Genomic DNA, 57,671 nt, shown 5'->3' with positions numbered 1-57,671 from the left:
AAGGGGAGTCCCTTTGCTACGAATCCCTGACCAGTGTGATTCCTGCTGCCGTTTGGTACGAGCGCGAGATTCAGGATATGTTCGGCATTGTGCCGCAGGGCCATCCGGACCCGCGCCCGCTTGTCCTGCATGACACCTTCCCCGAAGGTTTTTATCCCCTGCGCAAGAATGTGGCAAAGGATGTTGAGGTTCGCGGCAGCCGCCGCATGGATATGAGTGTGGCCAAGGGCGAAGGCGTTTATGAAGTGCCGGTCGGTCCGATTCATGCGGGTATTATCGAGCCGGGTCACTTCCGTTTCAGTCAGGCCGGTGAATCCATGCTGCAGCTGGACGCGCGTCTGTTCTATACCCACCGCGGTCTGGAAAAAATTATGGAAGGCAAGACACCCGAAGAAGCTCTGCCCATCGTCGAGCGCATCTGCGGTGCCTGCTCCATTGCCAACACTTGGAGCTTCTGTCAGGCCGTGGAAAAAATCGCTGGCGTAAAAATTCCGCGGCGGGCGGAAATCATCCGCACCCTGCTGATGGAAATCGAGCGCATTACCAACCATGTGGGCGACTTGGGTAATATCCCTGCCGGCGTGGGCTTTAATCCGGCCATCAGCCTTGGCGGGTGCACGAAGGAAATGCTTATGCGCCTGCAGGAACGCATTGCGGGCAACCGCTTCCTGCGCGGTGTAATCGTTCCCGGCGGTGTGTGTCAGGATATTGACAGCGCCTTGATCAACGATATCGCCGATATTATGGATAAGGTCAAAGCCAATGTCAGTGATTTAAGCGAAATGTTTGCGCAGCAGGCCAACTTCCAGAACCGCGTGCGCACGACAGGTATTGTACGCAAAAACACCGCTGTGGATTTAGCGATGGTGGGTGTGGGTGCAAGAGCCTCGGGCTTTGCCCATGACAGCCGCAAGGATTTTGCCTACGGCCTCTACCCGGAACTTGACTTTGAGCTTGTGACGGAAAAGACCGGCGACGTGGCCGCAAGACTGGCTCTGCGCATTGCCGAACTTACCGAATCCTTTGGCCTTGTGGAGCAGCTTTGCAATCTGCTGAAAGCTGACAAGTCAAATGACCCGTCAAATCTGACTTGTCAAATTGACTTGTCAAATGTCAGCGGTGAGGATTGGGGCCTTAGCGAATCGGCCCGGGGCAGCAACTTCCAGTTTGTGGCCCTGCAGGATGGCAAAATTGACCGCATTTTCGTCCGCAGCGCCTCTTATCCCAACTGGCCTGCGCTGACCATTGCGGTGCAGGGGGATATCATTCCGGACTTCCCGCTGATTAACAAGAGTTTTGAACTGTGCTATGCCTGCATTGACCGTTAAGAGGTGAGGAGAGATTATGTTTAAGGTAATAGAACGCTTATTGGGCGATAAAATCGCCACCGAAAAAATTTCCCTCACCGGCAGCGAACGCTTCCGCGGGAAAATCACCGGCAGCTGCCCGGAAAATCTGCGGGAGGAATGTGCCAAGGCCTGCCCCGTGGGTGCCTTTCAGGTCACGGCAGATGCACAGGGCTATGCCGTTGACTATAAAAAATGCCTGTTCTGCGGCAAGTGTGTGGAAAAGGCCATGGGCAGCCTGCAGCATAGCAGTGATGAGGCCCTGCCTGTGATTACGGAAGATGCTGCCGAGGTTACGGCCGAAGTCATCAAGCAAAAACTCGGCCGCAGCCTGCATGTGCGCCATCTTGACGCCGGTTCCTGCAATGCCTGCGACTTTGAGATGGGCGCTATGTCCAATCCCATCTATGATTTGCACCGCTATGGCGTGCATGTGGATGCATCTCCTCGCCATGCTGACCTCCTCATGGTCACGGGCGTGGTGACGAGAAACTTAGAGCAGGCCCTTAGAATGTCTTACGAAGCCATGCCGGAACCGAGACTTGTCATGGCCTGCGGTGCCTGCGCGGCGGGTGGCGAGACTTATGGTGCCAGCTACGCTATCGTCGGGGCTGCCGACAAGGTAGTGCCGGTGGATATTTACATCCCTGGCTGCCCGCCCAGACCAAGTGCCATGATTGCCGGCCTTTTGGCTGCGGCAGATATGCTGGCGGAAAGAATGTAAGAATTTGTCAAAAAATTTCTTGCCAAATACTATCTTGCTATGCTATTATGTATGTTAGATTGTGAAAACGGGCTGAAGGTATAACCGTTTTTACATAATACAATGATGGTGGTTGATGTATGGAAGTCATTTTAGCAGATTATCTCGGCTTTTGTTATGGCGTAAAACGTGCTGTAACCATTGCCCAGGAAAATGCTTCCGCTGATGGCACAGCTTCAACACTGGGACCCATTATCCATAATCCCCAAGTGGTGGAACGCCTCAAGACAGAAGGCGTTGGCACGGTTGATGCGTTAGCAGAGATGGATAGGGGAACCGTGATTATCCGCTCCCATGGTGTGGGGCCGGATATTTATGAGGAAGCCGAAAAACGCGGGCTGAATCTGGTGGATGCAACCTGTCCTCATGTGAAGAAAGCACAGTTGTCGGCCAAGAAATTGGCGGATGAAGGCTATAAGGTTGTCATCATCGGTGAGAAGAAGCACCCTGAGGTGCGCAGTATCTTTGAATGGTCCGATGGCAAAGCGACAATCGTGGAGACAGAGGAAGAGGCAGATGCCCTGGAATCCAGTGCCAAACTCGGTGTGGTCTGTCAAACGACTTTTTCCGGTGACCGATTCAAGAGTATCGTGAATCATTTGTTGGAGAAGTCCCGGGATATCCACATACAGCGAACCATTTGCACAGCGACTGACCAGCGGCAGAAAGCAGCTTTGGACTTAGCAGCCAAGGTTGACATGATGCTCGTGATTGGCGGCAGAAACAGTGCTAATACCACGCGGTTGGCGCAGATTTGCGCAGAAAAATGCTTAACTTACCATATCGAAACTGCAGAGGAACTGCAGGACGAGTGGTTTGATAAAATTGAAAAAATTGGTATTACAGCGGGTGCTTCAACACCTGACTGGATTATCAAGGAGGTATATAAAAAGTGTCAGAACAGATGAATATGGAAGAACTCTTAGCAGAGGCCGAAAATGCAATGCCGGATATCCAGGAGCGCACCGTTGTAACCGGTGAAGTTATCCAGGTTTCCCGCGATGAGGCTTATGTTGATATCGGATACAAGCAGGAAATTGCTATTCCGAAGCGCGAGCTGGCTTACCCGGCTCCGGAGTCCGCTGAGGACGTAGTAAAAGTTGGCGACAAAATCGATGTTTACATCGTTTCCCTGGGCGGCGACAACGGCGGCATCCTTTCCAAGGTTAAAGCTGACCGCATGGTTGCTTGGAAGGAAATGGAAGCTATCATGGAACGTGGCGAAACGGTTCAGGCTACCATCAATCAGGTAGTTAAGGGCGGTCTCGTAGCTTCCGTAAATGGTCTCCGTGGCTTTATCCCGGCTTCCCAGATGGAACTGCATTTCGTAAAAGATCTGTCCGTATATGCTGGTCAGACTGTTGAATGCGAAATCATCGAAATCGATGTACATAAGCAGCGTCTGGTTCTTTCCCGCCGCAAGCTCCTCGAAGCTGTTCGCGCTGAGAAGGAAGACGAAGTATTCTCCACGCTGCAGGCTGATACCATCGTTCGCGGTACGGTTAAGCGTATCGTTGACTACGGTGCATTCATTGACATCGGCGGCGTAGATGGTCTGGCTCATATCTCCGACCTGGCTTGGAACCGCGTGAAGCATCCGTCTGATGTTCTCGAAGTTGGTCAGGAACTCGATGTATACGTTAAGAGCATCGACCAGGAAGCAAAGCGCATTTCCCTGTCCGTAAAAGACACCATGCGTGATCCTTGGCTCGACAATGCTGAAAAGTATGCCGAAGGCGACATCATCGAAGGCAAAATCATCAAACTGACGGACTTCGGTGCATTCATGGAAATCGAACCGGGCTTCGATGGCCTGATTCCGATGGGTGAACTGGCTGAAAAGCGTATTGAACGTGCTGATGAAGCTGTTCATGTTGGCGATGAAGTTAAGGTTAAGGTTCTGCGCATCGACACGAAGCGTAAACGCATTTCGCTGTCCATCACGAAAGCTAACTAATAGCTTCGCTAAATAAACAGAATAAACTCAGGGGAGTGATGTTTTCCATCACTCCTTTGTTTAGTTAGAACTAGAATGAAAGAGATATAGATATGAGTAAGGAATACGCTGGGATTATTTCCAGAGTAAATGAGGGGAGTCTGGCCGAGGAACTGGAGCTGGTTCCTGGTGATAAAATCATCGCCATCAACGAACAGTCCCTGCGGGATATCATTGATGTAAGTTTTGCCATGGCCGATGAAGAAATTGACCTGACCATAGAACATGCCGATGGCGAGCGGGAAATCATTTCCTTTGATAAGGATTTTGATGAAGAACTGGGCGTGGAATTCGAGTCGGCAGTATTTGACGGCATCCGCAAATGTGCCAACAACTGCTATTTTTGCTTTGTCAATATGATTGCCCCGGATATGCGTGACAGCTTGTCGATAAAAGATGATGATTACCGCCTGTCCTTCCTCTATGGCAACTTTGTGACCATGACCAATATGGGACCGGCGGACTTCAAGCGTATCGAGCAGTTCCACCTGTCGCCGCTCTATGTGTCCGTGCAGTGTATGAATCCGGAACTCAGGGCGCAGATGCTGCGCTGTAAAGGCGCGGCCAGAATCACTGAGCAGCTCGAAAATCTCGAGGCGGCAGGAGCCGAGTACCATACGCAGATTGTGCTCTGTGCGGGGCTAAATGACGGTGAGGAATTAGAGCGCTCCATCCGCGAAATCGCCGCCCGCCGTCCCCATGCCCTGTCCATGGCTATCGTGCCTGTGGGCATCACCAAATACCGCACGGACCCCTATCCCTTGCAGCAATTTGACCGCGAAGGTGCGGCCAGAGTCATCGACATGGTGGAGAAGTGGCAGAAGAAGTTCCAGCAGGAAGAGGGGCGCACGTTCTTGTACTTAGGGGATGAATTCTACTTCCTGGCAGGACGCGAAGTGCCGCCGACCGAATTCTATGACGGCTTCCCGCAGCTCGATAACGGCATTGGCCTGACACGCAGCTTTATCAATGACTGGAATTTGACCTGTCAAAATTCTGACATGTCAAATGGCTATGACGAGCCCTTTGTGATTGATGTGGTGACGGGAACCTCCGTGGCGCCGGTTATGGAAAAGCTGGCGAAATCCTTACAGCTCAAAAATCTGCAGGTACGGATTGTGCCAGTGGAAAACAAGCATTTTGGTTCAACGGTCAATGTATCGGGACTGCTGACGGCCAAGGATATTCTGGACACTCTGGCCAATATGCCGGAGGCAGAGAAGCGGCAGGCGCTGATTATTCCCGAACCTGCGCTGAGGGCAGGCGAGGATATCTTCCTTGACGATATGACCTTGCAGGAATTTACCGCGCATTTCCCGAATATCCGCGTAGAGCCGGTACAGGGCGGGGCAGATTACTACCATGCGCTTACCGACTGGTCAAGTTACCATAAGAACCGCAGCGGCGAAACTGCCTATACCTGGCAGAGCAATGCAGGCTATACGAAGCCTGTGGAATAACTATAAGAAAGAAGGCTGACAATGAGCAAACCTATCGTTGCCATCGTAGGACGCCCGAATGTGGGCAAGTCCACACTGTTCAATCAGATTGGCAAGAAACGCGTTTCCATCGTTGACGATATGCCCGGCGTTACCCGGGACAGAATTTACTTGGATGCAGAATGGCTGAACCATGAGTTCACCATGATTGATACCGGCGGTATCGAATTCGATGAAAGCAACCATATCTTAAAATCCATGCGCAGCCAGGCCGAAATCGCCATGGAAGAGGCGGATGTAATCCTCTTTTTGGTGGATGGCCGGGCTGGGCTTACGACTTCTGATGAAGAAGTGGCCAAGATTCTGCGCAATACCAAGAAACCGGTTATCTTAGGTGTCAATAAAATTGACAGCCCGCAGCTCGAAATGAACATTTATGAGTTCTACAATCTGGGCTTGGGTGACCCGATTCCTCTTTCGGCAACTAATGTCATGAACCTGGGTGACCTTTTGGATGCCATTGTTGCGGCATTCCCCAAAGAAGTGCCCGAGGAAAAGGACGAGGACGAAATCAGCATTGCCGTTATCGGGCGTCCGAATGTTGGTAAGTCCTCGCTCGTCAATCAGCTCTTAGGCGAAGAACGTGTTATCGTCAGTGATGTGGCTGGCACGACCCGCGATGCCATTGATACGCATTTCGTCAAAGATGATATGAAGTTCATGCTGATTGATACGGCCGGCATGCGTCGCCGCGGTAAGATTGATGAACCGGTGGAGCGTTACAGCGTGATGCGTTCCCTGCGTGCTATCGACAGAGCAGATGTTGTGCTTATGGTTATCAACGCCTTTGAGGGTATCACCGAGCAGGATAAGAAGATTGCCGGTTATGCTCATGAGTCCGGCAAGGGGGTAGTCATTGTCGTCAACAAATGGGATATCTATCCCGAAAAGGATGACAAGTCAACCCTCCGCTTTACCGAAGATTTGCGTGAGGAAATCGGCTTCCTGCAGTATGCGCCGGTGCTCTATGCCTCGGCTTTGACCGGCCAGCGTGTTGGCCGTGTGACGGAACTCGTGAAATATGTGGCTGAACAGCAGTCCATGCGCATCAAGACGAGCGTGCTCAACGAACTCATCCGCGATGCGGTATCCATCAACCCGCCGCCGATGCACCGTGGCCGCCGCCTCAAGATTCTCTTTATGACGCAGGCTGATATCAAGCCGCCGAAGTTCATCATCTTCGTCAACGACCCGGAACTCATGCACTTCTCCTATTTGCGGTTTATCGAAAACCGTCTGCGTGAAATGTACGGTTTCGAGGGGACGCCTCTGCGCCTGATTGTCCGTGCGCGTGATGAGGAGGAGGATTATTGATGTCTTCCATGCTTATTGCCGGTTTGCTCTCGTATCTTTTAGGTTCCATTCCCAACGGCCTCTGGCTGGGCAAAGCTATCTGGCATACGGATTTGCGGGAACATGGCAGTCATAATATCGGTGCTACGAATGCCTGGCGTACATTGGGCAAGGCCGCAGGAATTTCCATCTTCCTGCTGGACTTTGCCAAGGGTGCGCTGAGTGTTTATCTCGGTTCCGTTTTGGTGGGCACGCCAGCCTTTATGATTGTCTGCGGCATCCTGGCTATTGTAGGCCATTCCTGCTCCCTGTTTTTGAAGTTCAAGGGGGGCAAGGGGGTGGCCACAGGTCTGGGGGTTATGGTCATGCTGATGCCCCTGCCGGCTCTGATTGTATTTTTGCTTTGGTTGGCCATCGTAAAGGTCACAGGATATGTGTCTTTAGGCTCGATTGTAGCGGCAGCCTGCGTACCATTGCTTGCCTGGCTGATGAATTATTCTCTGGAATTTATTCTCTTTGGTGTGTTGGCAGCGGTATTCATCATTGTCCGTCACCACAGTAACATTGGCCGTCTGCTGAAGGGCACAGAAAGCAAAATTCAGGCGGCGAAACGCTGAATTTGTTGATAGTTGTAAAATTTTTAAGTGACAAATGTATACATAGTGTGGTATACTATCTTTTGTCAGTAGAAAATCATCCATTGGAGGCGTAATATATGAACGAACAGAAAAGCGGATTTTTCCTCGTCCGTGAAGAAATTCTTCCGGAAGCAATCAAGAAAACCATCAAAGTAAAAGAAATGCTCAAGCGCGGCGATGCCCGCACCATCAATGAAGCTGTGGAGAAGATGGAACTCTCCCGCAGTGCCTACTACAAATACAAAGATTATGTGTTCCCCTTCTATGAAGCCAGCCAGAACAAGATTGTGACGCTGACTTTCCTTCTTGAGCACAAGAAGGGGGTCCTTTCCAGCGTGTTGAATACCATTTCCCAGGATTCCGGCAGCGTTATGACCATCAATCAGGGCATTCCTCTGCAGGGCGTGGCCAATGCCACCGTTTCCATCGAAACCATGAACCTCAGCGTAGACCTCGAAGCACTCTTGGATAAACTGCGCATGGTGGATGGTGTGAAGCGTCTGGAAGTTCTTGGTCAGGCTTAATTGAATAGGAAAAGGGGTGTACCGTATGCAGAAGGTTATTAAGATAGGCTTGTTGGGAGCCGGGACTGTCGGCTCCGGCGTTGTTAAAGTGCTGGAGATGAATCGGCAGCAGATTACCGAGCGCGTGGGAGCAGAACTTATGATTAAAAAAGTTCTCGTGCGCGATTGCAGTAAGGTGCGCCCCTTTTTGGCGAACTATCAGGTTACGGATAAGATTGAAGACATCTTAAATGATGACGAAATCGAAATCGTTGTCGAGCTGATGGGCGGGCTGAATCCGGCCAAGGATTATATGCTGCGTGCCATGGAAGCCGGCAAGAATGTCGTGACCGCCAATAAGGATGTTGTGGCCCAGTTCGGCAAGGAAATGTTTGCCAAAGCCGAAGAAAAGGATGTGGACTTCCTCTTTGAAGCCAGTGTCGGCGGTGGCATTCCCATTATCACGCCGCTCAAGCAGTGCCTGACGGCCAATCAGGTGACGGAAATCATGGGCATTGTGAACGGTACGACCAACTACATGCTCACGAAGATGACGGAATGTGGCAGCGACTACGAAAGTGTCCTCAAGGAAGCACAGGAAAAAGGCTATGCCGAAGCCAACCCGTCTGCGGACGTGGATGGTCTTGATGCGGCCCGCAAGGCGGCAATCCTCGCATCGCTGGCCTTTAATACCCGTGTGGAACTCAAAGATGTGTCCGTGGAAGGTATTACAAAAATCACCCCGGACGATATCGAGTATGCCAAGAACCTTGGCTATGTGATTAAGCTGCTCGCCGTGGGCAAGGAAACCCAGGAAAATGGTGTGGATGTACGGGTACATCCGGTATTCTTGCCCAAGGAACATCCGCTGGCTGCAGTTAACGGCGTGTTCAATGCCATCTTCGTCAAGGGCAATGCCATCGGTGATGCCATGTTCTACGGTCAGGGCGCCGGTTCCCTGCCGACTGCATCGGCAGTTGTCGCCGATGTGATTGAAGTTTCCCGCGATATCCTGCATGATAACTTTGGCCGGGTACGCTGCACCTGCTATGAAGAAAAGCCCATCTGCCCGTTGGAGAAGACGAAGTCCTCGTATTATGTGCGCCTGCTCGTGGATGATAAGCCGGGCGTATTGGGCTATGTGGCTACGGCCTTCGGCAATGCCGGTGTAAGTTTGGAATCCGTTATCCAGACCCACCGCAATATCGTGGACCATGCCGAAATCGTGGCGATTTCTCATCGGGTGGAGCATGCCCAGATTGAAGCAGCATTGGCAGCCTTAAAGGCTTTGCCTGTGGTAGATGAAATTCGCAGTGTCATTCGTGTTGAGCAGGAACGGGGGTAAGTCAGTGGATAGTCGCAGCATCTGGGTAAGAGTCCCGGGAACAAGTGCCAACTGCGGGCCGGGATTTGATTCCATTGGGCTGGCTTGTACGGTCTACAATGACTTGCAGTTACAATTAACGGAAGCTCCTGGCTGCAGGATTACCATTAACGGTGCCGGAGCAGGGAATATTCCCTGTGATGACCGCAATATCGTTTGGCAGTCGGTGCAGTACCTGCTCAAAAAAGCAGGCCTTGCAGATACCTATAAGGGCGCCATTATCCATATGGAAAATAACGTGCCTCTGTCCCGCGGTTTGGGCAGCAGTGCGACCGCTATTGTGGCGGGGCTAAAGGGCGCCAATGCTCTGATTAATAACCGCTTTACCCGCCGGGAACTGCTGCAGTTTGCCACGGACATTGAGGGTCATCCCGATAATGTGGCGCCGGCTATCTATGGCGGCTTTACCATCAGCACCGTGACGCGCGGGGATGTGGAATGTTTTACATTGATTCCCAAGATGCGGTTAAAGCTCGTGGTGGCAGTACCGGATTTCCCTCTGTCCACCAAAAAGGCGCGGGAAGTCCTGCCCAAGGAAGTCCCCATGAAGGATGCCATCAACAATATCGGCCGAGCAGGTATGCTCGTAGCGGCACTCTGCAAGGGCAATGAAAAATTCCTGCGCAATGTCTTTGAAGATGCACTGCATCAGCCATACCGCGCAAAACTGATTCCCGGTATGTATGATGTGTTCAGTGCGGCGAAGAAGGCCGGCGCATTAGGTGCCAGCCTCAGTGGTGCCGGCCCGTGTCTTATCGCATACTGCCTGCAGCGCCGTCATGTGGAAGATGCGGTGGGACAAGCCATGCAGGAAGCCTTTGCCCGTCATGGGGTAAAGGCGAATATCCTGAGTCTGGAGCTCGATACCCGCGGAGCACACATTTTGAACGATAAATAATTGAAGTGAATTATGACTGAGAAAGATTTTGTAAATAAAATCCGCACAGCAGGCGCCCGCGTTTTTATCGTGGGCGGCTGGGTGCGGGATTTTTTGCGTCAGGTGCCTGCCCATGACAAGGATTATATGGTGGCGGGCATTGATGAGGAGACATTTCAACAGGTATTTCCGCATGCCCCGCGTGTGGGGAAGGCGTTCCCTGTGTATCTCGTGGATATTGACGGCTGCCATGCCGAGGTGGCCTTTGCCCGCAAGGAAGAAAAGCAGGGGGCAGGCTATCGCGGTTTTACTGTCGAGTATGGCCGCAATGTGACCCTCGAAGAGGATTTATACCGCCGGGATACCACCATCAACAGCATGGCGATGGAACTGCCCTCAGGCGAGATTTTTGACTTTTATGGGGGACGCGAGGATGTGAAGCAGGGCATAATCCGCCCGGTATCGCATCACTTTGCCGAAGACCCAGTGCGGGCACTTAGAGCTGCCCGTCAGGCGGCGGAATTTCATTTCACGCTAGCGGCGGAGACAAAGGAAGCTATGGCGGCCTGCCAGGAGGAACTGGCAGGGGAACCATCGGAGCGGCTCTTACAGGAACTAAAGCGGGCGCTTTTGACGGAAAAGCCCTCGCTGTTTTTCTGTGCCCTGCAGGAAACTGGGCTTTTGGCTGTGACCTTCCCGGAACTGGCGGCGCTTATCGGCAAGACCCAGCCGGAAGCCTTTCATCCCGAAGGGGATGCCTTTGCTCATACGATGCTTGTGGTGGATACAGTGGCAGCGGAGACGGATTCCCTGCTGGCAAGGTTCTGCGGCCTGGTGCATGATTTAGGTAAGGGTGAGACGCCTGCGGAAATGCTGCCGCATCACTACGACCATGAAGTGCGGGGACAGGATGTACTGAAGCGCTGGAATGCGCGTATGACTCTGCCTAAGAAATGGCTGCAGGCGGGACTCTTCGTTATCAGCCAGCACATGCGGGCGGCCCGGCTCAATAAGGCGGGAAAAATTGCGGAACTCCTGCTGAAGGTGGCGGCATCGCCTATGGAAATCGCGGACTTTCAGGCTGTCATCCGGGCAGACCATCACAGTCTGCCACCCTATCTCGAGGAAGCACCTGCTATTATTGCCTGCATGCAGCAGGTAAATGGCAGTCAGGCGCCGAAATCTTTAAGAGGCGTTGCGATTGGCGATTGGGTTCGGAACCAGCAGGTGAAGGCCTATCAAAATTATAAGTATCACAAACAAGGAGAAACGAAGTTATGACCTGGTGGCGTCAAAGGCGCACGTATTTAATGATTATTGGTCTGACCGTCTGCATTGTGGGCGGTGCCATGGGAGGCATCCTCCTTTATCAGATGCAAAATAAGACAAAGTCTGCAGCGATGGATGATGGTTACTATACGGTGACAAGCAAGCAAAATCCTGTGTCTTATTCCCCGGTGTTGGAGTGGGAGAAGGATGAGAACGCGGTGTTCTACGAGGTGGAATTTTTTTCTTCGGTGCCGTTCTTCCTCGATGAAAATTGTGAGTCCACGTCGGCCATTCATCGTTCCCGGCGGGTGTATCAGAACCGCTACAATCCGCCTCTAAAGGAATTTGCCGCCGATTTACTCGGCAAGCATCCCCTCTATTGGCGGGTGCGCTCCATGGATTTTGACGGCAATGCGCTGACACCGTTTTCCCCGCCCCGAGAACTTTGGACAAGTCCGGATATCGCGCCGATGAATGCGCCGATGCCGGTGACGGAATACAATGGGGAAAGAGGCAGGACGCTCCTCTATCCGGTCTATCATTGGGTACAGCAGGCAGGTGCCAAGCGTTATGAAGTCGCGCTGTATCACGATAATCCGGCGGTCAATAAAAGTGCCCAGCCCTTTGCGACTTTATTTGCAGATATGTCGGAGCTTTACGATACTTCGCCGCGCCCCTTGCCCAATGGTTTCTTCTGGCGTGTTCTGTCCTTTGACCAGGATGGAAATGTCATGGGCACCTGGTCGGAACCACAGTATTACAGGGTATCGCCCTTGGACAACTGGGAAGTGGGTGTGCTCGGGGACAGCATCAGTCATGGCGGCGGTCATTTTTCCTTTGGCCCGGCAGATTTTGAATTCAGCTATCTGAGCTATCTGGATTTCCCAGCCATCAATCTTTCCCAGAGCGGCGATACGGCGCAGATGACCCGCGACCGCTTTGATGCGGATGTACTGCCTTTTAAGCCGCATTATCTGCTGATTATGACTGGCAGCAACAGCCTGCGGGCTGGGGAGGACCCACAGGTGGTCATCGACTGCCTCAAGGAAATCCAGCGCAAGTGTCTGGAAAACGGCATTGCGCCCATTCTTTTGACCCTGCCGATGATTAATCCCGACAGCATTGAGCATATTTTCCAAGAGAGCACGGCTCCCGATTATGCCAGCCGCTTCCTTACGGTGAATAATTTTATCCGTACGCAGGTTTATATCGATACGGCGGCTGCTTTTGTCTGCCCCGATAATAAACTGCCGGTAAAATATGCGCTGGATGGTCTGCATCCCGATGCCAACGGCAAGAGACTCATGGCTGAGCGTATCAATCTTGCCTGGCCGCAGGTAAAAGGTCTGGCGGATCGGATGCTGATGAATTATCAAAATGAATAGTTAGAGGAGATGTCATGATGAAATGGCTGCGTACCCACTGGAAAAAACTACTGCTCATAACGGTTGCAGTGATTGCTGTTGCCGCTGTTCTTGTGCTGGAAGTTTTTAGCCGGGGGGCCGCAGCCATTTTTAATCAGGCCATGATGGACCAGGACATGCTCAAAGGGGAAATCAGGGCGGACAAAATCGTGGCGCATATTAACGGGCATGTGGAATTCAGCCAGCTTCAATGGCATGACCCCGAGGGCCGTCTGATCCTCTATGTGCCGGAAGGCTCCTTTGAGGTGCGCCCCTGGGATGTTATCACCGGCAATATCAAATCCACGACCATGCAGGATTTGACCATTCGGAATGCTGCCGTGGCGGTGCGTCTGTCCGATGACATGCGGGTAGACTTTGTGCGCAGTTCTCCGGATATGCAACAGGTCAAGGAAGAGGATACGGACTGGCGGGCAAAAGTCAGCCTGGCAGGGAAAAGCGAGGAAGAGCGCAAACAAATCGGTGAATATCGCCGCAAGAAACATGCCGAGCGCATGGCTAAGCAATGGCACAACTTCGAGCGGGAAGGAAAGAAAATCCGCATGAAGCTGAAATTTGAGGATTGTCGTCTGGAGGTATTCCATAAGCAGCGTCACTATCTTTTGTCCAAGGTGAATATGCTGGCGGATATCAACACCGATGACGATATGATTCTGGAACTTTCCACCGGGCATTTTGGCGGCACTATGATTGGCAATGGGGTCAAACTCAAGGGCACGGTGGATTTTGACGGGGCAGAGTTGCCGCTGGCTGATTTTTACATCAGTTTCATGGATGTTGACCCCTCCTCGCTTGGAATGGGGATTAACATTCACGACAAGATGACACTGGACAGCCACCTGACCGGCCCGTTGCACGAGATCAGCGGGGAAGGCCATGTGCGCATGGAACATCTGCATATTCCCGCGCTCGATTTTGAAAATGTACGGGGCCGGGTCGATTATGATGGGGAGAAGCTCTACTTTAACGATGTGGAGGCCTCGGTCTTTGGCGGCAAGCTGGTGGCTGATGGGGAATACGATTTGGATACCCGTTACTACAGCATTCATGGCATTGGCAAGGACTTGCAGGCGCAAAAGGCTTTGCCGGGCAGCCATCTTTCCTGTAATGTGGACCTGGAGATGTTCCTATCATCTAAGGGGAGTGGCCGGGAAACTTCGTCCTATGGTCATTTTTCCTCGGGGGAAGGCCGGTTTAAGATAATCCCTTTCAAGAGTATGTCTGGTAAATTCCGGCAGGGTTATCGGGATTTGGAGTTTAATGACGTGGCCATCGAATTTGCCGGTCTCACCATGCGGACTGATTATCTCCAAGTGAAGGAGGGTAAGCTGACCTTTAATCCCATCAACATTACGGATAAAAACGGTGAATTGCTGGCAGTTTACGAGGGAAGGAAATGAAGGTGACGAAATTGCAGAAGAAGCATGGCTTGAAAATATGCCTGTTGGCGATGGTCTGTTGGTGGGCTTTTGCCAGTGTGACCTGGGCTGCTATGGTGACAGTGACTGGTCAAGGCAGTTCGGAGAGGGGCGCGATTAAAGCCGCCCTTCGGCAGGCCATTGAACAGCAGATTGGCGTCATGGTGGACAGCCGCAGTTATGTGCAGAACTACAAGCTCATTAACGATAGGGTCTATACCCAGGCCGATGGCTATATCAGAAGCTACAAGGTGTTGGAACATAATGTCGTCAACGGCATTCATTCCGCCAAGGTGCAGGTGGATGTGCAGGAGCAGAAACTGACGGCGGTCCTTGGCACATTGGCCCAGAAAAAAGCCGTTATCGGCATGAACATGCAGGACCCGCGTATCGGCGTGCTGGCCATGGACCGGCAGGGCCGTGCCTATCCTGCGGTGGAAAACAATGTAATCAACGGCTTGACTAGTCAAGGTTTCAGCCGGGTGGTGGACATGGGGCAGATAAGCACCGCTAAGCGGCGTCAGCTTTTGGCGGCCCAGTATTCTCAGGACAGGAAGCTCTGGCAAAGCCTCAACATCCAGTCACCGGTGGATTATCTGGTGACTGCGCAGGTGGATTTAGCCGTCAACAGCATGGCCGATTACGTTCCCATGCCCGGTATGGCCAACTTAAAGAAAGCCGCGGCTTCCATCGCCGTACGCATGGTAAATGCCAACACCGGTGAAGTCATCTACGCCGGCAATTTCCGTGGCAAGTCGGAGCGGCGCAGCAATAATGCGGAAAATGAGGCCATCAATGCGGCATCGGCCGGCATTGCCAAGGCAATAGGGGAGGCAGCACTCAACAAGGCGGCCAATCCCAGCCAGCATATCACTTTGGTCATCACACAGAACAAATGGGGAAATATCGCCGATATTACCAACTATCTGGAGAACATTCCCGGTGTCAACCATGCCTATGTGCGTGCCACTTCCTTCGGCAATACGACCGTGGACCTGGAGTTTAACGGAACTGCCCATGATTTGGCGGCGGCTTTAGAGGCCGATGGCCAAAAGATTGTGGAAATGGGCTCAGAATACGTGAAAATCTGATATTTTTTCAAGGTGCCAAGGAAAAACACTTGACAGGCTATAGCAGCTTCGCTATAATAGCCTATGTCAAGGGGAAAACCTTGGCACCTATTTTTGAAGCAGGTGATAGCCGTGATGGAGCAGTTCTTATATTTGTCTACTTTGTTTGACCTGTATGGGGCGCTGTTGACGGAAAAGCAGCAAGAATGCTTGCGCTTGCACCTCTTTGAAGATTTTTCTCTGTCGGAAATCGGCGAGGAGCTGGGCATATCCCGGCAGGCGGTTTACGACAATATCCACCGCAGTGAAAAAGCGATGGAGTCCTACGAAAAAAAGCTGGGACTGGCGGCCCGTTATCACGAGGAGCGTCAGGAACTGGCAAAAATCTACGAGTCCATCAAGGATTTGCGGCAGGCGGGCAATGAAAGCGCCGTTGAGGCAATCCTTGACCGGCTGGAGCCTTTTATCGGGCGCAGTCAGGAGGTTAATTAATTGATATTTGAAAGCCTGTCTGACCGTTTGCAGGAGACCTTCAAGAAACTTCGCGGCCATGGCAAATTGACGGAGGATGATGTCAATGAAGCCATGCGGGAAGTGCGCATGGCGCTTCTGGAAGCAGATGTCAACTTCAAGGTTGTAAAGAATTTCATAAAAACCGTTAAGGAACGGGCCATTGGTCAGGATATTTTGGAAACCCTGACGCCGGCGCAGGTGGTTATTAAGATTGTTGATGAGGAACTCACGAACCTCATGGGCGGCACGCAGAGCCGCATCAACATCAGCCCGAATCCGCCGACCATCATCATGATGGCAGGTTTGCAGGGTGCAGGTAAAACCACTTCTGCTGGTAAGCTGGGCTTGTCCCTCAAGAAACAGGGTAAGCGTCCGCTGCTCGTTGCCTGCGATATTTATCGTCCGGCGGCTATCAAGCAGTTGCAGGTAGTTGGCAAACAGCTCGACATTCCCGTGTTCTCGATGGAACAGGGCACCGATGCCGTGACGATTGCCAAATCATCCATTGCTTATTCACAGAGCCATGCCAATGATGTGATTATCATCGATACGGCAGGCCGCCTGCAGATAGATGAAGCCCTCATGCAGGAGCTTCGCGATATCAAGGCTGAGGTTAAGCCGCACGAAATCTTGCTCGTTGTCGATGCGATGACCGGTCAGGAATCGGTCAATGTGGCGCAGACCTTTAACGATAGTCTTGGACTTGACGGTGTCATCATGACCAAGCTCGACGGCGATGCCCGCGGTGGTGCGGCGCTTTCCGTCAAAGCAGTCACGAATGTTCCCATAAAATTCATCGGTATGGGCGAGAAACTGGAACCACTCCAGCCGTTCCACCCCGACCGTATGGCCTCCCGTATCCTGGGCATGGGCGATGTGCTTTCCCTCGTGGAAAAAGCCCAGCAGACCTTCGATATGGAAGAAGCCAAAAAGATGGAAAAGAAGCTGCGCAAGGATGAATTTACCTTGGACGACTTCTTATCCCAGATGCAGCAGGTCAAGAAACTTGGCTCGCTCGAAAACATCTTAGGAATGATTCCCGGCATGGGTGGGCTCAAAAAGCAGCTCGAAGGCCAGGATATTGACCTGGACGGCAAGGAAATGCGCCAGATTGAAGCCATTATCCGCTCCATGACGCCGCAGGAACGCGCCGACATTACCATCATCAACGGCAGCCGCCGCAAGCGCATCGCGATGGGCTCCGGCACGCGTGTGCAGGACGTCAACAAGCTATTGAAGCAGTTCGGCGAAATGCGCAAGATGATGAAGAAGATGAAAAAAATGCAGAAGGGCAAAGGGTTCCCAGGTCTTGGGGCACTCGGAAATCTCGGTGGTTTCCCCAAAATGCCGTTTATGCGTTAAGTTTTAATCCTTATTTGCGAAAGGTGGTGAAATTTCATGGCAGTAAAGATTCGTTTGAACCGTATGGGTGCAAAGAAGAACCCGTTCTACCGTGTGGTAGTAGCTGATTCCCGCGCTCCGCGTGATGGTCGTTTCATCGAAATTCTCGGTAACTACGACCCCTCCAAGCAGCCGGCAGTCGTTAATCTCGACGAAGCAAAGGTTCTTGATTGGATGAACAAAGGTGCTCAGCCGACCGATACCGTTAAAAATCTGTTCAGCAAGCAGGGCATTATGGCCAAGTTCGCTGAATCCAAGAAAAAGTAATTGGAGAGAAGCGACATGGAAAAACTTGTTGCAGTAATCGCCAAATCCCTGGTGGAGCATCCAGAAGCTGTAGAAGTTTCTTCACGGCAGGAGGATGGGCAGACCGTGCTCAGCCTCCATGTGGCTGAAGATGACATGGGTAAGGTCATCGGACGCCAGGGGCGCATTGCCAAAGCTTTGCGCACCGTGGTCAAAGCCGCAGCCACTCGGGAAAATACGAAAGTCACGGTTGAGATTATTTAAATGAAAAGCGGCAGGATTACCTTTTGGGTGTCTTGCCGTTTTTTACTATGAGAAAAAGAAAAGAGGAACTGTCATGGATTCTATTTCACTGAAAGTGCCTGTTACGATTAAGGCAAAATTAACGGAAAAACTCAAGACCAAAATCTTGACGGATTTGGACGAAGCCATCAAGCGCACGGAGCTCGAACTCCAGCAGATGGATATTCAGCAGAAGCGCGTGCTGCAGGAAAATCAGCCGGCTAACCCGGAACAGCCCACGATGGAAGAAATTCAGCGCCTGCAGGCCATTCAGGCTCATTTCGGCGAAGAACGTAACAAGCGTCTCCAGTTCCGTGAAGAATCTCAGGCTCGCAAAGAAGAAATGGAAAAGATGGTTATCGGTGCTGAAATCGTACAGGGCACGCTGGAACATCAGGTGGAAGTTCATGTGGGCGACGATATGCGCGAAATCATGAATGTGGAAGTGCTGGTAGAAGATGACAAAGTTATCGCCATTCGCAGCTAAGAAAAACAAGCGCGACAAGAATCGCGTGACCATCGGCAAGGTGGGCGCACCCCATGGCATTCATGGGGAAATGCGCATCATTCCGCTGACGGACTTCGTGGAACGCTTTGAGACCATGAAAGAAGTCATGGTTGGCAGCGAAATGCTCCATATTGAAAGCTGCAAGTATCATAAGCAGTACGTGCTGATGAAGTTCCAGGAATATCCGGTACGAGAAGCCGCTATGAGCCTGACGGGCAAACTTTTGACTGTTGACCGCAGCGAGGCTGCTCCCTTGCAGGAAGGTGAATATTATACCTTTGACATCATCGGGCTGACGGTTTACGATATGGACGGCAAGGAATTGGGCAAGGTCGAAAATGTCCTGCGCACCGGCAGCAATGACGTCTATCAGGCTCGCCGCACAGATGGTGGAGAACTGCTGATTCCGGCGCTCAAGGCCGTAGTCAAGGAAATTGATGTGCCAGGCGGCCGTATGGTGGTCGATATGCCTGAGGAGATTTCCGATGCGCATTGATATGGTGACCATTTTCCCGGAGATGTTTTCCGGCCCTTTTGGTGACAGCATTACCAAGCGGGCGGTGGATAATGGGATTTTGGATATCCACTTTACCAACTTCCGGGATTTTGCCGAGGATAAGCACCATCATGTGGACGACAGCCCCTTTGGCGGTGGTGCAGGTATGGTGTTAAAGCCTGAGCCGATGTACAAAGCGGTGCGGGATGTACTGGCCCGTACCGAGGAATATGCGGCCAACCGCCGGGTACTGATTATGGACCCTTCGGGACCGACCTTTAATCAGGCCAAGGCCAAGGAACTGGCAGGTTATGACCAGCTGGTGTTTATCTGCGGCCATTACGAAGGCTTTGATGCCCGTATCTATAAGCTGGCGGATGAAGCGATTTCCATCGGCGATTTCGTACTGACCGGCGGGGAACTGCCGGCTATGGTCATAACCGATGCGGTGTCACGCATGCTGCCGGGCGTGCTGGGGCATGAAGATTCTGCGCCTACGGATTCCTTTTATGAGGGCCTGTTGGAATTCCCGCAGTATACCCGTCCGCGCGAATTTGAGGGCATGGAAGTGCCAGAGGTACTCCTAAATGGCGACCATGCCAAAATCCGTCAATGGCGGCGTGAGCAGTCCCTGCTCGTGACGAAAAAATACCGTCCAGATTTGCTCGATAAAGCTCCGTTAACGGATAAAGACCGGCAATTTTTGGCGGAATATCAGGATTAAAATAAGAAGCGAAATTTTCTGTGATTTAGCGATTTGCTTAGCAGGAAAATTTCGCTTCTTTGTCGTATAAAAACAACATGTACCATGGGGAATTGAAGGTATATTGAAGAGGAGATGAGGAAATTGGGTGGATTGATGGATCGATTTAATGTTAAGCAGAAGATAATGGTATCCGTTTCGGTGCTCTTTATCGTAGTTATGCTGGTGTTGGGCATTGTGCTGGATCGAATCATCACCAGTACGCAGCTGGCCAACTTTGAAGAGGAGGCTGATTTGCAGTCTGCGCAGGTGGATAACGCCATGCATCTGTTCCTGAACGGCCTGCGTGATGGTTTGGTCAATATGGCAAACGATCCCGTTCTGCGGGCAGGGGGAGAAATTACCCGCTATACGGACCCCGCAGTTATTGCAACGGCTGCATCTGATGGCAATATTGCGATGGACCCACAGGCAAAAGGTGGTTTTGAACTGGCTGCCTATCAGCTTTTCCAACGCTTTGGTGAAGCCAATAAGACTAGTGTTTCCGTTATCAGCTATGGAACCACGGATGGCGGCTACCTGCAGTATCCTGCAGTTAAACGCAAGAAAGGTTATGACTCCCGCAGCCGTGACTGGTTCAAGGAGAGTATGGCTGATGTAAGTAAGGTTCGCATCACAAAACCGTTCAAGACCTCCAAAGGCACGCCGACTGTAGGTATTTTTGCTACGGTTAAAGGCCTGGATAACAAGCCTCTGGGTGTTTTGGGCCTGAATATTGACCTGCCGGTGGTTACGGATATGATTTCCGAAATCAAGATGGGCGAAACCGGCTATATCATGATGCTCGATGCTGATGGCGTAATTATCGCCGATCCCAAACATCCGGAAGCGGACTTCAAGAAATTGCCGGAGTCGGAGCTCGGTGATATTGCCAATCTCGATACCAGCAAGAGCCTCAAAGGCTTGCAGGAAATTACCATGGATGGCACGACTAAGATGGTCAATACCTACGTTTCTGAAAATACCGGGTATCGTTATCTGACCATTGTTGACCGTTCTCAGCTTATGGAAAGCGTCAATCACATTCGCATGATTTTGGGCGGCGTGCTGGTTGTAGCATTGGTTCTGATTTTCTTTGCCACCTATACCATTTCCAACATGATTGTTTCCCCGCTGCGCAGCTTGCAGGCTTCGGCTGAACGGCTGGCAGATGGCGATTTGCGTGATACGGATGTGGCAGTGGAATCCGATGATGAAATCGGCAACCTGTCTAAGTCCTTCCATACCATGACCCACGAACTTACCGGTCTCTTAAAGCAGATTAAGGGCAGTGCAGACGAAGTTTCCAATTCCTCCGGCCAGATGTCCAGCGGTGTTGAGCAGGTGGCTGAGACCATCACCCATGTAGCTGAGCAGGTAGGGGATATCGCCGAAGCCGCCAGCCATCAGAGCGATACCATCAACAATGTGGTGGGCAATATCCGGCAGATGGCTGACCATGTTAACGGCATTGCTGAAAAATCTGCCAACATCAGCAAGACCTCCGGCATGGCTGGTGTCGCAGCCAAAGAAGGTGTAGCGGCCATCGAAGCTGCTGTAGAACAGATGAAGGTTGCCCATAAGACCGTAGTGGAATCAGCAGCAAATGTAGACGAACTGGGCAAGAGTTCCGAACAGATTGGTGAAATCATCAACACCATCCAGAGCATTGCCGAGCAGACGAACCTGCTGGCTCTCAATGCGGCTATCGAAGCTGCCCGCGCCGGTGAACAGGGCCGCGGCTTCTCCGTTGTAGCCGATGAAGTTCGTAAGCTTGCCGAACAGTCCTCCGAAGCTGCTACGGAAATCGCCCAGATGATTTCCGGCGTGCAGCAGGTGACTAAGCGTGCCGTAGAATCCATGAATGTGGGTACTGAGCAGGTGAGCACCAGTGGACGTACGGTAGTAGAAGCCGGTGAGAAATTCCGTCAGATTGCTTCTCATATCGAAGAAGTGGACAATCTGGTCAAGGATGCGGCTACCAGTGCTTCCAGAGTGGCAGAAGACAGTGTAAGCGTATTGCAGGATGCTGAGGATGTAGACGAAACCACCAAGCAGATTACCCAGAACATCGCTTCCATCTCGGCCGCTACAGAAGAACAATCGGCCTCCATGGAAGAACTCGCTGCTTCCAGCCATAGATTGGCAAATATGGCAGAAGAACTGCAAAAAGAAAGCGCTCGCTTCAAATTCTGAAACCTATCTGAAAGTTTTTCAAAAAAATGATAAAAATGATTTGACAACGGTGGATATATCTGCTAATATATTATCTGTCAGCAACAATGAGTTGCGAACGCCGGCGTGGCGGAATTGGCAGACGCAGCAGACTCAAAATCTGCCGTTGGCAACAACGTATCGGTTCAAGTCCGATCGCCGGCACCACTTGTAATTCAAGGCTCCGTGAGTTTCTCACGGGGCTTTTTTGTTGTATTGCATAAAATGAATGTAGTCACTATGTAGTCACGAGATTTTTAGTTTTTAGGCCAGCTTTCCCAAAAGGGAGGCTGGCCTGTTTTTTAGCTTGAAATTTGTTGGGACGTATTTTTGCCTCTTTTGAGAATTTCGGTTACACCGCTTTCCAGCCAACAGCTGACTTTTGCATTTTGCTCCTCGTCAATGTGGGTGTAAATATCCATGGTAATCTGAATGCTGGAATGTCCGAGTTGTGCTTGTATATCTTTGAGGTCAAAGATATGGGTACTTTTCATGCGACTGGCCATATCGTGACGAAGCATGTGAAATGTTGTCTGTATGCCCAGCTTTTTGCGCACGAAAGAGTAGTGAGAGCTGAATGAACTGGGATTAATGAAATGACCATCTGCTTTGGTAAAGATAAAATCCTGATTAACAAAGCCGGGCGTCATAAGTTTCCGTTCCAGCTGCAACTTACGGTAATGCAGGAGTTCATAGCAGAAATCGACAGGCAGGGGCAGAATGCGGTTGCCCTGTGCTGTTTTGGTATCGCCCATAAGCACTTGACGATGTCCCCCTTTATTTTCATTAGCGTCCAAATAGAGGGCGTGTCGAATATGAAGGGTGCCTGACTGTACGCGGCCCTGCTCGTCGGTGGTTATGGAAAAATCCTGCCACCTAAGAGCCAGTACCTCGCTCATGCGGGCTCCTGTGACAAATTCGGTTAAGATAATCCACTTCCAGCAATAGTAGCAGGAGGTGGGAAATTCTAGCAGTTTCTGCCAGTCGTCGCTAGATGGTTTGATAAAAGTTTTCTTCGGTGGTTTCTTGGGCATTTCCAGGTCTTCTGCTGGGGATTCCTGCAGTAGGTGAGATTTAACCGCCCGCCGCAGAGCACTTTTCATCAGCATTCGGAAGTTTTGCGCTGTACGGTAATGGTCTTTTAACCGCCCGAAGATAACGCTTTGCAGGTCGATTTCCGTGAGCTTGGTGAGTTTAATCATGCCAATTTCCTCGACGGCTATTTCCAGCACATGCTTATAACTCTGCGCGGTGTTGCCCTTGATTTTGGGAAGCTTATAGACCGTGAACCATTTCGACAGCCATTCGCAGACCGTAATAACGTCTGCATCCACATGGGTGACTTTCGCATATTTTTCCCGCATGGTCTGCAGCTTTTGCAAGGCTTCCTGTTGGGTGGCGGCATATTGCCGTTTCATAATGCTGTGGCCTGTTTTAGGATTAAATCCTGTGCGCACCTGTGCCACCCATTTTTTTTGTCCGGCAGAATAAAAAATGCTACCTTCATGGTCAGCCCGTTTGCGGGACTTGGTTTTTGTTTTTGGGTTTGTTAAATTTGCCAGTTGGGTTGTCATTTCCTGCCACTCCTTTCGGTAGTGCAGGAATGGCGTATGATGTGTGAAAAAATGTGGATAACCTGTGGATTATCCTGTGCATAAGCTGTTTATACTTTGTGGAAAACTATATGACCGGTCAAGTTTTCGGGTACCATTGCGGTCACTATTTCGGGCACCAATTCGGCTATATTATAGCCGCTCGGGGTAGATTTACCCGCGTGGCTCAAGGCTTTGCGGCCCCTCTAAGATAAAGATAAAGACAAAGATAAAAACTATTATAGTAATAATAGGGGCTTTTTACTTTCTCTTGAGCATTTCTTCAATCAGGCTTTCCACAACAGCCTGGGAAGATTTTGGCAGTTTCTGCATACGCTGGCGCACGCGGTCAACTGCATCCTGTTTGTTAATACCCAGCAGGTTATCGGTGGTCACACCGAAGTATTCGGCCAGGAGGGGAAGATAGGTTATGGCTGGCAAGGTGCGTCCCTGTTCCCAGTTGGAATAGGATGGCGTAGCAATGCCAAGCATTTTGGCCACATCGCTCTGGAGCACACCCTTTTCCTCGCGCAGCTCTTTGAGTCGTTTGGCAAAGGAACCGCTGATTTTGAGTTTTTGACTTGTCAATTCGGATTCGTTTTTTGTCAACTTGTAACACCTCCCTATGCTTAAATTATAGCATATATCAGCTTGTAAAGCTATTAAAATTCGATTAAAAACGCAAAAATAGCTAGACAACAATAAGAAAACATGATAGTATAATAGCTAATAAAGCTAATTTACACCTTGAAATTAGATTAAATAAGCTAATATCAAGGTGTAAGCCGAACAACACGACTGAAACAGAAATTGTTTTTTCGTGAAAAGAACTACTGAAAAAACGTTGACATGTCAAAAAGCATGCAACTGTTTTGTGCTGTGGTGTTTACGGAAAACTATACGCATGTGTAACAGTCGTGTACATGGACGGTGGAAGCTTAACACGGAACAAATGTTCCATTGCAGGAAGGGTGTGTGATGTATGTTGTATGAGCAAAAGATTTTGCTGACTGTCAAAGAGTTTGCCAAAGTTTCGGGGCTTGGGGAAACCTGCATCCGCAATCTGGTGCGGGTGGATGGTTTTCCGGCGCTGAAAAATGGCAGGAAGTACATGATTCACCGGCAGGCTGCCGATAAGTGGCTGGAGGAACAGGCCAAAGGCACTTGCGGCCACCGTGCCGCTGTATAATGGACACCCTGGGGGGCTGGCTCAGCGAAATCCGCTTTTTTTACATGCGGCAGCTATCGGTTCCCCTGTCGCCGCATGGTCAGGCGCTCTGGCACTGGCTGATGTGGCGGGCCAATACCGTGTACTGGCAGTTTCCTTTGCGGCTGTCGGTGCCGGAGATTGCCGGGGGTACGAAGATGAGTCAGGCCATGGTAAAAAGGGCGCGGGCGGAACTGGTAAAGGGCGGTTTTATTCTCCACGAGGCTTTTGGAGGGAATAAGCCGGCGGGGTACTGGATTTTGTCCTGCATCCGGCCAGGGACAGTTATGGAGCCGCATTTGAAGGTAAAGGGGAAACAAAGCGGTGAAAGCTCCAGCGGGAAGGTGCTGGAGATGAGGAGGTGATAATGCGTAAGGACGGCAAGTGAAAAAGAAAAGGGGACTTTAGAATGTCAATTTTGCATGATGTTTCCGGAATTACGGGAAGCAGTGAAACCGAATGCTTTATATTGATGTGTATGCAGAGCTGCGAGGCGGAGTTTACGCTTAACCAGGAGGGAGCAGCGAAGGACAATGTATGTATGGCGTACACAGCATCTGTTGAAGATGAGGGGGATTATGATGGAACATCTGACATGTCAAAATAATCGTTCTGCAAGAATTATCGAAGTGCGGTTCAATAATCTGCAGCTGCTCTATATCGACGAGGCCTTGGGCCGTGTGGATGCGTCAGGGCTTATGCGGGAAAGCTGGTATCGGCTGGGGATTGAACACGCCCGGGAGCGGGCAGCGGGAAAATCCGTCATCCTGACATTTCCCGCCCGTCTGGGGGCGCTGCCTGCGGATTTTCGCGGGACTAAGCCGGACTGCCGCGGGGAATGGCTGCCGGTGATTATCCGTGCCCTGCAAAAGAGCGGGATTAGTTATTCACTGTCCGAAGTGCTGACGGCGGTTTACGAAGCCATAGCATGGGGATATGCCGAAGAACTGGCGGAATTTGATGGTCTCTTTGACCTGGCGACCATTCCGGGGCGGCAGCGGCTTATGGCCCGCCGTGGCTCCATGGAAAAAATGCACAATCTGTCCCCTGCTATGGGGGAGCCCGTGGACGTTATCGGGGGACAGGCCTATGGATGTTAACCTTACAACCAAGGCGAAAAAGCTCTATGACTGCATTCGGGAAAAGGGCGGTGGCGTACTGGAAGAATGGCGCATGCTGGATAAAACAGGCATGTCCCATGGCTCTTTCGTTGCCGCCCGCAAGGAGCTTGTGGCGGCAGGTCTTCTGCTGTTGGGGAAGAATGTGCGGAAAACCACCTATCAGCTGGTGGAGTTGACAAGTCAAAAATTGACAAGTCAGGAATTGACTTGTCAAAAGCCTGTGGCGGAGACATTGACATGTCAAACACCCGCCGCAAAGCCTATGGAAATTCAGCCACCGCCGTCTCCGGAGGCTGTTGTGACACCTGCAGGAGGCAGGGGCAGGAAAGGCAGAAAAAAGGCGGAGAAGCAGGCCTTTGAGGTGCAGGAAGCCATTATGCCCCGCGTTGTGGGGGAATTTGCGGATTTTGACGACTGGCTACTGGCCCTAAATGAGGAGCTGGGGGGCTGTGTGGATGTGAGCCAGTCTCTGGTGAGCAATAGCGAATACACCGTGTTCTCGCCGGAGTACGGCGGGGAGGATAGCTATACCATCCGGGAAAACGAAGACGGGGGGATAACGGTGGATTAGGAGGCGATTGGATGAAGGTCTTTATCAATCCAGGACATGCGGCAGGAGGCAATCCTGACCCAGGCTGTGTGAATATGTCGGAGCATCTGCGGGAGTGCGATATTGCTCTTACCGTGGGAAGTCTTACAGGAAAGTTTCTGGAGGCGGCAGGTTGTCAGGTAAAACTCCTGCAGAGCCATAACCTGGCCACCGAGTCCCCCGCCTATCCCAGTGTAACAGGCGAAGCCAACCGCTGGCTGGCAGATGCCTTTGTTAGCATCCACGTCAACGCGGGGGGAGGCAGGGGCGCAGAAACCCTCTGCTACTGGCAGTACGGCGCAGGCGGGCGGATGGCAGCCTGCATCCAAAAACAACTGGTCAGCGCCATGCAGGCCATAGATAAAGGCTATCAAGACAGAGGCGTAAAAGAGCGCAAAGGCCTCTGTGTCCTGCGGGAAACCTATATGCCTGCCGCGCTCGTGGAACTGGGCTTTATTGACAGCGAGGATGTGTGGCTCTTGAAGGAACATCAGGAGGATATGGCAAGGGCCGTGGCCAGAGGGGTTACGGATTATTGGCAGACGATATAAAAAGTGGGCGGCTGACAAATAAAGTCAGCCGCCCATATTCGTCTTGGGATGAAATGATGGGGGATAAACTATTTCTGAAAAACACAATCATTATGATATTCTAAAAAGATCTTATCAGGGGAATTTCTGTGGGGCATGATTATACTTTTATTTTTCAAGGAGAGAAGCCAGCTTCTAGTAGTTTCGTCAAGATTTTTATGATGCTCTAGTTTTCTTGAAATCATGATCGTTTTTTCATTTTTGTGTACGCTTATAAGTCCTGTGTCAAATGCCTTGTGGCACAAATAATTCAGACATAAACCATTAGCGGGGTCAATACAGTCGTTGGTTTGATCACACTTGCTCCAGGGTTTGATATGGCACGCTTGCAGTAATTCGGGAATGGCAATTCCTGTCATACAGCATTGATAATTATAGGCGGATAGAACTGCATTACGGAAGAAGTTTTGTCCGTTCCGGACAATAATAGTTCTTTCTACAGAAAAATGGTCAGGTTGGGGGAGAGCCTCAAGGTGAATATCGCTGTCTGTTTCAGGATAGCGTTTTGTATCAGCATCCTTAAGTTTGGCTAGTATGCGGTCGCGATCTTCTAGGAGTAATGCGTAATTATTTTTATATTTATTCCAGATTATTTTATCTAGTGTACTTATATGTGTCAGTGAAGTGACACCGCGTTTTAGCAGGGAATCATCTAGTGATGCAAGATTAGCCAGCTTCATAGCTAATGCCCCAGGCGTGCGGTGTATAAGGCGAGATTTTTCTTCGATAAAAGGGTTAGTATAGCTGATCTTTCCAAAAGGAATTTCGTAATAAAAAGAAAGTGCAAGTGTTGTTTCGTTTTCAGTCCATTTTTTAGATGCCATAGGAAACCTCCAGGTAGCTTAGGAAAATGTTATATTTATTATATTTAATTATACATTTTATTTATAATAAAACAAGATTTTTACATTGATACATGTGAGAGAAAATTTTAAGTTTCAATGCGTGGTTAAGAGAATCCCTGCTAACTGTTGCTACATAAAAGCCCACCCAAGCGGTGTCTCTGCTTGGGTGGACGCCGACCACCCATGACGACCTTTGACCGCCATGGACAAGACGGCGTCCACGTCGCAGGAGAGCATCGCGCCCGCCCTATTCTTCATCATAAGAGCCAAACAGGCAGGGCGGGGGCGGACTGTACGACCTATGCCATACAGACCGCCCCCGCGCACAGCCCGTTACAGGCAACGGGTGTCCGCTGGCTTTGGTGGACAGCTGCGCCGTCCACGCCGCCAGAGACACCTACGCATTTGACATGTCAATTCTGATATTGGTACACCTTAATCAAAAGGTATTGCGCGGGGGAGGGCTTCGGGACGTGCTGGCGCACCTCCCGCTCGTTACAATCCGGCCATCGCAGGCCGAAACCTTGTCGGTCAATCGTGGCAGCGAGGGGGACGGCAATGAGGGCTGGGGGCCGTCTCTGCACATGGACGCATTGCGCGTCCATTCTCCGCCCCCTTTCCCCCTACGGCCCCGTCCAGCGGGGCCTACCCCCTTACCCCTGATTGCCCGCCTTGCGGTGCTGTGGCTCCTCTGGCGAACAGGGGAATAATGTGCCACAAGATAGGGGGACAGGGGGCTTGGCAGCCCTCCCTGCGGTCGGGACGACTACGGCGGCCAGCGAGAGCGGAGTGGGATAACTCGCGCCGCCGTACCCCCTGCCCTCATTGCCTAATGCTGACCAGATGGAGTAGTGGAAGCCTGCTCGTCGTTCATGCGTATTCGGTTTGTGTCCGGCTGCTCGGGTGGTCAGGAAACCTGCCCACTTCGAAGCAGACACTTTCCGTCTTTGAAGGCGGGCGGCGGTCGGACTTTGCGGCTTCATTCCTGCGGCGTTCCAGTCGTCAGTCTCCTGCTAGGGCGGGTGCTCAAGTCTTCGCACTATTTCCGCCCCAGTAGGAACCTTCCTCCTTCCAGCACTTAGTCATTCCGCCGCACAGACCACCGCCGCGCATAGATTGTTACTGGTACGCGTGTCCGTTGCTTTTGGTGGACAGCTGCGCTGTCCACGTCAGCACAGACACAGGGGGACGCGCCCTTGCCGAACTTAACGCACAAAGATATAATGAAATCATTAACGATTGACAAGTCAAATACCCTATGATTGAGGGCTGGAAGATGGATAACTTAACCTATGACCAACGAAAATATAATATGAGCCGCATACGGGCAACTGACACAACGCCGGAAATATTGTTGCGTAAAGCTCTATGGCATAAGGGCTGGCGTTATCGGAAAAATTACACGAAGCTGCCGGGAAAACCGGATATTGTATTTATCCGTCAAAAAATTGCCATATTTGTAGATGGCGACTTTTGGCACGCCCGCGGCCATCAGGATAAACCCGGGGAACAAGTGGCATCCAATAAAGAGTATTGGAAAAAGAAATTATCCCGTAATGTAGAACGGGATAAAGAGGTCAATGACGAATTGACCGAAGCAGGCTGGCTGGTTCTTAGATTTTGGGAAACCGACATAAAGAAGGACTTGGACGGCTGCATAAAAAAACTGGAAGAATATCTATAAGCCGCCTGTGTCCGTGAAGTTTTTTCGTGTTTTTGCAAATTCGCAGCTGCCCAAATGGTATTTTTCATGGTATAATGAGGGTTATTGATTTGGACTTTACGGGGGTAATATTTAGATGCAATTTCAGTTAGGCGAACTTTTCTCTGGCCCCGGCGGCTTGGCCTGCGGGGCTATGAAAGCGAAAATACAGGTGCCAGGACAGGAAGAATGGAGCATTGGCCATGCCTGGGCTAATGACTATGACGAATCCACCTGCAATACCTATCGCCACAATATATGTAAGAACGATAATGATGAAAGTGTTTACTGCGGTGATGTGCGCCAGCTGGATATCAGCAGGGACAATCCTTTGTTCAGCGAACACCCTTTCGATGCTTTCGCTTTTGGTTTTCCCTGCAATGACTTTTCTACGGTCGGGGAACAAAAGGGCTTTAACGGTACCTATGGCCCGCTCTATACTTATGGGGTAAAGGTGTTAAAGACCTTCCGGCCTAGATGGTTCTTAGCGGAAAATGTCAGCGGCCTTTCCAGTGCCAATAGTGGCAAGGCTTTCAAAAAAATTCTCAAAGACCTGCACGAGTGCGGTTATAATCTCTATCCGCATCTGTATAAATTCGAGGAATACGGGGTGCCGCAGGCACGCCATCGTATTATCATCATTGGTATTCGTGATGATCAGGATGTTGTCTTTTATCCGCCGTCTCCGGAACCCTACAAGAATGTAGATATTTCTGTGGCCACGGCTTTTGCAGATATTCCTGATGATGCACCCAACAGCGAAATGCCTAAAATGACCAATCGAGTCAAAGAACGGCTTTCCTACATCAAACCCGGGGAAAATGCCTTTAATGCGGAAGGCTTAAAAGCCCATCCGGAACTCCAGCTGAATGTCAAGGGTGCAAAAATCAGTCAGATATATCGCCGCCTGCATCCCGCTCGCCCGTCCTATACGGTAACCGGCTCCGGCGGTGGCGGTACGCATATTTACCACTGGAAAGAACTGCGTGCCCTGACCAATCGTGAACGGGCAAGGCTGCAAACCTTCCCCAATGATTACTTGTTCTTGGGCACTAAAGAGGAAGTCCGCCGCCAGATTGGTATGGCGGTTCCCGTGGAAGGTGCCAAGGTCATCTTTGAAGCCGTGCTGAAAACCTTTGCTGGCGTTGAATATGACCATGTGGACTGCAATATCGAATTTAATAACGACAAGTAAGCAAGAGTCACTGCCGGCGGGCAGTGGCTTTTTTTTGCAGAAAAGATATTTGACATGTCAAATTTAGCTGAAATGCAGGAAATACAGAGGCGGCAGCGAATTTAAGCATAAAGATGATTTGCCAAATCTTTACATAAAGATTTCCAATAGAGGATTAGCCGGGAAAAAAATGTTTGGGATGAAAGTCAAAGTGGGAGATGTATTATCATGGACGAGAAGCTTTTTGAACAGTATTTTCAAATTCTTACATACAAGAGAAAAAAGCTGGCTGATGCATTGGATGACCCTGCAGCTAAAAATGTTAAAAGAAGCGTTGTGGAGAAATATTCTGATCAGGCTCATTTTGTCTATGAGCTTATCCAAAATGCAGATGATACAGGAGCAACGAAGGTTTGTTTTCATTTAGAAAAGGATAAACTCTTTTTTATTCATAATGGAACACGACATTTTTCGCTTACTAATCCGGAAACAGAAGGCGAAGATGGCGAACATGGCGTATTAGGTGATTTGAATGCGATTACATCCTATGCCCACTCCAGTAAGGAAGGGGATAGGAATAAAATAGGTAAATTTGGTATAGGCTTTAAGGCGGTTTTTCAATATACAGATGAACCAATAATATATGATACAGATATGGCGTTTCGTTTAGAACGATATATTGTTCCGGTAAAAGTTGATAATGACTGCTCATTACGTAAGGCGGAAGAAACTGCATTTGAATTTCCCTTTACTATAAAGACTGAGGAAGATTCCTATGGGGAAATACTGGGAAAATTGAGTTCCTTAGTTTTTCCCATGCTGTTTTTGAAAAAATTAAGAGAACTTTACTATACAAGTGAAGATTCTTCGGGGGCATATATTTATCAAATTGATGAAATGGTTAATTTTGATGGAGGGATTAATTGTCAAAAAATAAAATATCAATTCACTGAAAAACAAGGTGAAGAGATAATAAAGAATATAGAAAAAAGAATGTTAAAATTCACAAGCACAACGGATGAAGGATTTGAGGTATCTGTTGTGTATTTTTTGAATGAAAAGAAGGAACTTATTGCTGAAAACTACAAAGCGTTCTGTTTTTTCTCAACAAAGGAAAATACGAATCTGGCATTTGCAATTCATGCACCGTTTTTGCTGATAGATAATCGTGAATCTATAATGGCTAAAGAAAAGCACAATTTAAAGATGGTGGATGCATTAGCTGATTTGGCAGCGGATTCATTAATGCTCCTTAAAAAGATGGGCGAGAAAGAGAAACATGAATATATAGGTGAAAATATATTTGAGATCATTCCCTATAATGAAGAGTTGTTTTATGTGGCTCAAAAAAATGATCAGATTTCATTTGAACCTATTTTTAGGAAAATAAAATTAAAATTCCAAACGGCAGAAATCATTCCGGCAGGCAATAATGAGTATATAAAGATGGAGCATGCTTATTGGTCGCCTAAGGTGAAATTCATGAGTTTACTCACGAATACGCAGCTTCGCCAATTGACAAACAATGCCAGAGTAAGCTGGGTCGCTTGTAAAATACCTAGCAAAGGAAATCAAGAGGCATTTCAAGATTATATATCAGATATTGTTTCAATGGTAGTAAATCCAATCGATCTTATTGAAAAAATTGATAAAATTTTCACAGAAAAGCAGACACAGAAATGGCTGATTGAATTATATAAATACTTGATGGGGAATAGGGAACTTTTACAGACAGCAAAAAAATTGCCAATATTATTGGATCAAAATAAAAATGCTGTTGCTGCATATGATGAATATGGTGAATCAATAGTTTTTTTACCTTTCGAAGACAATGAAGAGACACAATATACAGTTGTGTATCCTCCAATGGTAAAAAATAATGATGTGAGAGAATTTTTACAGCAACTGGGTGTGCATAGGCCTAAACTAAAAGATGAGATATATAATTACATATTGCCAATGTATGAAACAAATAAAAGATTTGATCCGTCTAAGCATTGGGGGAAGTTTCTTACTTACTATAGAGAAATATATGGACGAGAACGTGAAAAATTCATATCAACGATATCTTCATACAAAATATTCTTTTATTTGGATGGTGGAAAAATTCGACGTGCAAATAAAGATGATGTGTATAAATATAGCATTAATTTGGAGAAGTATTTTGATGGAGTAAAAACGGTTAAATACTATGATTGTGAAAAAATAGAGAAAATAGCTTCTTCGACCCATAATAAAGATGTTTTGAATGAACTTTTAAAGGAGCTAGGCATTGACCATGCATTGCCGAAAATTAAAGATTATAAGTACAATATCGAAGAGGGTAGAGAAAAAAAGCTGCCTTTTTATCAAAACTGGAACCCGTATTGGACAGAGAAAATAATCGAAGGATTACAAGAAAATATCGAAATAATAGAAAGCAAGAAAGACATTGATCGGTCTTTTTTGGTTTTTGATATGTTAATCGAATTATTTAAGTTCTTTAATATGAATAAGATTCTAAATGGTGAAGCAACAAAGCCTGCTGGAAGGGGGCGGAGTAAACCATCATATTTCGAATCGATGGATTTGAAGAAGTTAAAGAGTGCAAAATGGCTTGTTAATAATGAAGGGGAGTTAGTATCTGTTAATAATATTTTTATAGAAGACCTTAATAAAAACTATAACTTGGATTCGACTGAAGTAAAAACATTTTTAGATTTTTTAGGGGTAGGTAATAATATCCTCAGTGACCTGCCACCAAATATGCGCAAAGAATTTGAACTGTACAGAAAACTGAAATCAGAATTCACAGAAGCTGAATTGCTGGAGATTTTGGCTAATAAGAAAAAGGAAAAAGCAAAAAAACAAAATACGGAAGTTCAAACTAAAGAAAGCACTGCTGGAGAAGCTGATGCTGTACAGCCCGAACAGCCTAATACGCAGCCAACAGAAAATGCCCCAGCAGTTGAAGCGCAGTCGGTTCAGGAAGAAGATATTGATGAAGGTATTTCATCGTTGACGAGGAAAATATCTGAAAAGGCTTCTCAAAGGATAAAGGAGAAGCGTGAACAGGCAGATCAGTATCAGGAAAAAGGGGAGATTACGGCTGCAGCTGATGTGGAGAATCGTATCAATAGGGCTGGCATAATAGAAGATAATGACGATATTGAGCTCCCGGATGAGGACGATTATACCAAGGCTCCTGTGGATTATCAGAAGAAAATAGAGCGGGAGATGGAAAAAGCGGCTGAGCAGGTTGAGCAAATTAAGCGGATGCAGGAGCTAAGCCAGGAGGCGGATAAGGCTAGTAAGTATTCCTATGGCTGGTTCAAGGCGCTGCTGGATATGGAAACTGGTGTCAATGATACCGGGAGCAGCAGCCGTGAAGTCAACATCAAATTTGGTCATGTGACTAAGGAGCCGGAAACAGAGAAAACATTGATTCTCAGTAATCCCAACCAATACATTCCTATGTTCATGGAAGAAGTCAGCAATGTCAAACTGGAGTTTTCTTTGTCTGATGGTTCGCAGCGGAACGCCTGGATTGATGCCATGAGTGTCAAAGGATATAAGCTGAAGGTCAAATTGCGCAGTGCGGATGAAATAAGCGGCTTTGACCTTGCCAATGTCCGGGAATGCAGGATAGCAGCGCAAAGTCCGGCATTTCTGCTGAATGAACTGATTAAAAGCTTCTCTGAACTGGGCTTGGCAGATGGCTGTGATATGAAAGCGGAGTTGACCGAAAACATCAAATTCATTTTTGGCCCTCCGGGAACCGGCAAGACGACCTATCTTGCCAGCGAAGTGATTACGCCATTTATGAAGGAAGATAATAAGGTGTTGGTGTTGACGCCTACTAATAAGGCGGCAGATGTACTGGCAAAACGTCTTTTTGACTTGTCAGAAGACAAGGAGGCATGCAAGGATTGGCTGATTCGTTTTGGCAGCACGAATGATGAGTCGTTGGAGAAAGATGGCATCTTTAAGGATAAAACCATTCGGATACAGGATTGGAAAAAATATACTGTGGTTACTACGATTGCACGTTTCCCGTATGATTTCTTTATTGAAGGAGGCCGGCTTTTGAAGGAAATGGAATGGGATTATATCGTGTTTGATGAAGCCTCCATGATTCATCTGCCCAATATTATCTATCCATTGTACAAATTAAAGCCTAAAGATTTTGTCATTGCCGGTGATCCGCTGCAGATTGCACCGATTGCCAAGGTTGACCTTTGGAAGGATGAAAATATTTACAGTATGACAGGACTGCAGGATTTTGGTTCGCCGCATACGGAGCCTTACGAATACGAGGTCATCCAGCTGAAAAAACAGTACCGCAGTATCCCCATAGTGGGAGAGATTTACAGCAGGTTTGCTTATAATGGCCTGCTGGAGCATAACCGTCAGGAAAATGATGTGCGCAGGTTGAATATTGAGGATGAGCTGCCGCTGAAGAATCTCAATATAGTCAGGTTTCCGGTGAGTCCCTATGAAGGCGTCTATCGGGCGAAGCGTCTGCAGTCCAAGTCGCCTTATCATGTGTATGCAGCTTTGTTCGCAGTTGAATTCACCAAGTATATAGCCGATCTTTTATATAAGAAAAATGGGGATGAACCCTTCAGCATCGGCGTGATTGCGCCTTATAAGACAGAAGCAAATCTGATTGATAAATTATTGGTGCAGCAGGACATTCCGAAATCCGTCACGGTGCAGGCCGGGACAATACATGGATTCCAAGGGGACGAATGTGATATTATCCTTTGCGTATTCAATCCGCCGCCCAAAATTTCTGCCAGTCCGGAAATGTTTCTAAACAAGCGCAATATTATCAATGTGGCTATCAGCCGGGCCAGGGATTATTTGGTGGTACTTATGCCGGATGATAATACTCCGGGGATGGAAAGTCTGAAATATGTGAAGTACCTTACGGATTTGATGAGGCATTACCAATGTACGGAGATTTCCGCCAGCCGGCTGGAAGAAATCATGTTTGACAGTCCAACGCATATTGAGGATATTACATTTACGACCAGCCATCAGGATGTCAATGTCTATGGCCTGCCGGAGAAGCATTATGAGGTTCGCAGTGAAGATACTGCGCTGGATGTTCAGATACATAAGAAGGAATCTGCACATGAAAGCATAGAAGAAAGGGAGGACGAGGTAAATACAGATGATGTAATAAGCAGAGAACAGGCGGCAGATACAACGGTTATGGAACCTGATAGCGATGGGGAGAGTGAAGCCTTCCCGGAGGAGGAATCTGCTGATGACGGCTGGGAAGTATCCGCAGATATGCAAGCTGAAGATGACGTTCAAAGTAACGAAGTTGAACAGGAGGTACGTCTGTATGCTCCCCATATGGATATATATGATGAGACGGACAGCGATGGCTGGACTATTCAGGAGCTGGCTTTGGCTATGAATATATTTGACCGGTTCAAAACTAATGGAGAGTCAATAGAAACTTTGATAGATGAACTGACTGCACAGATGTTAAGAACTGATCGGCCGGATGCCGAAGGTGACCGTATAAAAATGGCATTAATTTACAAAATGGGAGTATTCAGCCGCTTGGAGCAGGGGCTGGGGATGGAAGAAGCGGGGGCTTCTGAACTGGAGTATGAAATCTGGCAGATTTATAAAGGAAATCCACTGATGTATGATGAACTTAAAGAAGAGGCCCTAAATATACTGAGTCTGCAGGAAAGCAATGGTTAAGAATCAGGCCCTTGATATAACTGGTATGTCAAGGGCTTGATTGCTTCTTACAAGGGGGATATATACGGGGTTGGAAATAGGGGGACGAACTTTTACAATAAGCTTGAATAATTGATGGTAATTTATTGTGTTATACAATAGTATATGATATTATGTTAGAGGAATATTAAAAAATACTTAAAATATCATTAAGATATCATTAAGATATCATTAAAGACGGGATTGTTCAGTGTGGATATAATTATTGAAGGTTCTACAGTAAACGCATGCTGGGAGTTTGCCCAAAAAGCAGCACCTAATCAAAAGCCTAATGAGTTTGATAATAAGGAGTTGACGGAGCGCAAGCTTGAAAAGATAGTCTCAGACACCTTTATTGGCAAGCTGGGAGAGACAGCTGTTCAAAAATGGCTGTCCAATTGTGGTGTACATGTTGAACTGGACTGGTCAGTAACACCGCGTGGAGAATGGGATATAGCAGATATATGTTATAAAGATTGGTCTGTTGACGTCAAATGCACAAAATCCACGGGAAAATTTTTCTTAATTGACTGGAGCAAACTGCAGTTCAGAGCGGATGCTGGACAGCTGCCCCATTTTTTTGTGATGACAAAATTAGGCACTGACATGTCAAAAATCGTTAAGGATGGGAGCAGTGCCTGCAAAATTGAGCTGGCTGGATTTGTAGATACGCGGGAACTTACTGAGGAAAATAGCAAATTATTGACAATAAGACGTGGTGAAAATCTGCCCAATACAAATGTCGGGCTGGCCACGTCTAATTTTGCTATGCCTATAAAGGATATGGATAAGGATTGGGAGCAGCTGGCTTCTAGAATTAAAAATGAACAGGCGTTTACTTTGGAAAGCTACGTTCCGCCTGGAAACTGCCCAGAGACAAAGAAGAAGCTGGTACAGAAGAAGGATGAGCTTCCTATGAAGTATTCATTGCTGCTGGCAGGCGCTGACATTTTGAAATATGACAAGTCAAAAATAGAGGAATATATCCAGGCAGGAATAAAGTGTCTGTTATTTGTGGATGAAAAGCAGGCCGTTATCTTTGCTGATTTGGAGAAAAAATATGACCGCAGTTTTTTCCAGCTTTATGTTGTAACAAGCAGTGATGTACCGGCGCTTACGATTTATGACGGTGTAAGAAACAGTCAACAGCAGCGGGATTTTGAAAAGTTGTGCCAGCTTCCGCTTAATAAGGTTTTCAATCATGAACAGTATGATATAGAGCATTTCAATACCAAGGATATGCTCATTGTCAAGGCAGCGGCTGGTACGGGCAAGACTACAGTCATGATTGACCGTATTATGTTTCTGCTGGCCACAGTCAAAAATCTTCGTCCGGCTGACATTGCCATGATTACCTTTACCAATAAGGCCACTGCCAGTATGATTGGCAAGCTTCAGAAGCGGGCTATGGCCATGTTCGATTTGACGCATAAACAGCATTGGTATGAGGTTATGGAAGAACTCAGCCAGATGCAGATATCCACCATTGACAGTTTCTTTTATACGGTGCTGAAAAATGATGGCAGCGTGCTTGGATACGGTACGGATTCTTCTATTAAGAGCTTTATTTATGAGCGCAAACGAATTTTAGGAGAAATTGTCAACGATTTTTTCAAGCAGCAGAATCACCAAACTTTTTTGGATGCCAATGTCATGCCCATTCATGAGTATGTTGACAAGGCATTTAACATGTGGGAAAAACTGCATTCCCGGGGATATTTTGAGGAAGCCATAGAAGGAATGCGTTTTGGTACTGCAGCAGATAAGCAGGACAGCATTATCAACGAAAACCTTCAGCGCATTATCGTAGAAGCAGAAAAACGCTATCAGTTGTTCAAGAAAAAGCATAATGCCTATACCATAAACGATATCAAGGCGGATATGGATGCCTTGACCCGTAGTGAAGATTTTGTTATGCGGCAGGAAAAGTTCCGCTTTCTGTTTATTGATGAATTCCAGGATACAGATAACAGCCAGATTCGCAGTGCCGCGTGGCTGCAGAAGATGATGGGCTGTCAGCTCTTTGTGGTGGGAGATGTCAAACAGAGTATTTATCGTTTCCGTGGGGCCGAGGAATCTGCTTTTGATGAACTGCAAAAATGCCTAAAACAGAATGGCGTACCAGAGGAGCATATCTGCACAGCGGTATTGAAGAAAAACTATCGTACAGCTGCCGGGATTATGAATGTGATGAATAATCTCTTTAAGCAATGGGGCGATAGTGGCCTGTTGGTCTGGGATGGCAGTGTTATGCCCTGTATTGAGAGCAGGGGAAGTCTGCAAAAAGTTAAATGCAGAAGAAATGATGCAGCGATTATCCCGGAAATTCAGAAATGGAGACCGAAATCCAAGCATATCTGCGTGCTGACCAGAACCAATAATCAGGTGGCGAAAGTTGCTGAAATGTGCAGAGCGGAAGGAATCTCCTGCAGGGCTAAGCTCAGCGGTGGCTTTTACCGCAGCGAGCCGGTGCGGGATTTGTATGCATTGCTGGGGGCCCTGCTTTATCCAGAAGACACTCGCCGCTTGTATAATTTGCTGCTGACTCCTTATACAGCCATGGTGCCGGATGGGGAGAAACTCGCCCGGATGCAGGGTGATGAAGAAGCCGTGCGTGCTTATTTAGAAGGACTCTTAGCCAAAGATGGCTGGCAGAGCATTTTGAAACGGCTGCGGGTGGAACCGTTCTTCCCCATGCTGGATGGGCTTTTTGATCAGTTGCGGCCTTTGGAACGCTATACAAGCCTGCGCCGCAATAACTTCCCTTTGTATGGGCATAGTGCGGATGCAGATTATGATGTCGATTGTTATCTGCTGAATCTCAATAAGCTGATGCGCATTCTCTATGAAAATTTCACCGGGGAATATGCTTCCCTGCTGGGCGTGTTTGCTTTTCTGGAAAATAAGATACAGACAGACAGGTCGGAGGACTGTGTTTATCCGGATAAGGAGCCGGAAGAGGGCAAATGTCTGGTAGAGGTAATGACCGTTCATAAGGCGAAAGGCTTGGAGTTTGAAACGGTTATACTGCCTTATATGAATAATCCGTTCTTTCAGGACGAAGATTATGATAAATTCAAGGGCTTCATCACGGAAGAAAAAGATGAACAGCTCAATGTTGGCTGGGCATTCCAGCATAGGGGAAAGCTTCGCAAAAATGACTGTTATGAAAATATGACGGCAGATGAACAGCAGGCAGCCCGCCGCGAAGAAGCCCGTATATTGTATGTGGCCATGACGAGAACCATTGAAAATCTTATCTGTATCATTTCCCGTGAACCGAAGGAAAACACTTGGGAAGAGTATGTGCAGAACTGTCAGGAGGTCAAGTAATTGCAGAAGCCGGTTATTATAAAATATAAATATGCACGATCCTTGGTCAATGGCGCAATTGCATATAATGGTCTGGTCATTACCGCGAACCAACAGATGGCAGAGGCTTTTCGTAAAAATGGCGTGAATACGCAGGTGATGGAAGTCAATATGGTTATGCGTGTTCTCCTGCCTGAGTGGTATGAAAATACCCGCAAGCTGGAGCAGTTCATTCTGCTGGACGAAATAATTCGCGCCATGGAGGCAGAATCCAAAGATGCAGGATTGGAAAATGCCTTCCGGGCTATGTATAACAATAAATCGGATCTTATTGCCAGCATCTCGGCACTTTTAGAAATTGGGGCTGAGCCGGCCATGCTGCCAGTAGAAAGCTTTGAGCAGAAACTTTTTCAACGGATTTATCGGGATTTTGCCGCCGATGGAAGAAGCGGCGTGGGAATCCTGCAAAAAAGGCTGAGCAGGTGGGAAGAAGCTGCTTCCTTTAAAAAGGAACTCACGGAAAATGTGATGCGGACGACCGGCAGAGCGATAGGTGTTCCCCGCGCGGTATACTTTCAGGGATTTTATTATATAACCCCTTTGCAGTCGCGGCTGATAAATGCGTTCCGGCAGCTGAATATACCGGTATATTTCCTGAATAATATGGATGATGAGGAACCTGTTTACTACGAAATCTGGGAGAAGAATCCGCGTTTCCAGGAAAAGATGGTTGTACGCTGGGCAGATGAGGAGGTTTTGCCTGCAGGCAGTGCAGAAAAGAAACGCCGTATTGTCAAATATCGGGATGCCTTTGCTATGGTACGAAAGCTGGAAAAGGTCAAGGCCGGTGATACCGTTATTTATGCCGTAATGAGCAGGCAGATCAAGGAAATCCTGGAAACATTCTTTCCTGAGCGGGCGGAAAAATCCCAGTTGCTGGCTTACCCGGTGGGCCGCTATCTGCTGTCCCTGTATAATATGTGGGATGATGAGACAGGGCTGGTGCTTGAACCGGATAATGTACGGGTTTGTCTTTCTACAGGCTGGGCTGGCAGCAGATATGAAGACAGCAAAAAGCTGCTCAGCACTTATGATATGGTGCAGGACTATTTCCGTGCATGCCGTACTGTCGATGAATGGCAGACGGCAATGGACAGGCTTCAGGAAGTTAAACAGAAGATTATGCCGCTCTTTGAAAATGCTGCAGGTGAAAATCTGGAGCGCTGGCGGGAAGTGGTAACAAATCCTTTTCACAATTTAGGAGCTTTCACTGTTTCCGATGCCCGTCTGGCTGAACTTATGGCAGCAATCAAGCACATGATGGAAGATGCACAAATGCTGTTTGCTGGCGGGGATACGCTTGATTTGAAAGAGCATTTCCGCAAAGTCTATAAAATGTTACAGGATAAAGCGCCCCAGGAATTGCTTTATGAAGAAGAGGCTGCGGTGCTTAGAATAATGCTGGAGCGTCTTCAGGGCACTCCCCGGCATATTACAGAATGCCGACCTGCAGGATTAGCAGAGGCCATGAGTTTCTTCCTCGGAGGAAAGCTGGAGGATGAAGAGGCTATCCCGGATGAAGAGGTCTTCGGTCCGGCCCGCGGCCTTTCGGATATAGAAAGTGCGCAGCTGTTGCATCCGGGTAAAAAGTTTATGGTCTGCGGCTGTGATTCTCAGAATATGCCGGGACAGAGCCGCCCTTATCCGTGGCCGCTGACCAAGGGATATATTGAATCATTGACCAGCCGGAATGAGGTCGCGGCACGCTGCAGAGACTACCAGCACTGCATGGATAATGCCCTGCTGGGGAACCGTTACCTTTTTCATGTGGCCAACCAGCTGGAAAATGTGGAATTTTCCTGGATGGAGATTTTAAATGATAAGGAACTGAATCCATCGGTATATCTCTTGCAGCTGAAGGAAGCATACAGCCTGACCATTGAAGATGAAAAGCAGATGCTGAAAGAACTTCCGGAAGAGGCTGCTTATGCTGGCGATGACTGTAAATTGACCAGTCAGGCTATGGCCGTGCTGGCATCCGAGGAAAAAATCTGGCCGACGGAAATCAAGATGGATACAGCCTTCTGTCCGAATGAAAGCTGGCGGCTTTTCTATGATTATATTCTGGCTTCACATCCTGTCTTTTCCAGTACGTTTCAGATGCAGTTTTATATTGCTGTGCTGATTTCGCTGATGGCGGATATGGCTTCCTGCAGCTATGAAACAGCTGCAGAACAGGTATTTGCGGCTTACCCTGCCTTCAATGAAGCAGAGCGTCAGGAACGGCTGGATTTTGCCAAACGGTATAAAACGGATGTATTGGCTCAGGAACGTCAGTCTTTGGCAGATAAGGAATATACCCTAAAAAGGCATTATTTGCAGTATTTGTCCATAGATACAGTGAATACCTATCTGCAGGGAGGAACGATCACTTCTGAAAGCAAGGAAAAGATGTGTACTTACTGCCCGCACAAGGCATATTGTTTTGTCAAAGGAGATGCTTAAAAATGAGTACCTCATTAAAAATATCTCTATGGGAGAAATTTGCCCGGTACTGGCAGCCATCTGACCTTACCGTTGAAGGGCGCGGACGTGCTTTGTTTGTGGATGCCGGGGGCGAAAAAATAAATCCAATTATGGATGAAGATTTTGATTTGGATGATGAATTAGATGCTTTTTTTGGACGGGATTAATTTATGAAAGTAACAAAAGATATGTTGACAGAAAAACAAAAAGAGTGTGTAGACTTTGCTTCTCACAGGGATTTGATTGTACAAGGGGTGGCAGGCTCTGGAAAGAGTCTGGTCATCATTAACCGTGCTCTCCAGATTTATGAAAAAACCAAGGCAAAAGGGAAAAGAGCGAAGATTGCGGTATTCACGTTTGCAAATTCTCTGGTTGAATATACGCATGAGGTATTAGAAAAAGGCGGTGCAGAGGCAGCCCATGATATCAAGGTCAGCACCTTGGACAGTGAAATCCTGGCACTGTATAAAAAAATAATAGGACACAGCACTTATGGCGTATATAACAATTATACCCGTGAGCTTAATGATGTGGTATCGGAGTTGGAAAAACAATATTCCGGCAGCAGATTTTTCAAAAAAGAAAAACGGGAATTTCTCATGGATGAGATAAAATGGATGAAGCAGCATCTGATGAAAAATTTTTCTGACTATGAAAGCTGTGTACGTAAGGGACGGGGCGCAACTCGTGTAACTAAGGATGACAGACGTATAATCTATGATGTTTATGAAAACTTTTATGAGAAATTAAGATTAAAAAACGCCAGGACATTTGATGTTGTCGCGGAAGAATTGGCAAAAAAAGTAATTCCTGAATACTGCCAGTATGACTTTGTATTAGTGGATGAGGCACAGGATTTGACTTTGAGCAAGATGATTATAGCCAAGTCTTTGGCACGTGTGTCGATAACGGTATCAGCAGACTTTGCTCAAAAAATCTATAAAACCGGGTTTACATGGAAAGAAGCGGGCATTGAAATTCGTGGCCAGGCTTCTAAAAAATTGCAGGGTACGCATCGTAACACAAGACAAATTGCAGCTTTGGCCAACAGCCTGACAGAAGCGAACACAGAAATTAAACGCTATGATGCGGATGATTTTACGATTCCTGAACTACCGAAGCGGGAAGGGCCATTGCCACAGCTGATATATGAAAGTTCTCATCGCCAGGAACAGGAAGACATTATTACCCTGATAAGGGAAATCCGGAGCAATAAGCCGGAAAGTACGATTGCCCTGCTGGGAAGGGATAAGACGTATATCAGTAAGATTCAGGCATGGTTGAATACAGCATCAATCCCCTATCAGTTGATAGAAAAAAATAATGAGTATAAAGTTCTGGAGCCGGGCGTAAAAGTAGTTAAATATCATTCATCCAAGGGGTTGGAGTTTAATTATGTAATTATGCCTTTTGTAGATGATGGGATATTTCCTTATACCAAGTATGCTGCTGGTGATGATGATGATTCAATAGAGGATTTAATGAATGAAGCACGCAGTTTGATGTATGTGGGCATGACAAGGGCAAGAGATATGCTCTATATGTTTACTGTGGACGGCGTTGATGGTGAGCCGAGTCCTTTGATTGAGGATTTGGATGAGACATTAATGGAAGTGAAATAGGATCAATAACTAGATATTCGAAGTTGCTAAGGAGGTATATTGCTATTATGCAAGCATATAATAAAGATATTATAAATAAGGTGATAGATTATTTGGTTGTCAAAGGTGTTCAATTACCTGGACCGGAAATACATGCAAAAATGGATTCGCTTTTTCCTGTTTTGGTGAAGAAGATAAAGGACACCAACAGAAAACAAGGAGGTTTGACTAAAGATGATGCAATTGACATTATTTTTTCTGTCCCTAAATATTTAAGTGTTGATGGAAAAGTTCAAATCATGGACTCAATGCATATAGTGTTGCATCCAGAGCAATATAAAGATAAAATACTCAGTGATGCATTTGTTATGACAATAATAGGCTCGTGGATGTTTAATGGAAAAGCTGTTCAAGATTTGATACAAATATTTTTTGAAAGGCTGAATGATGCTATGTTTATCGAAATGGAGAATTTCATTTCGATGATTCCTAGTGTGACAGACTATATTAAAGAGGCGTATATATCTGGGGATATTTTTGATTATAGGTTAGATGTATTTGAAAATTTACCCAAAACTAACATGAGTATAGAAGAACTAAGATGCTCTATAAAAGAATTGGAATCAACATATAGAAAACTGCAAGGTGAAAAGCAGGAAGGAATTTGCAGGTTTATGCCTTTAAATGTAGAGGCTTATTTATTTAATCAATATAGGTTGTTGGCCAGCAAAGGCGATGTTGATGCATTGCGCAAACTCGGTGCAGCATATGAGTATGGTCATTATGGAATAGATAAAGATGATGAAACGGCTAGAAGATTGTACGTTATGGCCATTAATACGGCAAAAGAAAAAAATCAAAATAATGATGCAGTGTTGTATTATCAAGAAGGAAATGCATATTATGATTTATATTTAATGGATTATAGCGATGAATATATTAAGGATGCTATCATGTGCTGGAAAAAAGCTGCAAGATTAGGATATCCTGAAGCACAGCATCGTTTATCTGAACAAATGAACGATTATGACGAGCGAATTTATTGGGAAGAACAAGCTGCAAATAATGGTTGCTTGGTAGCACAGTATAATATGGGAAGTACGTATCAGCGTGGTTGGTACGGCGTAACTAAGAATGATAATACTGCTGCAATTTGGTTCAAAAAGGCTTTGAAAGGATATCTAGAGGAAGTTAATAATCATTATGATGATGATTTATCACACCATTATAAAGAGTTGGGTGACCTGTATTATAATGATCTTCCTGGTATAGGTAAGAATTATAAAGAAGCTATGAAATGGTATGATATGGCTGTTAAAGAGAGAGCGCACTTTTATGAAAACGCCTTGTATAATATGGGGATGATGTATTATCATGGCTGGGGGTGCTCCCAAGATAAAAATAAAGCTGATGAAATTTATGAACGATTAATGCAGTATCATGGGAAATCATGGGAACCATATAATTAACTATATATTCTCCGCCATATGTATGTAGATTAATTTCTACAATGCAAGCGCAATGATGACGACTATTTGGAATCAGTTAGTTTTTATTGGATTTTTATTAAGGAAGTGAAAAAATGGATTATAATGGCTTTGATGGGGAAGATGACTACGAAGATTACGGTGATCCGGACGAATATGAAGAAGAATACGAACGTATGATTGATGAAGCGATTTTTGCTGAAGAAGTGTATAGTGATTATTGTGTCAATCGGCAAAATCTTTCCCAAAAGGACACGAGCTATAGTGAAAAAGAGACAATAATAACCACAAAAATTGCTGGCGTAACATATGAAAATCGTCAAAATGCTGTAAAAAAATTACAAATAGGTCAAGATGTAGCATTGGTTCGAGAACCTAATAACTTATATGATCACAATGCGGTTGCTGTATATTGTGCGAGTGTTCAGCTAGGATATTTGCCAGCTGGTGTAGCATCTCAAGTAGCACCGCATATGGACGCTGGTTATTTTATATCTGGTACAGTGATGGATGTATATGGTGGAAACGGATATAACTATGGTGCAAGAATAAAAATAATACTTAAAAGACAAAAAAACACGTCTAGTCTCGATTCGTATGACATATCTATTTGGGATGGATTATTAAATTATGAAGTTGATAGACCTAATGGTGTTGATAGTTTTTATGAATTTGTTGAAATACTAAATTTTAATGGATTTAGAGGTAGAGTTACTGATTCTAATAAATATGGAAGATATGTAGCAGAACTTGAATTTCCAGAGACAATACCATTTGATTCATACTTGAATATAGAGTTGATCGAAGAAGGGAAATTAAGCAGTATATCATTCACTATACGCAAAATCGTTCAATTTAATGGAGGTCATTATAAGGAAGAAAGTGATTTCTTTAATTATTTAGATAAAGCGATGAATGATATTCAAATTGAGTGTGGATTTTACTCATCGTTTAGGAAAGATATGTTGTTTGAAGACTCGGTTTCTGATAAATATTATTGGATTAATATAGATGCATCTTATAGGTTTCATACATTTGAAAATAGTCTTTGTGATATAGATGTAACTTTATTTGATGAAAGGACGCCTTTTTTTTCATATTCGATTATGCTTGATGGTTTAAAGCAATTTATTTCGTATTGTGTAAATGCACAAAAGAAAATATCGTCTGATAATAATATCAACTGGAAGTTAAAAAATAAAGGAGGATAAAGGTGCATTCATATAATCAAATTAAGTACTTACCTAATCTAGTTGAGTTTATAGAGAATAAAGAACATGATGTTCATATAATAACAGATGATGAACCTGGTATAATATTTATTACATTTGAACATGATGTTACGGAAAACTTTACTGTATCTATTATTATGCAAATTGAGTATTGCACAGTAAATAATTCCTATCTTGATAATAATAAAATAATAGTTAACTTAATGGCTCAGTTTGGTATTAATGATGGTGCTTTGACTGATGTGCCAATTTATGCTTTCTTAGAAAAGATACGTGAAAGCAACATATTAAGAAAATATAGTATGCCTATTTTTTTTGAAAATAAACATATAATAGTTAGGTATAACTGTTTTGCTACAAGTGAGATGAACGAGAAATTTTATGTTTACACGCTCGCTGACTTCCTATTTGTGGCCGAATATGTTTATAAAGAATTTGTAAAGGAGGTGAATGGTTACATTTGTCGACTATCATAGAATAACCTGCGCTTATGCTAAATTGTGCAACTTAAAACTGTTTTTAGATGAGTACATTGACTGAAACTGATTAGATTCATATTTAATTAAAATTATATATTATTTAGAAGGAATGGTGTAAAATGTTTACAAAAAAACAAATTGATTTCTATACTACGGTTAGTTTATCTAAGTCTAAAATCGAAGAGTTTTTGATGTTGACTTCTGAACTAGTTGATACGGGAGATATCAGTAAAGTTGATAGCGCAATAACAGAATGTAATTTTATTATGCCATATGATGTTGGCGAAATGACTTATAATAATGGTCTTCCTTCTGTAGCTCAGGTGTTTTTTAATCTAGGAGGTAATGAAGATGATCCGTCATCGTTCCACTATATGGCAGTGGCAAAAGATTGCGTTTTGATAGAAGATGGAGATAAAATATATGCGAAAAATTCAACATCAAATCCTCAATTTAATGTTTATGAGTTAATTGAAATTCGTAATCATGTTGTAAAATGCTACTTAGCAGCAATGGATATGTATAAAAAAGGAATAGACGATTACATTTCATAATAATAATTCGCTTTACTTAATTATATGTATAAAGAAAGCGAATTAATAAATATAGGAGCGGCAGATTTTAGTCGCTCCTGTTTGTGGCTTGTATGGGTGAAATAGTGTATATTTTTAAATATTACATAGTTTATGCAAATTAGCAGAATCACAAATAAAGATGAGCTTGACAATCTATAATGTGGTCAGGCTCATTTTGATTGATGGGAATACTATATACTTTTACACGTACTTTTCGCCGAATTCGTTACTGTGGGATTCTCCTAGTAAGAGGTTGAGGTAGATATTTTACTTTAACACATAAATAGGATATTGTGAGTGAAAAGTAAAAATGCCTATATAAATTAGGATGATTTTTGCATTTCAATTCTGTTGGGGTGTGCTAATATTATAGGTATGAAAACAAATCGGGAGGAATGACAATGCACTTACTATACTCTAACATCCTGCCGCTGCGGGTAAAGCCAGGGGAGCAATCCTTCTTGGATGCTTTGGCTAAGTCGCTGGGCGAAGCTGACCGGCTGGATGTTGCCACAGGCTACGCCTCCAAAGGTGCCCTGCTGGAACTGGACAAGAACTTGCAGGAAACGTCTCTCAATCAGGTGCGTGTAAACTTAGGCATGTACTTTATCGAAGGGATGCCGGAAGGAATGTACCGCACGGCTATGGAGCTGGCGGATAAATGGCAGGCTGACGGTCAGGGCGAAATACACCTTGTCCGCCCCTTCAAGTACCATGGCAAAGTCTATGTGTTCTATAAGGATGGCCAGCCCTTCAGCGCCTTTATCGGTTCGCACAATTTAGGTGCCATCAAGCTGGAGGCTACGAACCGCCGCCAGTATGAATTATCCGCCATGACGGATAATCCGGAGGAAGTGGCTGCGCTGGCGCAGTTCGTGGATGAACTATGGCAGCCAAAATGTTCCCAGCCCATTCAGCAGGTGCAGGGAATGACCTTAATCGCAGAAAAGAATATGGCCCTGAACGGCGTGCAGGAAGTCTCCCAGCTGCCGCCTAACAGCGTGGAGCTTTACGACAAGCACAAGACGCAGGTTTCCTTTGAACTTCCGCTGAAAGTACCGGCGGCAGCTGAACGCTTTATGGATGACGGCAAGCACTATACAAAATCCAATATTAACGTGGCCTATGCTGCCCCGCGTTCCGCCCGCAAGCCCCGTGATTGGTATGAAATCCAGCTGACGGTCAGCAAGAGCATTACCACTATGGAGGGCTATCCGGAAAAAAACAAGCCCTTCTTTGTGGTTACGGATGACGGTTACTGGTTCAAGGCGCATACCACCAGTGACGGGAACAAGCAGTTCAGCGCGGTGGGCAATGAACTCTTGATTGGCCGCTGGCTGAAAGGTCGGCTCGCTGCCGCAGGCTTGGTAAAACCTGTCAATAATACGCAGGAAGATGAAGACCGCTCCGGCATGATTACGCAGGAAATGCTGGCGGCTTATGGTCGTAATACCCTCATTCTTTCTAAAACAGACCAGAAGGCCGTTGACGTATGCGAAAACGATGAAGGCGAAGTTATTCGCACGGAACTGGATGTTTGGCTTCTGTCCTTTGAGCAGAGTAATAATGATGAAGCATAAGGAGTACAGGCATGGGGTATCTTGAAACATATATCAATAAAATCAAAGCCCGTGGCAACGAAGCATTGGCAGAATCGGTAAGCAAAACTGCCGAAGAAGTCGGCAGCCAGCACCTAAATAATTTCGATTTTGTCAGCCATGAAATCGGCCTTCTGCTTGGCAATGTCCAGTCCGGCAAGACCGGGCAGATGTTCGGCATCATGTGCAAGGCTGCTGACCTTGGCTTTCCTGTTTTCCTGCTTCTGACCACCGACAATGTGGTGCTCCAGCAGCAAACCCTCCAGCGGGTAAAGGAGGACTTGGAAGGTTTCTGCATATGCGGGGAAAACGACAGCCGCCTCTTTGTGGACAGCAATCTGGAACAGCCCGCCATTGTCGTGCTCAAAAAGAACGCTCGTATGCTGAAACTGTGGGACACGGTGTTCCATTCCACGGACTTCATGCTGGGCAATCCGCTTTTTATCGTGGATGATGAAGCGGATGCGGCCTCACTGAATACAAAGGTCAATCAGCAGGATGTATCGTCTATTAACAAGTATCTGAACTCTATCAAAAATGACGCTTCCAGCAGCTTGTATCTGCAAGTGACCGGCACGCCGCAGGCATTATTCCTGCAAGCTGAGGCCACGGGCTGGAAACCGCTGTTTACCCATTACTTCAAACCGGGCAAGGCTTATATGGGCGGAGATTTCTTCTTCCCCGTCAACGCCGATATTCCACCCTGTATCCGGCTCCTTGACGATATACCAAGCGAGGATGATGCATTGCAGGAGGCCGTTATTCATCACCTCATTGCTTCTGCCCAGATGCTTCTTGCCGGAAAGCCCGTCTGCAACTTTATGATCCATCCCAGTGTCCGGGTGGCCTCTCATAATCAGTATGCAAATGAGGCGGAAAAGATACTTGCCCGCTTGACGGCTGACTTTGACCAGTCAAAAATACAGGAAGCCTTTAAGGCCATGTATGACCAGTCAATTCCGCAGAAATCCGACGCCCGCCCGCTGGATGAGGTAATGGCGTATGTGCGGGAATTATTGACGGGTCAAAAAGTGTCCGTCAATATTCTGAACGGCAAAAATGAAGTGGACAGCAGCGAATACAGCCAAGGGTCAAATATTGTGATTGGCGGCAATACGCTGGGACGGGGTGTAACCTTCCCGGGGCTGGCTACGGTCTACTACACCCGCACTTCCAAGAATCCGCAGGCTGATACCATGTGGCAGCACAGCAGAATGTTCGGTTATGACCGTGACCCCGGCCTTATCCGGCTCTATATTGACGGCCAGCTCTTTGACCTGTTCACGGAAATAAACGCCACCAATAACGCACTTATCGCCCAGATTGAAAAAGGGCTGCCTAAGATACACTTGTTCTATGCGGGCGGCATTAAGCCCACCCGTGCCAACGTGCTGGACAAAAAACGCGTCAACATCATCCCGGGCGGCAAAAACTTCTTCCCACAGATTGTGGACAATACAGATATTGAAGCCATCGACAAACTGCTGGCTCCCTTTGATGATAAGAAGGACACCTATCAGGCCAATCTCCGTGTCATGCGGCGGGTGCTGGACTACATCACCACCGAAGACTTCCCGTTGGAGGCATTCAAAGGCTTTATGGACGCATTCAGCGCGCAGAATCCCACCGCGCAGGGCGTGCTCATTGTCCGCCGGGAACGCGATATCAAACGCGGCGGCCGCGCCTTGCTGTCCCCGGATGACTGGAACCTTGGCGCCAGCATCACGGATAAAGTCGTGTTGACCATGTATAAAATGACCGGCAACAAGGATAAAGGCTGGGAAGGCCGCAAAGTATGGGTGCCCAATATCAAGCTGCCCGATGAAGCCGCATATTATGATGTAGATGAAGACTAATAAATAATTAGAGCAAAATAAAATTTATGTAGCAATAAATGGAGGAATTATATTATGGCATGGCAAAAAAATATTAGAAATATCAATGATGGAAGCTATAGAAGTTTATCAGGGGCGGCTGCAGAAAATTTGTTTTTTGGACGTGCACAACAAGCAGGTTTTCCATGCTTATCTAAAGAGTGGCGAGATATGGAATGTGATGGAGCAATATTATCTGGTAGAGCACTCTATAGAATTGAAATAAAAGGAAGTAGTAATAATGAATTTTCGCTTACTCATGGTCAAAGAGCAGGGGTTCAAATAGATAAGCGTGTTAATAAGGAACGCTTGTTATCCGTCGAGGACTGTGATTTTGCTGTATGCATTGATAAAAATAATGGTGATTGTTATATATTACCTATTGATATTGCTGTTATCTATGGAAGGAAAAACATAAGTAAAAATAATATACAGACATATCGTGAGAAATGGCAATTATTTGTATCTTCGGAAGATAGATTAACTGAGGAAGAAATAAAAAGTGGATTATTAAATTATCCTTTGGAAAGAATAGAAATGATTGCCGATCGTTTCAATATTGTAGCTCCGAATGAAGATTATAGACCAATGGGAACTAGGCGGATTAGGATTACAGCAGCTCGTAGAAAAGAATTGTTAATCGTTTTGATATGGGAATATTTAGCTACTCATCTTGTTGAAGGGCAAGATTTAAATGAAAATGATTAATTTAGTTCTTGCAATTGACCGGTCAACTCCATATTATAGTAACTGAAAGAACTTTCCTATACTTTCCTATAACATCCTAACTGAATACATATCGGAAATGACAAAAATTATGGTATCTACGCCGACGGGCGCGAGATATATTTGGGTTGTCATTCCGCAAGAAGGCCGCAGGGTGACAATCCGGCGGCCTTTTTGCATGTATGATTAAGGAGGGACTAGAAATGCGACACACCAAGAAAACCACGCTCCAGATTACCCGCATTACGGGCAGTGATGAAACGGGCAAGGATAGACACAGCTATCTGAATCTGGCGCACGTCAATCCGGAAATTGCCGACGATGACCTGCTTTCCATTGGCAAGAAGCTTTCCAATTTGCAATCTTTCCCTGTGGACGGTATCGGCCGGGTAGATTCCTGCCTGCTGGCGCAGGAAGGCTAAGGAGGGGTGAAAAATGAAGGCGACACTGGTAATGAATTTCAGAATGAGCAACGGGAAGAACACCACGGTTTCCATCACGAGCCCCAAGGATGACCTGACTAAGGCCGAAGTAGCCGCAGCGGCTGCCGAAATGGTCGAAAAGGATGCCTTGATTGTGAACGAAAACCATCTGGAGGCGCTGGATAAGGCTTTTATCCGCACCGTAGAGGAAACGCTTTTGCAGTAAGGCGGGCGGCCTGACCCGACAAAAGCCCCGGCATGATGCTGGGGCTTTTCGTATAGGTGAGAGGAGGACATTATGGAACAGACCATTTTGACCGCCGTTTCCGCCGTGGGCTTCCCTATTGTAGTGACCTTTTATCTGTTGACCAGTTTTCAAAAGTCCATGGATAAATTCACCGACAAGCTGGGGGAACTCATACAGGAGCTGAAACGGCTGGAGAAATAAAAAGTGGGCGAGCGGATTTGACATGTCAAAAATTGAACTGTCAAATCCGTTTTCTATTTATGAGAAAATTGACAAGTCAAAATATCCGCTGTATGGTATACTTTTATTAGAGAAGAATCCGGGAGGTTGGATGCATGGACACCATAGGTTATTACATAAGGACTCGTCGGCAGGAACTGAATATGTCCCAGGTGGAGCTGGGGGAGAAAATAGGCAAATCTTCCCAGGTTATATCCAACTGGGAACGCGGATATACCAAAGGGGTCAGTGTGGAGGATTTGAAGAATTTGGCTCGGGCGCTGGATGTGGATATAAAGTATTTCTTTCCTGCTATAGGAAACGCCCAGGCTAAATGCCCCCCCGTAGTGGACAAACGCCTGCAGAAGATTATCCATATATATCCGCAGCTGGATGAGCATACAAAGGACATTATTGATGCGGTTATCAAGGTGGCAAAGCGCAGAATGAAATAAGTTGATGAGATGACGTTAAAAAATGTTGTTTCATAATTGGAAGCTGCCGAAAAGGCGGCTTTTTTTATGTGAAGTAGATATCATATATTATTTTGAAAGAAGGTCAACAGATGGAAGGTAAGATTACTTGTTCTCTATGTTCCGTTTACGAACATGATATGGATGTGTTGCTGATGCAGGCCATGCTGTCGGATGCCGGCTTTTTGGCGTTGTTTCTGGACAAAACGGACTGGCGCAGCATGGGGCTGACAGCTGTTCATGCTGAATTATCCAATACAGAGACGGATTTAGGCGAAACGGATATAACGGTTATTCTTACGGACGGGGAAACGAAGTATGCTTTGCTGATTGAGGATAAAATAGATGCCATGGCACAGCCGGAGCAGCACCAGCGTTATCTGAAACGCGGCGAAAAGGCGGTGAAGGATGGTACTTTTGCTGATTACCGCGTGTTTATCGTATGCCCGCAGAAATACTATGATACAGATAATGAGGCTGTAAAATATGAGCACTTTGTTTCCTATGAGGAATGTGCGGCTTATTTTCAAAAGGGGACGGACACCATGAGTCCGATTCGTTATCAGCAGGTTATGCAGGCGATTGACAAAGCAAAAAGGCCGCCCCAGGTGACGATTAAAGAAGAAGCCAATCGCTTTTTCCGCAAATACCGGGAGTATCAAAGGGAGCATTTTCCCCACTTAATTATGCGGACAAAAGAAACTGCCAATGGGTATTGGCCGGATTATCAGACGTGTTATCCCTATGAAAAAGTTGTCCTCTATCATAAGATGAGTGATGGGGTAGTGGATTTGACTTTTACAGGAGGAAAGGACAGGTTGTCTGCATTGGAAGCCGTATGCGGATGGTTAAATCGCAATGGCATGACGGATATATGTGCTATGGTAACAGGTAAATCTGTGGCGCTGCGTATCAATGTGCCAAAGATAAGCTATCGCTATGGCTTTGATAATATCCCTGCGGATGATTTGGACAAGTGTTTTACTGCTGTTTCCAGAATGGTGGAGTTGGCGAAGTTTTTACAGGACGTGCAGAATTTCTTTACGGAAGAAAATGCATAAAGCAGATAATCCAACCTATGGACTAAATTTTTACTATTTTTGCTTTTAATGTACACATCACACAAACTTAGTGCTATAATATAATTGTATTAATTCCTATTGAAGGTGTGTGGTTTGTCGTGATTAGAGCAAAGATTACCGGGATTCAAGACTTAATATCGGCCAAGATAGCGGAACGCAATGGGGCAGATTTTATCAGCTTTGTATTTGATGTGGACAACAAGGACTTTGTGAAGCCTGAACTGGCGGAGGTTTTATCCTGGAAAACGCCTTATACGCGCAAAGTTGGCATCTTCACGGATGATGATTTGGATCGGGTAAACTACGTGGCATCCATGGTGAGGTTGGACTATGTGCAGCTCAATGGGAATGAGTCCGACGCATTTATCCGGAGGGTGAACCGCCCGGTCATCAAGCGGTACTACTATGATGAGCATTATTTTTCCGTGAAAAGGGCAGAGGAGTGTCCTGCGGAAATCATTTTGCTGGATATAGGGGAACAGGATTATCATAACCAGAAGCTGGCCGAGGACATTTCCCATATGCATAAGGCGGTAATCGTGGCCGGTGACATTGACAGGGAAAATGTATTGAAGGTGGCGCATACCCTGCATCCTTACGCTGTAGACGTGAGCGAGGGTGTTAATTCTTATGGCGAAAAGAGCCGTTATAAAATAAAGTCATTCCTGCGGCGGACGGATTGTCTTTATAAAAATTATAGTCGATAATGTCAGGAAAGCGGTTGACATGTCAAAAAATTGACTTGTCAACCGCTTCTTTTTGTATTACACTATGTGTAAGTAAGTTTTACATAGCGTAGGTGTCATCATGGAAAAGTCAAGTTATATCGCTATTGACCTAAAATCTTTCTATGCATCGGTGGAATGCGTGGAGCGGGGCCTTGATCCGCTGACTACCAATCTGGTGGTGGCGGATGAGTCAAGAACGGAGAAAACTATCTGTCTGGCTGCGACTCCTGCTATTAAGGCCTACGGGGTGCCGGGGCGGGCGCGCCTTTTTGAGGTGGTGCAGAAAATCAGATTTGCCAATAGCTGTCGTCGTTTCTATGCCCCAGGCAGAATGCTTGTGGGGGAATCCTTTGACGCAGTGGAATTGGGGAACAATCCAAAACTTGCCATCAGCTACATTGTGGCGCCTCCCCGCATGGCACTCTATATGGCGTATAGTGCGCGGGTGTATGGTGTGTATCTGCGCTATATTTCACAGTTGGATATACATCCTTACTCCATTGATGAGGTATTTATCAACGTTGCGCCATATCTGCATACCTATCGGCTGACCGCCCGCCAGCTGGCTATGAAGATGGTGAGGGAGGTGCTGGCGGAGACCGGCATCACAGCTACGGCGGGAATCGGCACCAATATGTATCTGGCCAAGGTGGCCATGGATATTACAGCCAAACATATGGAGCCGGACAAGGACGGGGTGCGGATAGCAGAACTTAACGAAATGAGTTATCGGCAGCAGCTCTGGGCGCATACCCCGCTTACTGACTTTTGGCGGGTGGGGGCAGGCTATGCACGGAAACTGGTGGATATGGGCTTATACTCTATGGGTGACATTGCTCGTTATTCCCTGCTGCCCTTTGGTGAGCAAAAATTGTATAAAACCTTTGGGGTAAATGCTGAACTTTTGATTGACCATTCATGGGGATATGAACCCTGCAATATTGAGCAGGTTAAATCCTACCGCCCCGCCAGTACCAGTCTTTCGAGCGGGCAGGTTTTGCATGAGCCGTACTCCCATGAACAAGGACGGCTTATCGTCTGGGAAATGACTGATCAGCTGATTCTTGACCTTGTGGAAAAAAGGCTGGTGACCAATCAGATTGTGCTGGATGTGGGCTACGATATAGAAAATATCGCCAGAGGATATACAGGGCCTGTCCATATTGACCATTATGGGCGCAAAGTTCCCCAGAGTGCTCATGGCACGGTTAGTTTTCCACGTCATACCTCATCTACACGCGAAATCCTGCGGGAAACACTGGCACTTTATGAGCGTATCACAATGCCGGAGCTTCTTGTCCGCCGTATCAATGTAACAGCGGGCAGGCTCATCTTGGAGGACAGTCTGACTTGTCAAAAGGAAGCTGTGGTGCAGTTCAATCTCTTTGATAATCTGGAGGAGCAAGTCAAACAGGAAGAAGCCGACCAACGGGCGGAAAAAAAGGAAAAATCCCTTCAGCAGGCTATGCTTTTCATCCGCCACCGTTTCGGCAAAAATGCCATTCTAAAGGCGGCCAACCTCAAAAAAGAAGCCCGTACCATTGCAAGGAACAGTGAGATAGGAGGACACAAGGCATGAACATAACAAGAAAAATCGAGGATTATGCCGAAATAATCAATATACCTCGTCCGGAACCGAAGTTTCATCGGCGTATGCCCATGATAAAGCGGGCGGCCCAGTTTGCCCCCTTTGCGGCCTTGACAGGCTATGCGGAAGTGGTGGAAAGGACCGCCCGCGAACATGAGGCGGGAATAAATTATTAACGGTTGCTGGTATTAGAAGTTTAGCGGTGTAACCTGAGAAAGGGATATATCCGCAGGAATCTTTTGGGCTTTGCCCAGCTGGGACAAAACTTTATCCATCCAGACCATCCGTAGCGGATGAAGGCTGGTGCCGTATTCAGTCCAAGATTCCGGATGTAGGAAAACTTTGTTTTGGCCAGGAGTTTGCTGAACTATTTCGGCATCAGCAAAGGTGTAGTCAGTGAGGTTGACTCGGGCAAGGCGCAGCTGGTAGTTATCTTTAGAGTTTTGGATTTTCTCCCAGAAGTAAAGGGTGTTATCCGATTGCTGCAGGGAATCTGTATCAAATAAAACAGCCGGAACATTATTGGTTCCTCTGGAGAGGGGAACCCAGTGGGTGGCTGATACAGGAGCCGTCATGGAAGTAAATGTCAGTAAGGTCAAAAATAGTAATAATTTTTTCATGCTAGAAACCTCCTAGTGTTGATAGATGATGGGGCGGGGCTTTACTATAGACACATAATACTTCGACTTTGAAAAATGTATTCCTTTAATTGGATAAAAATAATGGTTGGTGATTTAGGCATATTTTATTGATGTATATGTTTGGATTTTGCGGAGGTAAGTATGAGAAATTTGGATGCAGAAATACGTGGCAAGCTGGGGGAGGCCTATGCCATGAGTCCTTGGACGCAAGGGCAGCTGGAGGAGATTATTCATTTGGTTGACACTTACGCCAAGCAGCAGTATGAACAGGGCTATCAGACTGCGCTTGCAGATGCCCGGATGGTCGCCCTGCGGGTGAGCTTTGGACTGGAACAGGCCTTGCCCCATTAAAAGGTTGCATATCGTGACAAGCCGTTATCGAAGGATAACGGCTTTTGTCATTGAAATATCCCCATGGACTTCTTCAAGTGAAAT

At 46.9% G+C, this 57,671-nt stretch carries 55 protein-coding genes and 1 tRNA gene (1 of these 56 running past the window's edge); 52 read left to right on the top strand and 4 right to left on the bottom strand.

Features of this window, described 5'->3' with window-relative positions; genetic code table 11:
- The 23 genes from T320_RS09980 to T320_RS09870 form a co-directional block, all read left to right on the top strand.
- A protein-coding gene (locus T320_RS09980; protein WP_037355452.1) for a hydrogenase large subunit crosses the window boundary here: on the top strand, positions 1–1,328 show its 3' portion. It extends 205 nt beyond the left edge of the window; the window shows 1,328 of its 1,533 coding nt (coding positions 206–1,533); its start codon lies beyond the left edge, outside the window; it ends in the stop codon at positions 1,326–1,328.
- A gap of 16 nt (positions 1,329–1,344) precedes the next feature.
- Positions 1,345–2,070, top strand: a complete 726-nt coding sequence (nuoB, locus tag T320_RS09975; RefSeq protein ID WP_037355450.1) for an NADH-quinone oxidoreductase subunit NuoB — start codon at positions 1,345–1,347, stop codon at positions 2,068–2,070.
- Between the two features lie 119 nt (positions 2,071–2,189).
- Positions 2,190–3,017, top strand: a complete 828-nt coding sequence (gene ispH / locus T320_RS09970) for a 4-hydroxy-3-methylbut-2-enyl diphosphate reductase (protein ID WP_037355448.1) — start codon at positions 2,190–2,192, stop codon at positions 3,015–3,017.
- A gap of 2 nt (positions 3,018–3,019) precedes the next feature.
- Entirely contained in the window at positions 3,020–4,066 is a 1,047-nt protein-coding gene (gene rpsA / locus T320_RS09965; RefSeq protein WP_230578507.1) for a 30S ribosomal protein S1, read from the top strand.
- Positions 4,067–4,158: 92 nt separating this feature from the next.
- A complete protein-coding gene (locus T320_RS09960) occupies positions 4,159–5,565 on the top strand; it encodes a DUF512 domain-containing protein (protein WP_037355445.1) in 1,407 nt (468 codons plus the stop codon).
- A 21-nt stretch (positions 5,566–5,586) separates the two neighbouring features.
- A complete protein-coding gene (gene der, locus T320_RS09955; protein ID WP_037355443.1) occupies positions 5,587–6,918 on the top strand; it encodes a ribosome biogenesis GTPase Der in 1,332 nt (443 codons plus the stop codon).
- Positions 6,918–7,514 carry a glycerol-3-phosphate 1-O-acyltransferase PlsY gene (gene plsY, locus T320_RS09950; protein ID WP_037355441.1) on the top strand — a complete coding sequence of 199 codons (597 nt, stop codon included), beginning with the start codon at positions 6,918–6,920 and terminating at the stop codon, positions 7,512–7,514. The genes der and plsY overlap by 1 nt, the downstream gene beginning before the upstream one ends.
- A 98-nt stretch (positions 7,515–7,612) precedes the next feature.
- A complete protein-coding gene (locus tag T320_RS09945; RefSeq protein WP_014424166.1) occupies positions 7,613–8,059 on the top strand; it encodes an ACT domain-containing protein in 447 nt (148 codons plus the stop codon).
- Positions 8,060–8,084: 25 nt separating this feature from the next.
- Positions 8,085–9,383 carry a homoserine dehydrogenase gene (locus T320_RS09940; protein WP_026760938.1) on the top strand — a complete coding sequence of 433 codons (1,299 nt, stop codon included), beginning with the start codon at positions 8,085–8,087 and terminating at the stop codon, positions 9,381–9,383.
- 4 nt (positions 9,384–9,387) lie between these two features.
- Positions 9,388–10,320 carry a homoserine kinase gene (gene thrB / locus T320_RS09935; RefSeq protein ID WP_037355439.1) on the top strand — a complete coding sequence of 311 codons (933 nt, stop codon included), beginning with the start codon at positions 9,388–9,390 and terminating at the stop codon, positions 10,318–10,320.
- 12 nt (positions 10,321–10,332) lie between these two features.
- On the top strand, positions 10,333–11,580 hold the full coding sequence (locus tag T320_RS09930; RefSeq protein ID WP_037355436.1) for an HD domain-containing protein: 1,248 nt from the start codon (positions 10,333–10,335) through the stop codon (positions 11,578–11,580).
- On the top strand, positions 11,577–12,953 hold the full coding sequence (locus T320_RS09925; protein WP_037355433.1) for an SGNH/GDSL hydrolase family protein: 1,377 nt from the start codon (positions 11,577–11,579) through the stop codon (positions 12,951–12,953). The genes T320_RS09930 and T320_RS09925 overlap by 4 nt, the downstream gene beginning before the upstream one ends.
- 14 nt (positions 12,954–12,967) lie before the next feature.
- Positions 12,968–14,392 (top strand): AsmA family protein, encoded by a 1,425-nt coding sequence (locus T320_RS09920; RefSeq protein WP_037355431.1) that lies wholly within the window; start codon positions 12,968–12,970, stop codon positions 14,390–14,392.
- Positions 14,389–15,501, top strand: a complete 1,113-nt coding sequence (locus T320_RS09915; protein WP_037355429.1) for a hypothetical protein — start codon at positions 14,389–14,391, stop codon at positions 15,499–15,501. Before T320_RS09920 ends, T320_RS09915 begins: the two co-directional genes overlap by 4 nt.
- A gap of 114 nt (positions 15,502–15,615) precedes the next feature.
- Positions 15,616–15,972: a YlxM family DNA-binding protein gene (gene ylxM, locus T320_RS09910; RefSeq protein ID WP_143035105.1), complete on the top strand. Its 357-nt coding sequence runs from the start codon at positions 15,616–15,618 to the stop codon at positions 15,970–15,972.
- Positions 15,973–17,355 carry a signal recognition particle protein gene (ffh, locus tag T320_RS09905; protein ID WP_037355426.1) on the top strand — a complete coding sequence of 461 codons (1,383 nt, stop codon included), beginning with the start codon at positions 15,973–15,975 and terminating at the stop codon, positions 17,353–17,355. It begins immediately after the preceding gene.
- 36 nt (positions 17,356–17,391) lie between these two features.
- Positions 17,392–17,661 (top strand): 30S ribosomal protein S16, encoded by a 270-nt coding sequence (rpsP, locus tag T320_RS09900; RefSeq protein WP_026760930.1) that lies wholly within the window; start codon positions 17,392–17,394, stop codon positions 17,659–17,661.
- A gap of 15 nt (positions 17,662–17,676) precedes the next feature.
- The gene (locus tag T320_RS09895) at positions 17,677–17,904 is read left to right on the top strand and encodes a KH domain-containing protein (RefSeq protein ID WP_026760929.1); all 228 of its coding nucleotides are present in this window, start codon (positions 17,677–17,679) and stop codon (positions 17,902–17,904) included.
- Positions 17,905–17,977: 73 nt separating this feature from the next.
- On the top strand, positions 17,978–18,409 hold the full coding sequence (locus T320_RS09890; protein WP_026760928.1) for a YlqD family protein: 432 nt from the start codon (positions 17,978–17,980) through the stop codon (positions 18,407–18,409).
- Positions 18,381–18,926: a ribosome maturation factor RimM gene (gene rimM, locus T320_RS09885; RefSeq protein ID WP_037355424.1), complete on the top strand. Its 546-nt coding sequence runs from the start codon at positions 18,381–18,383 to the stop codon at positions 18,924–18,926. The genes T320_RS09890 and rimM overlap by 29 nt, the downstream gene beginning before the upstream one ends.
- Positions 18,916–19,650, top strand: coding sequence for a tRNA (guanosine(37)-N1)-methyltransferase TrmD (gene trmD, locus T320_RS09880; protein ID WP_026760926.1), 735 nt, complete (start codon positions 18,916–18,918; stop codon positions 19,648–19,650). The genes rimM and trmD overlap by 11 nt, the downstream gene beginning before the upstream one ends.
- A gap of 135 nt (positions 19,651–19,785) precedes the next feature.
- Positions 19,786–21,864, top strand: a complete 2,079-nt coding sequence (locus T320_RS09875; RefSeq protein WP_177188216.1) for a methyl-accepting chemotaxis protein — start codon at positions 19,786–19,788, stop codon at positions 21,862–21,864.
- Between the two features lie 99 nt (positions 21,865–21,963).
- Positions 21,964–22,050, top strand: a tRNA-Leu gene (locus T320_RS09870).
- 134 nt (positions 22,051–22,184) lie between these two features.
- Here T320_RS09870 and T320_RS09865 read toward each other — a convergent pair.
- On the bottom strand, positions 22,185–23,300 hold the full coding sequence (locus T320_RS09865) for a tyrosine-type recombinase/integrase (RefSeq protein WP_197019417.1): 1,116 nt from the start codon (positions 23,298–23,300) through the stop codon (positions 22,185–22,187).
- A 435-nt stretch (positions 23,301–23,735) separates the two neighbouring features.
- Positions 23,736–24,083, bottom strand: coding sequence for a helix-turn-helix domain-containing protein (locus T320_RS09860; RefSeq protein WP_051608714.1), 348 nt, complete (start codon positions 24,081–24,083; stop codon positions 23,736–23,738).
- Between the two features lie 373 nt (positions 24,084–24,456).
- On the opposite strand from T320_RS09860, the gene T320_RS09855 reads away from it, so the two are divergent.
- Genes T320_RS09855 through T320_RS09830 form a run of 6 tightly spaced genes read left to right on the top strand, consistent with a single transcriptional unit; the run spans position 24,457 to position 26,942 of the window.
- Entirely contained in the window at positions 24,457–24,663 is a 207-nt protein-coding gene (locus T320_RS09855) for a helix-turn-helix domain-containing protein (RefSeq protein WP_037355418.1), read from the top strand.
- Between the two features lie 44 nt (positions 24,664–24,707).
- The gene (locus T320_RS09850; protein ID WP_197019416.1) at positions 24,708–25,046 is read left to right on the top strand and encodes a helix-turn-helix domain-containing protein; all 339 of its coding nucleotides are present in this window, start codon (positions 24,708–24,710) and stop codon (positions 25,044–25,046) included.
- A 44-nt stretch (positions 25,047–25,090) separates the two neighbouring features.
- On the top strand, positions 25,091–25,288 hold the full coding sequence (locus T320_RS14865) for a hypothetical protein (RefSeq protein ID WP_037355414.1): 198 nt from the start codon (positions 25,091–25,093) through the stop codon (positions 25,286–25,288).
- Complete coding sequence (locus tag T320_RS09840) at positions 25,260–25,781, top strand: hypothetical protein (RefSeq protein WP_197019415.1); 522 nt, start codon at positions 25,260–25,262, stop codon at positions 25,779–25,781. Before T320_RS14865 ends, T320_RS09840 begins: the two co-directional genes overlap by 29 nt.
- Positions 25,771–26,373, top strand: coding sequence for a hypothetical protein (locus T320_RS09835; protein ID WP_037355408.1), 603 nt, complete (start codon positions 25,771–25,773; stop codon positions 26,371–26,373). The genes T320_RS09840 and T320_RS09835 overlap by 11 nt, the downstream gene beginning before the upstream one ends.
- Before the next feature lie 11 nt (positions 26,374–26,384).
- Positions 26,385–26,942 carry an N-acetylmuramoyl-L-alanine amidase family protein gene (locus tag T320_RS09830; RefSeq protein WP_037355405.1) on the top strand — a complete coding sequence of 186 codons (558 nt, stop codon included), beginning with the start codon at positions 26,385–26,387 and terminating at the stop codon, positions 26,940–26,942.
- Positions 26,943–27,010: 68 nt separating this feature from the next.
- On the opposite strand, the gene T320_RS09825 is transcribed toward T320_RS09830, so the two are convergent.
- Positions 27,011–27,805: an HNH endonuclease gene (locus tag T320_RS09825; protein WP_037355403.1), complete on the bottom strand. Its 795-nt coding sequence runs from the start codon at positions 27,803–27,805 to the stop codon at positions 27,011–27,013.
- Between the two features lie 1,279 nt (positions 27,806–29,084).
- Here T320_RS09825 and T320_RS09815 point away from each other — a divergent pair.
- The 22 genes from T320_RS09815 (at position 29,085) to T320_RS09715 (ending at position 56,771) form a co-directional block, all read left to right on the top strand.
- A complete protein-coding gene (locus T320_RS09815; protein WP_231465882.1) occupies positions 29,085–29,510 on the top strand; it encodes a very short patch repair endonuclease in 426 nt (141 codons plus the stop codon).
- 115 nt (positions 29,511–29,625) lie between these two features.
- Positions 29,626–30,723, top strand: a complete 1,098-nt coding sequence (locus T320_RS09810) for a DNA cytosine methyltransferase (RefSeq protein WP_037355396.1) — start codon at positions 29,626–29,628, stop codon at positions 30,721–30,723.
- Positions 30,724–30,930: 207 nt separating this feature from the next.
- Positions 30,931–36,408: a DEAD/DEAH box helicase gene (locus T320_RS09805; RefSeq protein WP_051608713.1), complete on the top strand. Its 5,478-nt coding sequence runs from the start codon at positions 30,931–30,933 to the stop codon at positions 36,406–36,408.
- A gap of 603 nt (positions 36,409–37,011) precedes the next feature.
- Entirely contained in the window at positions 37,012–39,759 is a 2,748-nt protein-coding gene (locus tag T320_RS09800) for a UvrD-helicase domain-containing protein (protein WP_231465904.1), read from the top strand.
- On the top strand, positions 39,760–42,243 hold the full coding sequence (locus T320_RS09795) for a PD-(D/E)XK nuclease family protein (RefSeq protein ID WP_037355392.1): 2,484 nt from the start codon (positions 39,760–39,762) through the stop codon (positions 42,241–42,243).
- A gap of 2 nt (positions 42,244–42,245) precedes the next feature.
- Positions 42,246–42,431, top strand: a complete 186-nt coding sequence (locus T320_RS09790; protein WP_037355390.1) for a hypothetical protein — start codon at positions 42,246–42,248, stop codon at positions 42,429–42,431.
- Between the two features lie 3 nt (positions 42,432–42,434).
- Positions 42,435–43,886 carry a 3'-5' exonuclease gene (locus T320_RS09785; RefSeq protein WP_037355388.1) on the top strand — a complete coding sequence of 484 codons (1,452 nt, stop codon included), beginning with the start codon at positions 42,435–42,437 and terminating at the stop codon, positions 43,884–43,886.
- Between the two features lie 47 nt (positions 43,887–43,933).
- Positions 43,934–45,334, top strand: coding sequence for a tetratricopeptide repeat protein (locus tag T320_RS09780; RefSeq protein ID WP_037355386.1), 1,401 nt, complete (start codon positions 43,934–43,936; stop codon positions 45,332–45,334).
- A gap of 113 nt (positions 45,335–45,447) precedes the next feature.
- Entirely contained in the window at positions 45,448–46,563 is a 1,116-nt protein-coding gene (locus T320_RS14050; protein ID WP_051608712.1) for an HIRAN domain-containing protein, read from the top strand.
- 2 nt (positions 46,564–46,565) lie between these two features.
- Positions 46,566–47,060: a hypothetical protein gene (locus tag T320_RS09770; protein ID WP_037355383.1), complete on the top strand. Its 495-nt coding sequence runs from the start codon at positions 46,566–46,568 to the stop codon at positions 47,058–47,060.
- A gap of 122 nt (positions 47,061–47,182) precedes the next feature.
- On the top strand, positions 47,183–47,617 hold the full coding sequence (locus T320_RS09765; RefSeq protein WP_037355380.1) for a hypothetical protein: 435 nt from the start codon (positions 47,183–47,185) through the stop codon (positions 47,615–47,617).
- Positions 47,618–48,039: 422 nt separating this feature from the next.
- On the top strand, positions 48,040–49,218 hold the full coding sequence (locus T320_RS09760) for a restriction endonuclease PLD domain-containing protein (protein ID WP_037355378.1): 1,179 nt from the start codon (positions 48,040–48,042) through the stop codon (positions 49,216–49,218).
- Between the two features lie 11 nt (positions 49,219–49,229).
- Positions 49,230–51,092, top strand: a complete 1,863-nt coding sequence (locus tag T320_RS09755) for a Z1 domain-containing protein (RefSeq protein ID WP_037355375.1) — start codon at positions 49,230–49,232, stop codon at positions 51,090–51,092.
- Between the two features lie 54 nt (positions 51,093–51,146).
- A complete protein-coding gene (locus T320_RS09750; RefSeq protein WP_037355373.1) occupies positions 51,147–51,818 on the top strand; it encodes a hypothetical protein in 672 nt (223 codons plus the stop codon).
- A gap of 221 nt (positions 51,819–52,039) precedes the next feature.
- The gene (locus tag T320_RS09745) at positions 52,040–52,258 is read left to right on the top strand and encodes a DUF1659 domain-containing protein (protein ID WP_037355371.1); all 219 of its coding nucleotides are present in this window, start codon (positions 52,040–52,042) and stop codon (positions 52,256–52,258) included.
- 13 nt (positions 52,259–52,271) lie between these two features.
- Positions 52,272–52,484 carry a DUF2922 family protein gene (locus T320_RS09740; RefSeq protein ID WP_037355369.1) on the top strand — a complete coding sequence of 71 codons (213 nt, stop codon included), beginning with the start codon at positions 52,272–52,274 and terminating at the stop codon, positions 52,482–52,484.
- A gap of 72 nt (positions 52,485–52,556) precedes the next feature.
- Positions 52,557–52,706 carry a YvrJ family protein gene (locus tag T320_RS14675; protein ID WP_072024009.1) on the top strand — a complete coding sequence of 50 codons (150 nt, stop codon included), beginning with the start codon at positions 52,557–52,559 and terminating at the stop codon, positions 52,704–52,706.
- Positions 52,707–52,840: 134 nt separating this feature from the next.
- The gene (locus T320_RS14045) at positions 52,841–53,179 is read left to right on the top strand and encodes a helix-turn-helix domain-containing protein (RefSeq protein ID WP_051608711.1); all 339 of its coding nucleotides are present in this window, start codon (positions 52,841–52,843) and stop codon (positions 53,177–53,179) included.
- A gap of 110 nt (positions 53,180–53,289) precedes the next feature.
- On the top strand, positions 53,290–54,258 hold the full coding sequence (locus T320_RS09730; RefSeq protein WP_037355368.1) for a PD-(D/E)XK nuclease family protein: 969 nt from the start codon (positions 53,290–53,292) through the stop codon (positions 54,256–54,258).
- Positions 54,259–54,377: 119 nt separating this feature from the next.
- Positions 54,378–54,986: a phosphoribosylanthranilate isomerase gene (locus tag T320_RS09725; protein WP_051608710.1), complete on the top strand. Its 609-nt coding sequence runs from the start codon at positions 54,378–54,380 to the stop codon at positions 54,984–54,986.
- A 100-nt stretch (positions 54,987–55,086) separates the two neighbouring features.
- Entirely contained in the window at positions 55,087–56,586 is a 1,500-nt protein-coding gene (locus tag T320_RS09720) for a Y-family DNA polymerase (RefSeq protein ID WP_037355367.1), read from the top strand.
- The gene (locus T320_RS09715; RefSeq protein ID WP_037355366.1) at positions 56,583–56,771 is read left to right on the top strand and encodes a hypothetical protein; all 189 of its coding nucleotides are present in this window, start codon (positions 56,583–56,585) and stop codon (positions 56,769–56,771) included. The genes T320_RS09720 and T320_RS09715 overlap by 4 nt, the downstream gene beginning before the upstream one ends.
- A 12-nt stretch (positions 56,772–56,783) precedes the next feature.
- Here T320_RS09715 and T320_RS09710 read toward each other — a convergent pair whose 3' ends face one another.
- Positions 56,784–57,215, bottom strand: coding sequence for a hypothetical protein (locus T320_RS09710; protein ID WP_037355364.1), 432 nt, complete (start codon positions 57,213–57,215; stop codon positions 56,784–56,786).
- 162 nt (positions 57,216–57,377) lie between these two features.
- Here T320_RS09710 and T320_RS09705 point away from each other — a divergent pair, with 162 nt between their 5' ends.
- Entirely contained in the window at positions 57,378–57,587 is a 210-nt protein-coding gene (locus T320_RS09705) for a hypothetical protein (RefSeq protein WP_037355363.1), read from the top strand.
- Positions 57,588–57,671 lie beyond the last annotated feature (84 nt).

It is taken from the genome of Selenomonas sp. FC4001 (assembly GCF_000701565.1).
Taxonomy (GTDB): Bacteria; Bacillota; Negativicutes; order Selenomonadales; family Selenomonadaceae; genus Selenomonas_A; species Selenomonas_A ruminantium_B.
Note: the sequence above shows the minus strand (reverse complement) of the source record. Positions and strands in the feature narration are given on the sequence as shown.

Excerpts from the sequence above, each read along its gene's own strand:
- nuoB (WP_037355450.1), top strand. The coding sequence starts at position 1,345 with ATGTTTAAGGTAATAGAACGCTTATTGGGCGATAAAATCGCCACCGAA.
- ispH (WP_037355448.1), top strand. The coding sequence starts at position 2,190 with ATGGAAGTCATTTTAGCAGATTATCTCGGCTTTTGTTATGGCGTAAAA.
- rpsA (WP_230578507.1), top strand. The coding sequence starts at position 3,020 with ATGGAAGAACTCTTAGCAGAGGCCGAAAATGCAATGCCGGATATCCAG.
- T320_RS09960 (WP_037355445.1), top strand. The coding sequence starts at position 4,159 with ATGAGTAAGGAATACGCTGGGATTATTTCCAGAGTAAATGAGGGGAGT.
- der (WP_037355443.1), top strand. The coding sequence starts at position 5,587 with ATGAGCAAACCTATCGTTGCCATCGTAGGACGCCCGAATGTGGGCAAG.
- plsY (WP_037355441.1), top strand. The coding sequence starts at position 6,918 with ATGTCTTCCATGCTTATTGCCGGTTTGCTCTCGTATCTTTTAGGTTCC.
- T320_RS09945 (WP_014424166.1), top strand. The coding sequence starts at position 7,613 with ATGAACGAACAGAAAAGCGGATTTTTCCTCGTCCGTGAAGAAATTCTT.
- T320_RS09940 (WP_026760938.1), top strand. The coding sequence starts at position 8,085 with ATGCAGAAGGTTATTAAGATAGGCTTGTTGGGAGCCGGGACTGTCGGC.
- T320_RS09930 (WP_037355436.1), top strand. The coding sequence starts at position 10,333 with ATGACTGAGAAAGATTTTGTAAATAAAATCCGCACAGCAGGCGCCCGC.
- T320_RS09925 (WP_037355433.1), top strand. The coding sequence starts at position 11,577 with ATGACCTGGTGGCGTCAAAGGCGCACGTATTTAATGATTATTGGTCTG.
- T320_RS09920 (WP_037355431.1), top strand. The coding sequence starts at position 12,968 with ATGATGAAATGGCTGCGTACCCACTGGAAAAAACTACTGCTCATAACG.
- T320_RS09915 (WP_037355429.1), top strand. The coding sequence starts at position 14,389 with ATGAAGGTGACGAAATTGCAGAAGAAGCATGGCTTGAAAATATGCCTG.
- ylxM (WP_143035105.1), top strand. The coding sequence starts at position 15,616 with ATGGAGCAGTTCTTATATTTGTCTACTTTGTTTGACCTGTATGGGGCG.
- rpsP (WP_026760930.1), top strand. The coding sequence starts at position 17,392 with ATGGCAGTAAAGATTCGTTTGAACCGTATGGGTGCAAAGAAGAACCCG.
- T320_RS09895 (WP_026760929.1), top strand. The coding sequence starts at position 17,677 with ATGGAAAAACTTGTTGCAGTAATCGCCAAATCCCTGGTGGAGCATCCA.
- T320_RS09890 (WP_026760928.1), top strand. The coding sequence starts at position 17,978 with ATGGATTCTATTTCACTGAAAGTGCCTGTTACGATTAAGGCAAAATTA.
- rimM (WP_037355424.1), top strand. The coding sequence starts at position 18,381 with ATGACAAAGTTATCGCCATTCGCAGCTAAGAAAAACAAGCGCGACAAG.
- trmD (WP_026760926.1), top strand. The coding sequence starts at position 18,916 with ATGCGCATTGATATGGTGACCATTTTCCCGGAGATGTTTTCCGGCCCT.
- T320_RS09875 (WP_177188216.1), top strand. The coding sequence starts at position 19,786 with ATGGATCGATTTAATGTTAAGCAGAAGATAATGGTATCCGTTTCGGTG.
- T320_RS09865 (WP_197019417.1), bottom strand. The coding sequence starts at position 23,300 with ATGAAACGGCAATATGCCGCCACCCAACAGGAAGCCTTGCAAAAGCTG.
- T320_RS09855 (WP_037355418.1), top strand. The coding sequence starts at position 24,457 with ATGTTGTATGAGCAAAAGATTTTGCTGACTGTCAAAGAGTTTGCCAAA.
- T320_RS09850 (WP_197019416.1), top strand. The coding sequence starts at position 24,708 with ATGCGGCAGCTATCGGTTCCCCTGTCGCCGCATGGTCAGGCGCTCTGG.
- T320_RS14865 (WP_037355414.1), top strand. The coding sequence starts at position 25,091 with ATGTCAATTTTGCATGATGTTTCCGGAATTACGGGAAGCAGTGAAACC.
- T320_RS09840 (WP_197019415.1), top strand. The coding sequence starts at position 25,260 with ATGATGGAACATCTGACATGTCAAAATAATCGTTCTGCAAGAATTATC.
- T320_RS09835 (WP_037355408.1), top strand. The coding sequence starts at position 25,771 with ATGGATGTTAACCTTACAACCAAGGCGAAAAAGCTCTATGACTGCATT.
- T320_RS09830 (WP_037355405.1), top strand. The coding sequence starts at position 26,385 with ATGAAGGTCTTTATCAATCCAGGACATGCGGCAGGAGGCAATCCTGAC.
- T320_RS09825 (WP_037355403.1), bottom strand. The coding sequence starts at position 27,805 with ATGGCATCTAAAAAATGGACTGAAAACGAAACAACACTTGCACTTTCT.
- T320_RS09815 (WP_231465882.1), top strand. The coding sequence starts at position 29,085 with ATGATTGAGGGCTGGAAGATGGATAACTTAACCTATGACCAACGAAAA.
- T320_RS09810 (WP_037355396.1), top strand. The coding sequence starts at position 29,626 with ATGCAATTTCAGTTAGGCGAACTTTTCTCTGGCCCCGGCGGCTTGGCC.
- T320_RS09805 (WP_051608713.1), top strand. The coding sequence starts at position 30,931 with ATGGACGAGAAGCTTTTTGAACAGTATTTTCAAATTCTTACATACAAG.
- T320_RS09800 (WP_231465904.1), top strand. The coding sequence starts at position 37,012 with ATGACAAAATTAGGCACTGACATGTCAAAAATCGTTAAGGATGGGAGC.
- T320_RS09790 (WP_037355390.1), top strand. The coding sequence starts at position 42,246 with ATGAGTACCTCATTAAAAATATCTCTATGGGAGAAATTTGCCCGGTAC.
- T320_RS09785 (WP_037355388.1), top strand. The coding sequence starts at position 42,435 with ATGAAAGTAACAAAAGATATGTTGACAGAAAAACAAAAAGAGTGTGTA.
- T320_RS09780 (WP_037355386.1), top strand. The coding sequence starts at position 43,934 with ATGCAAGCATATAATAAAGATATTATAAATAAGGTGATAGATTATTTG.
- T320_RS14050 (WP_051608712.1), top strand. The coding sequence starts at position 45,448 with ATGGATTATAATGGCTTTGATGGGGAAGATGACTACGAAGATTACGGT.
- T320_RS09765 (WP_037355380.1), top strand. The coding sequence starts at position 47,183 with ATGTTTACAAAAAAACAAATTGATTTCTATACTACGGTTAGTTTATCT.
- T320_RS09760 (WP_037355378.1), top strand. The coding sequence starts at position 48,040 with ATGCACTTACTATACTCTAACATCCTGCCGCTGCGGGTAAAGCCAGGG.
- T320_RS09755 (WP_037355375.1), top strand. The coding sequence starts at position 49,230 with ATGGGGTATCTTGAAACATATATCAATAAAATCAAAGCCCGTGGCAAC.
- T320_RS09750 (WP_037355373.1), top strand. The coding sequence starts at position 51,147 with ATGGCATGGCAAAAAAATATTAGAAATATCAATGATGGAAGCTATAGA.
- T320_RS09745 (WP_037355371.1), top strand. The coding sequence starts at position 52,040 with ATGCGACACACCAAGAAAACCACGCTCCAGATTACCCGCATTACGGGC.
- T320_RS09740 (WP_037355369.1), top strand. The coding sequence starts at position 52,272 with ATGAAGGCGACACTGGTAATGAATTTCAGAATGAGCAACGGGAAGAAC.
- T320_RS14675 (WP_072024009.1), top strand. The coding sequence starts at position 52,557 with ATGGAACAGACCATTTTGACCGCCGTTTCCGCCGTGGGCTTCCCTATT.
- T320_RS14045 (WP_051608711.1), top strand. The coding sequence starts at position 52,841 with ATGGACACCATAGGTTATTACATAAGGACTCGTCGGCAGGAACTGAAT.
- T320_RS09730 (WP_037355368.1), top strand. The coding sequence starts at position 53,290 with ATGGAAGGTAAGATTACTTGTTCTCTATGTTCCGTTTACGAACATGAT.
- T320_RS09720 (WP_037355367.1), top strand. The coding sequence starts at position 55,087 with ATGGAAAAGTCAAGTTATATCGCTATTGACCTAAAATCTTTCTATGCA.
- T320_RS09715 (WP_037355366.1), top strand. The coding sequence starts at position 56,583 with ATGAACATAACAAGAAAAATCGAGGATTATGCCGAAATAATCAATATA.
- T320_RS09710 (WP_037355364.1), bottom strand. The coding sequence starts at position 57,215 with ATGAAAAAATTATTACTATTTTTGACCTTACTGACATTTACTTCCATG.
- T320_RS09705 (WP_037355363.1), top strand. The coding sequence starts at position 57,378 with ATGAGAAATTTGGATGCAGAAATACGTGGCAAGCTGGGGGAGGCCTAT.